Below are 54407 nucleotides of genomic sequence, written 5' to 3'. Positions count from 1 at the left end.
GTCCTCGGGCAGCCACAGGCCGTCCAGCTCCAGGGAGACCGTCCGGGCCGCGGTGAGCGCCGCGAGCCGCATCGGCTCCGACGCCCGCAGTCCCGGCTGCTGTCGTGCCTCGGTGAACGCGAACACCACCTCGTCCGCCTCGCTCACCCCGGCCAGCAGCATCACGTCGTTCAGACCCCAGCCGGTGAACCACGGCACCGTCCCGTCGAAGCGCCAGCCGCCCCGCTCGGCCGTCGCCCGCACCGGCACCCGCGGAAACGCGCGGACGTGCGCGAACGCGATCCCGGCCAGCAGCTCGCCGGTCGCCAGCGGCCCGAGCAGCCGCTCCCGCACCGGCAGGGCGGACTGCGCGAGCATCCGCACCGGCGAGTGGTGCTGGGTCTGCACGAACCACGTGGAGCAGCAGGCCCCGGCGAGGATCTCCTGGATCTCCCGCGCCACCGCGTCCGGGGCGCCCGCACCGCCGTACTCCTTCGGTGCGCTCACCCCTAGCAGGCCCGAGCGCCTGATCGCGTCGAGGTGGCTCGCGGGCACGTCCGCCTGGTCGACCCCTGCCGCGTGCGGGGCGAGGAGGCCGGCCGCGAGGGCGTGGGCGGTGGCGAGGAGCGGGTGCGGTGCGGCGTTGGTCATGGACAAGATTCTCCCGATCCCGTCGCGCGCGGTGTCGATCCGGGGGTGTGCCGTTCGTGTAGAGGGGTGAGAGACACTCACAGGAGGAGAGCGACATGCAGTACTACCTGCTGAACGTCATGCAGCCCGGATGGGACGAGCTGCCCGCCCCCGAGGTTCTGGCCGAGATCGGCAAGCGGCTCGACGCCTTCCACCAGGAGCTGCGCGAGGCCGGAGCCTGGGTCTTCGCCGGGGGACTGCACAGCCCCGACTCCTCGACCGTGCTGCGGCCCCGTGACGGCGACGTGCTGATCACCGACGGGCCGTACGCCGAGGGCAAGGAACAGCTCGGCGGCCTCTGCATCGTGAAGGCGCCCGACCTGGACGCGGCCCTGGAGTGGGGGCGCAAGGCGGCTCTGGCCACCACCCTGCCCATCGAGGTGCGCCCCTTCCAGCACGAGTCCGAGGACTGATGACCCTGGACATCGAGGGCGTCTTCCGCGAGGAGTACGGCCGCGCGGTCGCGGTCCTGGTGCGCTTCCTCGGCGACATCGACGTCGCCGAGGAAGCGGTCCAGGACGCCTTCACCACGGCTGTGCGGCGCTGGCCGGAGACCGGTGTGCCGCCGAGCCCGGCCGGCTGGATCATCACCACCGCCCGTCACCGTGCGATCGACCGGCTGCGCCGTGAGTCCTCCAGGCAGGCCCGCCACGCCGAGGCCGCCCTGCTGCACGCCCCCGACGCACCGCCCGAGGAGGGCCCCGTGCGCGACGAACGGCTCCGCCTCATCTTCACCTGCTGCCACCCGGCCCTCGCGCCCCAGGCACAGGTCGCCCTCACCCTGCGCCTGCTCGGCGGCCTCACCACCGCCCGTATCGCCCGCGCCTTCCTCGTCCCCGAGCCGACCATGGCCCAGCGCCTGGTCCGCGCCAAAGCCAAGATCCGCGATGCCCGCATCCCCTACCGCGTCCCCCGCGACGCCGACCTCCCCGACCGGCTCGAGGGAGTGCTCGCCGTCGTCTACCTGATCTTCAACGAGGGGTACGGCGGTACGGCGGACCTGTGCGCGGAGGCCGTACGCCTGGGCCGTCTGCTGGCCGAGCTGATGCCGGACGAACCCGAGGTCACCGGTCTCCTCGCACTGATGCTGCTCGTCGAGTCCCGCCGTGCCGCCCGCACCGATGACAACGGTGAACTCGTGCCGCTCTCGGAGCAGGACCCCGGCCGCTGGGACCGCGCGCTCATCTCGGAGGGTCAGTCACTCGTACGGCGGTGTCTGCGCCGGAACCAGCCGGGGCCGTACCAGATCCAGGCCGCCATCCAGGCCGTGCACAGCGATGCGCCCACCGACTGGGGGCAGGTCCGCCGGCTGTACGACCAGCTGATGGCCGTGGCTCCCAGTCCTGTCGTGGCCCTGAACCGGGCGGTCGCTGTGGCCGAGACCGACGGACCCGCGCAGGCCCTCGCCCTGGTGGACGCGCTGGATCTCGACGGCTACCACGTCCTCCACGCCGTCCGGGCCGACCTGCTGCGCCGGCTCGGACGCGATCCGGAGGCCGCGGACGCGTACGCGAAGGCCGCTGAACTCACCGAGAATCCGGCGGAGCGCACCTATCTCGAACACCGCCGCCACTCGCTTTCCCCTGGTCACGGAAAGTCCTGACGCGGCCCGGAATTTACCCGGACGCGAAAAGGTTGCAATATACATCTGACCGTCGAGACCAGGCCGCAAGGCCGGCCCACCCCAGCGAGGCATCCGTGAACCACCCCGCCCCCGAGCAGCCCGCCGACGTCGTGGCCCGACTGCGCGCCACCTTCCGCAGCGGCCGCACCAAGCCCGTCGAATGGCGTACGACCCAGCTGCGCCGCCTGCGCGAGATGCTCACGGAGAACGGCACGGAGCTGGCCGCCGCCCTCCACGCAGACCTGGGCAAGAGCTCCACCGAGGCCTTCCGCACCGAGATCGACTTCACGGTCCGCGAGATCGACCACACCCTGGACCACCTCGCCGACTGGCTGCGGCCCGAGTCCGCCCCGGTCCCGGCGCACCTCGGCGCCGACGCGAGCGCCCGGACGCAGTACGACCCGCTCGGCGTCGTCCTCGTCATCGCCCCCTGGAACTACCCGGCCCAGCTGCTGCTCGCCCCGGTGGTCGGCGCCCTCGCCGCGGGCAACGCGGTGGTCGCCAAGCCGAGCGAGCTGGCCCCGGCCACCTCCGCGGCCCTGGCCCGGCTGCTGCACGCCCACCTGGACACGGACGCGGTGGCCGTCGTCGAGGGCGGCATTCCGGAGACCACGGCCCTGCTGGCCGAGCGCTTCGACCACATCTTCTACACCGGCAACGGCGCGGTCGGCCGTATCGTCCTGCGCGCCGCCGCCGAGCACCTGACCCCGGTCACCCTCGAACTGGGCGGAAAGTCCCCGGCGTTCGTCGACCGCGACGCCGATCTCACCGTCGTCGCCGACCGCCTCGCCCGCGGCAAGTTCCTCAACGCCGGACAGACCTGCGTCGCCCCCGACTACGTCCTGACCGACCCGGAGACGGCGGCCGCCCTGGAGCCGCTGCTGGCCGGCGCCGTGGAAACGCTGTACGGCAGCGACCCCGCCGGCTCCGGCGAGTACGGGCGCATCATCAACGAACGGCACTTCGACCGCCTCACCGGCCTGCTCGACTCGGGCCGCGCGGTCGTCGGTGGCGCGAGCGACCGTACGAGCAAGTACATCGCGCCCACCGTCCTCGCCGACGTGGACCCCAAGTCCCCGGTGATGCAGGAGGAGATCTTCGGCCCGATCCTGCCGATCGTCACCGTCCCAGGCCTCGACGAGGCGATCGACTTCATCAACGACCGGGACAAGCCGCTCGCCCTGTACGTCTTCACCGAATCCGACACGACACGGCGCCGCATCGCCGACGAGACCTCCTCCGGCGGCCTCGGCTACGGCCTGCCCCTCGCCCATCTCACCGTCTCCGACCTGCCGTTCGGCGGGGTGGGGGAAAGCGGCATGGGCAACTACCACGGCCGCTACTCCATCGAGACCTTCAGTCACCGCAAGGCGATTCTCGAGAAGCCCCTCGGCTAGAGCGCGCATCGGGTCGTGATCAATGAGCTCGCGGTCTCCGGGCGGGTGCCCCGTCCGGGGTGCGGGGCCCGGCGATCTGCGGCTGCGCCGTGTGGACCTGAATGACCGGAAGCGTTGCCGCAAGGCAGGCAGCGGCCGGGGTTCTCGGGCCCCGGCCGAAGGGCCCGCCGGGGCGGTGAGTCAGATCATGGCGAGCCGGTCCACCAGGAGCTCCACTCTCGGCTCGGCGTCCTCGGGCAGCAGGCGGCCCGCGCGGGTCAGGGTCGCGAGGCCGTGCAGGGCCGCCCAGAACACCTCGGTGAACAGCCCCGGGGGGACGCCGTCGCCTGCGACCTCGCCGAGAGTCTCCAGCAGGGCGGCGAAGGCGTCCTTCAGGGGCTCGGGGGTGTCCTCCTGCGCGTACGCCAGGCCGCCGTCGAGCTGGAACAAGGCGTCATAGACCGCGGGGTTGCGTGCGGCGAAGTCGAGGTAGGCGCGGGCCAGGGCGACGACCTTGGCGCGGGGGCGGTCCGCGGCGGAGGTCGCGGCCCGCACCGCCGAGGCCAGTTCGGCGGCCCCCTGAAGGGCGACGGCGCCGATGATCTCGCGCTTGCCTCGGAAGTGGCTGTAGAGGACGGGCTGACTGTATTCGATGCGCTCGGCGAGCCGGCGGGTGGTGACTGCGTCCCAGCCCTGCTGCTCGGCGAGTTCGCGGGCTGTCGCCACGATGAGGCGCTCGCGCTCCGCCCGTTCACGCTGCTTGCGTTCCTGTACCGACATGAATCGATCCTAGCACCGCTAGACAATCGAGCGGCAGTAGTACTAGCGTTGCCTCATCGGCTAGCAATGCTAGTTCAACGGAGGGATCGTCATGCTCAACGCACTCGGGGTCGTCACCACCGTCGTCGTCGGCCTGATGGTGGGGGTCGAGTTCTCCGTCGCCTTCATCATGAACCGGATCCTGGACGCGCTTCCCGAGGACAGCGGTCAGCTCGGCCACGCCCACGGCGGCCGGATGCTCGGCGCCCTGATGCCGTTCTGGTACATCGGCTCGCTCGTCCTCAGCGCGATCTGGGCCGCCGCCGGATGGCACCACCACGGCGCCGGACTCGTCGTCACCGCCGCCGGACTGCTGATCGTCAGCGTGGTCATGTCGATGCTGCTGCTGGTCCCGATCAACAACCGGAACAAGACCTGGACCCCCGAGAACCGGCCCGCCGACTGGAAGGAGCAGCTGCACCGCTGGGAGCGCTACCACTACGTCCGTGTCGCCGTCATCATCGCCGCCTTCGTCCTGCTCACCTCCGCCCTCGTCTGATACCACCGCTGCTCCGGCATGCGCTGGTCCGCCCCGCGGGTCGACGTCATGCCGATGGACGGACAATCCCCACCTCTCAGGGGCGGCTGACCATCGAAATCCCGACGCAAGGGGAAGAACCGTGTTGCTGAAGAAGATCAATACCGTACTGACCGCCGCCTTCATCCTCTTCATCCTCTGGTTCGGTACGGAGTTCATCCTGAGCCCGGAGGCGGCGGTGCCGGGCTTCGGCCTGCCGAGTGGGCCGTCCGGCGACGGCGACGGCTTCCTGATCGTCAAGGGAATCCGCGACGTCGTCCTGGCCCTGGTCCTGTGCATCCTGCTGGTGACGGGCCACCGCCGGGCGCTGGGCTGGGTGCTGCTCGTGGAGGCCCTCGCCGCGTACGGCGACATGACCACGGTGCTGGCCCACCACGGCTCCGTGGCCACCGCGCTCGCCGTCCACGGCCTGACCGCGACACTGATGGTGGTCAACGGCCTGCTGATGATGCGCGAGACCCGCAAGGTCGCGGCCGTTCCGGTCGCACCCGCCCCGCAGCCTGCTTGAGGCGCGGATCGGGTCGTGATCCCGCAGCCGCTCGCGCACCCGGACGACGCGCACTGATCTGCGCGATCACGGCCGGCTGCGGCAGTCCTAGGGGCGGTGGACGTCAAGGAAGGTTCAGAAGGCTGTGGTCCGCCGCCGGCCGCGCACGTCGTAGAGTTCCAGGTGTCGGCCGCCGAAACCGCCTGGACCGCTAGGTGGGACGGCGTGTCCGAGGAGCGGTTCGACGTGCTGTACGCCTGGCCGGTGGAGGATCTCCCCGGTGGCCGGGTCCGCGTCCCCACGCAGGAGACGCGGATCGGCAAGCCCGACGCCGCGCCGGCCCAGGAGCGTCCGACCCCGATGCTCAGCGGCCACCGGGCGTGGCTGGGCGGACTGATCCGCGCCGCTTCCGGCAAGCTCGACGCCTGACCGCACCGCACATCCGCACCCTCGCAGAGAGTTGACGTCATGACCGACAAGCTCACCGTGAGCGTCCTGGGCACCGGCATCATGGGCGCCGCGATGGCCCGCAACCTCGCCCGCGCCGGACACACCGTCCGCGCCTGGAACCGCAGCGTCGACAAGGCGCGGCCGCTGGCCGCGGACGGCGTCGAGATCGCCGACAGCCCCGCCGAGGCCGTGCGGGGTGCCGACGCCGTCCTGACCATGCTGTACGACGGTCCCGCGGCCCTGGACGTCATGCGGCAGGCCGTCGAAGGGCTCCGCCCGGGGACCGCGTGGGTCCAGTCGACGACCGCCGGCGTCGAGGGGATCGCCGACCTGGCCGCCTTCGCCCGCGAGAACCAACTGGTCTTCTTCGACGCGCCCGTTCTGGGCACCCGCCAGCCCGCCGAGGCCGGTCAGCTGCTGGTCCTCGCGGCCGGCCCGGTCGACGGCCGCGGTGCGGTGACCCCCGTCTTCGACGCGGTCGGCGCGCGTACGGTGTGGACCGGAGAGGACGGCGCCGAGGGCAGCGCGACCCGGCTGAAACTGGTCGCCAACAGCTGGGTGCTCGCGGTGACCAACGCGGCCGGAGAGGCCCTCGCCCTCGCCAAGGCCCTCGGCGTGGACCCGCAGGGCTTCTTCGACGCCATCGACGGTGGTCCCCTGGACATGGGCTACCTGCGGGCCAAGTCGGGCCTGGTCCTCAACGACCAGTTGTCACCTGCCCAGTTCGCGGTCTCCACCGCCGCCAAGGACGCCCGTCTGATCGTCGAGGCCGGTGAGCGGGGCGGAGTCCGCCTGGACGTGGCCGCCGCGAGCGCCGAACGCTTCGAACGAGCCGCCGCCCAGGGCCACGGCGACGAGGACATGGCCGCCGCCTACTATGCAAGCTTCGACGAGAACGCCTGAACCCGAGGTTTTCGAGGAGGAACCCTTCGTGTCCAAGCCCCCGCTGCCGCCCGCGGCCGTCGAACTGCTGCGCCGCCCCAACCCCTGTGTCATGGCGACCCTGCGCTCCGACGGAACGCCGGTGTCAACCCCCACCTGGTACCTCTGGGAGGACGGCCGTGTCCTGATCAACCTGGACGAGGGCCGGGTCCGGCTGAAGCACCTGCGCCGCGACCCGCGCGTCACGCTCACCGTCCTGGACGGCGACAACTGGTACACGCACGTGACGCTCATCGGCCGGGTGGTCGAGACGTACGAGGACGAGGGCCTCGTCGACATCGACCGCCTCTCCACCCACTACGGCGGCCGTGCCTACCCGAACCGGGTCCGGGCCCGCTTCAGCGCCTGGATCGAGGTCGAGCGCTGGCACGGCTGGGGCGAGCTGAAGGACAGTGACCAGGCTTCCGGGTGAGGAGGGGACCGCGGCGAGGGCGCGATCGCACCCTCGCCCGCCCTTCAGCGGGCGAGTCGGGCCGAGTCGGTCTTTGTGCGGGCCCCCGGCCGCTGTGCGTCAGACGGCGCTGCTCAGCGGGTGGCTGAAGCCCTGGCCGGAGATGAGGCGAGCGCCCTCGGCGAGCTCCGTGGCGAAGCGCTCGACGGCCTCGTAGGGGAACCGGTGGCTGGGGCCGCTCAGGGAGAGGGAGGCGACGACCTTGCCGGTGCGGCCGGTCACGGGTACCGCCACGGCGGTGAGCCCCTCGTCCCACTCGCTGCTGCTGACGGCGTAGCCGCGCCCGGCCGCCTCCGTGGCCCAGGCCCGCAGCCGCTCGACATGTGCCTCGCCCTGCGGTGAGGCGGCGGCGACCCGGCGCAGGAACACCTCGGAGGCGTCGTGCAGCAGGATCTTCGAGGAGGCGCCGGCCCACAGCGGCTGTTCGTCGCCGACGTCGACGACATGGCGCAACGGGTGCGGACTCTCCTCGTGGGCGACGCAGATGCGGTGGACGCCTCGGGCGACGAAGAGGTTGACGGTCTCGCCGAGCCGGTCCGCGAGATCGCGCATGACCTTCCGGGTCTCCTGCGACACCTCCCACTGGCTGCGCGCGAGATGAGCCCAGCGCCACAGCGCAGGGCCCGCGGTGTAGCCGGAGGGGTGCGAGCCCAGCAGGCCGGTCTCCTCAAGGGTCTGTACCAGACGCAGCGCGGTCGTCTTGGCGAGCCCCGTCGACTCGGTGATCTCCCGCAGGGTGATCACGGGCCGGTCCTCGGTGAGCAGGGCGAGGATGTCGAAGGCCCGCCGCACACTGCGCACCCCGCCCGCCTGCTGGTCGGAGTCGCCCCCCGCCCGCGCCTGTCCCTCACTCACCCGCTGCCTCCCCGTATGTTCCCTGCGGCCCTCGACCGATGGTGCTCCCGACCGTAGTCCGCTGTGCGGACCAAGGAAACCGCAACGCCGGAGAGATCTTGCCGCAACCCGTGACGCTCACTGAAGAAGACACCCCTTCGAGCCGCTGAACGGGCCCTTGTTCGAGGAGCCCACTCCCTCTAGGCTGACCGCACAGCGGATCAATAGGACCATCTAGTGGTCATCCTGGAGTTCCAGTGAAAGCAGCACTCCTCACGGCACCGGCACGCATGGAGACGATCCACGACTGGGCGGCGCCCGTCTTCGGACCGGGCGATGTGATCGTGGAGGCCCACGGAGTCGGGCAGCGCGGCAGGGACCTGGCGGTGTTCCACGACATGCGGGTCCCGCCGTCCACCCCGTGCGTCCTGGGCCACGAGGGGTTCCCGCTCGCGCGGGCGCAGGAGGCCTTCGCCGGGGCCGCGGGACGGGCCGGGAAGACCTGGATCGACGTGGGGAGCGAGTATGCGCAGAACCTCGGGAGCGAGTATGCGTAAGTCCATCGCCACCGTCTGCCTCAGCGGCACCCTCACCGAGAAGCTGACGGCCGCCTCACGGGCCGGCTTCGACGGCGTCGAGATCTTCGAGAACGACCTCCTGGCGAGCCCGCTCGCCCCCGAGGAGATCGCCGCCCGCACAGCGGACCTCGGCCTGGACATCGACCTCTACCAGCCGATGCGGGACATCGAGGCGGTCCCGGAAGAGATCTTCACCCGCAACCTCAGGCGCGCCCGGCGCAAGTTCGAGCTGATGCGCAGGCTCGGCGCCGACACCGTCCTCGTGTGCTCCAGCATCGCCCCACAGGCCGTGGACGACGACGCCCTCGCGGCCGAGCAGCTGAGCCGACTCGCCGACCTGGCCCAGGAGTTCGGCATCCGGGTGGCCTACGAGGCACTCGCGTGGGGGCGTCACGTCAGCACGTACGGCCACGCCTGGCGGATCGTCGAAGCCGCAGACCATCCTGCGCTCGGCACCTGCCTGGACAGCTTTCACATCCTCTCCCGGGCCTCCGGACCCGAGAACCTCAAAGGCATTGCGGACATCCCCGGCGACAAGATCTTCTTCCTCCAGCTCGCCGACGCCCCGTTGATGGCCATGGACGTCCTCCAGTGGAGCCGCCACTACCGCTGCTTCCCCGGGCAGGGCGGCTTCGACGTGGCCGGACTCCTCCGCCACGTCCTGAACGCCGGATACGACGGACCTCTGTCACTGGAGGTCTTCAACGACGTCTTCCGCCAAGCGGACGCGGGCCGCACCGCGCTGGACGGGCTGCGCTCCCTGCTCGCCCTCGAGGAGAACGCCGGCGTCTCCCCGCTCCCGGCTCCGGTGATCCCTTCCGGCGTCGCCTTCGCGGAACTCGCCACCAGCGACCCCGAACCCGTCGGCGAACTCCTCACCACCCTCGGCTTCACCCGCACCGCCCGCCATCACGGCAAACCGGTCGACCTCTGGGAGCAGGGCGAGGCCCGCGTCCTGGTCAACACGGGTGCCGCCGGTCGCCGTACCGACACCACCCTGGCCGCCGTAGGCCTGGAGACGACGGATCCGGCAGCCTCCGCCCGCCGCGCCGAAGCCCTGCTCGCGCCCGCCCTGCCCAAGCGCCGTGCCGCCAGGGACGTTCCGTTGGAGTCGATCGCGGCCCCCGATGGCACCGAAGTCCTCTTCTGTGCGACCAGCCGCCCCGAACTCCCCAGCTGGACCGACGACTTCACGTACACGGCCGAGAGCGGACCCGGGGACGCCATGGTCATCGACCACCTCGCGCTGACCCAGCCGTGGCACCACTTCGACGAATCGGTGCTCTTCCATCGCACGGTGCTGGGCCTCAGCCCGCACGAGACCGTCGAACTCGCCGACCCTTACGGCCTGTTCCGCAGCCGAGCCCTGTCCGCCTCGCCCGACGGGCCCCGGCTGGTCCTCAACCTCGCGCCCGTTCCGGAGGAGGGCGGCGAAACCCGGGCCCGGCACGTGGCGTTCGCCGTCGGCGACATCGTCGCCGCGGTGCGCCGCTTCCGGGCGGCCGGGGCAGGGCTGCTGCGCGTCCCGGCGAACTACTACGACGACCTCGATGCGCGATTCGATTTCGCCGAGGGGGAGTTGGAGACGTACCGCGAGCTGGGCATCCTCTACGACCGTGACGAGCGGGGCGGTGAGTTCCGGCACTGCTACACCGAGACGGTCGGCCACGTCTTCTTCGAGTTCGTGCAGCGGACCGGCGGTTATGCGGGGTTCGGCGCGGCGAACGCGCCGATCCGGCTGGCCGCACAGCGCAGGTAGGAGTTCGGAAACTGCCGACGGTGCTGGGCCGGAGGTGTGTCATCATCCGCCGATGACCACCGAAACGATCACCGCGGACGCGGCAGGCACCTGGACACTCGGCGATCTCACCGTCAACCGCATCGGCTTCGGCGCGATGCGGCTGACGGGCAGCGCGGCTTTCCACTTCGGCACCCCGAGCGACCGGCAGCGGTCGATCGCCGTGCTGCGCAGGGCGATCGAGCTCGGCGTGAACCACATCGACACGGCCTCCTTCTACTTCTCCTCGCTGCGCTCCGCCAACGAGATCATCAACAGCGCACTGTCCCCGTACCCCGACGACCTCGTCATCGCCGCAAAGGTCGGGCCCTTCCGGGACTACACGGGCGAGTGGGGCACCTCGGCCCGACCGGAAGACCTGCGCGGTCACGTCGAGGAGAACCTCCGGCAGCTCGGCCGCGACCACCTCGACCTGGTGTATCTCCGCAGGATGCGCCAGGACTCGGTCGCCGAGCACTTCGGGGCCCTCGCCGAACTGCGCGACAAGGGCCTGATCCGGCACCTCGGCATTTCCGACGTCGAGCCCCGACACCTCGCCGAGGCGCAGGCCATCGCGCCGGTGGTGTCCGTGCAGAACCGTTTCGGGCTCGACTCCCGCAACCGGGTCACCGACGACACGGTGCGGATCTGCGGCGAACAGGGCATCGCCTTCGTGCCGTTCTTCGCGATCGCCGGGGACGCCGGAGCCGAGGGCGCCACCACCGCCCACGACGAGGCGGTGCTCGCCGTCGCACGGGCGCACGACGCGACCCCCGCCCAGGTCCGGCTCGCCTGGACCCTCGCCCAGGGCCCGCACGTCCTGGCGATACCCGGCACCGGCAACCCCGACCATCTCGCCGAAAACATCGCGGCAGGCGCGCTGAGGCTCACCGACGACGAGCTGAACAGCCTGAACTCACTGCATCAGAAAGCCGGTTGAGAGATCAGACGGCCCACACGCCGTCCTGCATGACGTGCCGCCCGCGCATCTCGTGCTCCCCGTGAAGGGCCTGCACCGTGCGCGGGCGCACCTGGAAGAAGGCGTAGGAGGCACCGTCGCGGCGCGGGTCCCAGCCCGTCTTCGCCCTGAAGACGTCGATCGCCGCGGGCGGCACGTCCTCCCCGCCGTAGGTCCGCACATCCCCGTCGATGAGCACGACGTCCTGGGTGTCCCCGAACGCCAGGCGGGTGCGCCCGCCGTCGCGCAGATTGCGGCCCGTGGGATTGGTGATCCGCGTGGACAGCCAGACGGACTCGCCGTCCCAGGCGAACCACAGCGCGACCAGACACGGCAGCCCGTCGGCGTCCGCCGAGGCCACCCAGATGTCCGTCTCGCGCTCCAGCCGGACCAGTACGTCGCGCTTGCGCTGTTCGAGGGTGCGGCTCTCGGTGATCGTCATGGCCGGGACGCTACCGGCCGCCTCGCCGGGGCGCCTCGGTCCGGGGCCCTACGACCGCCGACCGAGGCGCCGACCATCCCGGGGGTCTGCCACCCTCCCCGGGGGGGTCCGGCAGCGTTGGCGTCACCGACCCCCACACTCGGGCTCGCTCAAGCGGGGACCCATCGGTCAGCGTCCCCACCGCGCAGCGCCCACCGTCACGGGCCCCGGCTGAGCTGACCGGGTCGGCCGTCGGCATGGGGTTTCTTCACTGTGCCGCTGTCGCGCACCGGTCCCGGCTGAGCTGACCGGGTCGGCCGCTGTCACGGGTTTCTTCGCCGTGTGGCGGGGCGTATCGGTCCTGACTGAGCCGACCGTGCACGTCGCCGTCACGGCCTCCTCCGCCGTGCGGCCGCGCACAACCGGGCCGCGCCCGCCTCAGTCGACCGGGCACCGCTGATCGCAGCAGCCCCGTTCCGCCCCGGGGGCACCCCGCTTACAGCCGGTCCGGTTTGTTGCGGGGCGCCTAAACCACCAGGTCGTCATCGACGCCGACACCCGCCTGGTCGTCGTGGTCGGACAGCCACTGCCGGGCAACCGCAACGACTGCACAGCCACTGCCGGGCAACCGCAACGACTGCAAGGCGTGGGCCGAGTCCGGCGCCAAGGCCGCGGTTGGCCACACCACGACGATCGCCGACGGCGGCTACCCGGGGACCGGACTCGTGATGCCGCACCGTCGCCGCGCCGGCGAGGAACTCGTCGAGTGGAAACAGGAGCACAACCGCTCGCACAAACAGGTCCGGGCCCGCGTCGAGCATGCCTTCGCCCACTTGAAGACCTGGAAGATCCTTCGCGATTGCCGCCTCAAGGGCGACGGCGTTCACCACGCCATGCTCGGCATCGCCCGCCTGCACAACCTCACCCTTGTGGGATAGGGAGCTGTCGCACACCGAAGATCCTTGCGGGACAGCCCTTACCGACACCCTGACCGCCGCGCCGGCAAGGGTCAGCTCCTGAGTGCTTGCCAGTCAAACCCGTTACCGGAGGACCTGCCCAAGACCAGCGTATCGTGCGCATCGGTGAGATATAGGGGCTCGGTGGCGCGTGCGTATTGACTCAAGGCACCTGCCCCCGAATGTCTGTCGGCCAGTGGCGTGCACCACAAATATCCGTCGTCATTGGGGCGGAATTCGTTCAGTGTGAGGTTATTGCCTTGATCGGGGACAGGGTTGGTGGCCGTTGAATTGACGTACATTCCCTTGTGGACGAGATAATAACAGTACTGATTGGCTGTTTTACCTGCGGCTATCGTGATGAATTCTTCTTCGGGATCGCCGCTGTCGGGTTCCAGCACCAACGGGGTTCCCGCCACGGGGTCTGCGTCCCGCACGGTGATTGCCGAGGTCCCGTAATTGATCTCGTCGACGTCCAATGCCTCGTTCCGGGCGTCCTGGATGAACCAGCGTTGATCCGGGTCGAATTCGTCGATGAGCTCACGCCCCACCATTTCATCGCCATCAGACCTCGGCAGCCTGGTCAGCGCATTTCCGGAGGCCTTGTTCACCAAAATCCATGTGCCGTCACCCATGTCGAACAGACGCCAGAGCGTGGCCGACCCGTCATCGAAAGGCAGGAGTGACACTTTTCCGCCGACAACACCCACGGATTCCTGCGCCAGATAGTCATAGGTCATGCGGTGTATCACGCGGTAGTAGCCCGGGTGATCAGCAGCCGGCTCGAACTCGAAATCGTGCTCGTTCCGACTGCCCTTCTCGATCTGCCTGAACGCGATGCCGGTGCTGCCCGGCAGACCTCCCACGCCCCGAGGGTAGGGAGACTTGCTGGTACTTGCGGACCTTATGTCCATGGGAAATCCTGCCGGCACGGTCCTGGCCCGTTCCACTGGATCAGGCGTCGTGCAATCCGGGTCAGTGGTGGTATAGGAGAAGGAGTATTCAACGGGATAGTGGTCCGACATCTCGTTGGAGTGCAGCACTGTACCCGTCTGGCTGAACATAGCCCTGTCCTGACCAGGAGTGGGTGAGTATGTGACGGCGTAGTCAATCTCTCTCCCCGAGGCGGGGCGGGTGGGCCCATTTGGTCCTACTACCTCGAACTGGTTGTCGTTCGTGCCGAGAGCTTGATGCAAATCACCCGTCGTCATGTTGTAGTCGCCGAGAACGACCCAACGTAGCGGCGTATTATTTGGCCCCGCAGTCAGCATTTGTTCTCTCACGTTTTGCAGCATGATGGCATTGTCCGTGCCGCCACTCGAGAACCCGTGCCACGTGAAGTAGACGACGCCGCAAATATTGACGCCGAGCGCAGGACGGTCCTTGCCTACGTGAAGACCCCCAGGGCTTGTTCTTCCGGGGACAACGAATATGTTCTCAGGTGCGACCTGTCTGCGGGTCCAGATGGCCAGATTAATCTTGCCGTCGCTGTCGGTAGCACCGTCGACGCTCGTGTTCAGCCAGGTAAGGTAGCCTCCCGGCAGTCGAGATCTGGTCGCGGACAGGGTGAACTGGCTTATTGGTGGATTGAACCATTCGCCGTTGCGCAACCGCTTGAAATATTGGTGCTGATCGAAATGGGCCACATCCCAATAATGTCTGTCTTTCGTTGGTGAACCGGCCTCTTGCAGAGCCATGACGTCATTGGTCCTGACGACCCTGTTGCCAATGGTCTGGTTTGCCAGTTGGGGCACATCCGTCTTGTACTTGTCCATGACCGAACCGGGTATGCCCGCGCCGTTCATGTTCCAGGTGAGCGCGTGGATATCGACGACCTGTGGGACACGGGGGGGAAGTTCACCGCCGGTGTCCTGGAGGAACAGCGAGTGCCGTTTGCCCACGTCGAGGGTGGCCACTCCATTTCCCTGGTAGTCCAGGGTTTCCCGGCCGGTCCAGTCCGGGATCGCCTGTCCGTCCTGGCTCAGGTGCCGGAACTTGCGCCAGTCGGTATCGCTCGATCCGAACTGGAAGGCGGTGCCGACCTGGGCGCCGTATGGCCGGTACGGCTCGAACGGCCCGCCCTCGGTGGTCTGTTTGATCAGAGTGTTGTTGTAGAAGACATTCTGTGGCCCGGAGGAACCCGCCCATTTGCCCGCCTTGGGACCGGCTGCCCACCAGATCGGATACCAGGTGCCCTCATCGATCTCGCCGCCTTCGCCGCCGCAGTTGCTCTCGCAGTTAGCCGAGCGGTGTTCGTAGGGAACCCGCACCGTGTTCTGCTCGAACAGGTTGTTGTGCTCCCAGCCGCCGTGCAGGTTGAGGTCGGAGTCGAGGTCGTTACGAAAGGCAACGTTGCCGCTGGCCGACCACTGGAAAGTGAAGTGGCGCAGGTTGCGGCTGAGGTTGTGGGCCCACAGCGAGTCCCAGACCCGGCTGCCGCGCAGATAGCCGTTGCCGCCCTTGCCCTTGTTCCAGGCACCGTCGAAGCTGTTGCGCTCGATCTGCAGATTGCGGGCGACCTCGGTGACGATCGGGTGCGAGCCGGTCATCGTGGCCTTGAGCCCGCGCGCCCAGCTGTTGGCGGCCCACTTGAAGACGATGCCGTGCATCGCGTACTCGGGCGCCATATTGCCGTAGTTGTTCTTGGCCTGCTCGGGGGTGAGGGAGTACGTCTCCTGCCCGCCGATCTTCGGCAGGCCGTTCATGTCCTGGGTGAAGGCGAAGTTCTCGAACCCAACACCCTCGACCACCTTCAGCGGGGTGACCTTGCTGGCATAAGCGGTGCCGCCGCCGTTCAGCGGTTCGGAGCCGTCCGACTCGGAGTTGACCGGCAGGTCCCACTCCAGCGGCTGGTCCAGCGCGATCGTCTTGGCGGTGGCGTCGATACGGGTGACCCGGAACATCTCCTGGCGCATGTGCAGCGCCTCGATCATGCTCGGATCCGTGATGCCCTGCTGCGCGTAGAACTTCTTGCTGTTGGCCGCGCCCACCCAGACATAGCCGCCCGGCTTGAACTTCGTCATGTCGGCCTTCGCGTCCAGCCGCACGACGCTCTGGCCCTTCCGGGCCGAGAACCCGGGGTCATCGGCCGCGGCGGCCAGCTTGAAACCGGAGGCCCAGTGCTGGTTGACGCTGCCCTCGAAGAGGTCCTTGCGCATGGGGAGGCTCGAGGCCAGCTCCCAGTCGTCCTTGTACCGGGTCGCCACCTCCCGGGTCTGCACCCGGAACATGCCTCGTCCCGGCCATATCCAGCCACCGTTGCCGATGTCGGGAGCGGTGCCCGCCGTCATGCTGTCCTGGTCCCACCGGCCGTTGATCGTCTGGTCGTAACGGGTCTGGAGATTGGGCCGGAACACCAGTCGGGTGCCGCCCTCGCCGGAACCCTGCCCTCTGATGGTGAGGAAACTGGCGTCGGCGTAGATCTGCTGGGAGATGTCGATGCGCCCAGCCGGTAACTCGATGAGCGAGAGCCGGTTGAAGTTGGCCTTCGGTGAGCACTCGCTCTTGATGTGGTCGATCGCCTTCTGCAGGCCGGCGGTGTCATCGACCCCGTCGTCCGCGCTCACCTTGTACGTGGAGGCGAGTTCTCCCGGGGTGACACGGCAGGAGGCATCGTTGCTCAGGCCCGACTCGCCCTGGGGCAGGTTCATACCACCGCGGTATCCCACGCGTGACCAGTCCGGCAGACCGGGAGGCGGGGCCGTACGGTTCTCGTAACTCAGATCCGGGCCGGACGCCCCCGGTCCGGCGGTTGGCGCCTCCGCCTCCGCCTCCGCCGCGGCGGAGGCGGACATGGGCGCCATGGGAGCGAGCGCCGAAGCCGGGGTGATCCCCGACATCAAGAGTGAGAGCAGCACTCCGGACACAAGGCCCGCTGCTGGTCGACCTGGTTTCACGGCATCTCGATTTCTGCGTGATCGTTTCGTGTGTCCACGCGAGGTAGAGGTGAGAACGGGGCATGGCGGTGCCCGCTGGACTGCTGCCGGAACTCAGTTCCTTGTTCAGGGAAGTTGGGCACGGGGGGCGGGCTCGAGTACATTGCCGGGTGCCGGACCCGTCCTGGCGCGGGGACGGTGGCGGATCGCGGCCACGTGGAAATCGTCCGGCTCCGCCGAGATCCTGGGACCGGAGCGCATTCCGGTCCCTATCGGCGTGTCTTACCGCTGCTGACTTACCACTGCGGGGCCGAAGGTGTGGGCATGGCCGAGAAGTCGTAGACCTTCTTCCAAAGGACCCCGTTCAGGCCGCCGCCCGAACCGTTGATGACGTAGTAGAAAGTAGTACCGTCTATTACGGCCAGTGGGGTCTTGCCGTAGGTGGACGCGAAGGAGTTCTCCTCGTAATACCCGCTCCACCCGCCGTCGCGGGAAATGATGTAGCTGCCGATCGTGTAGTCGCGGTCCTCGGTGATGCTGATGACGCCGTAGCCGTTTCGGGAGAGCGCGACGGACGGGGCACTTCTCGTGTAGCCGTTGGAGTTTGCGGCGAAGATCTGACGCGGGCTTGTCCAGCTGCCGCTCCCGTACCTTTGCCGCGACATGTAAACGCGGTTGTCGGTGCCCGTGAAGGCGAGGACGACCTGGTTCCAGGGGGCGGAGTCGTTGTTGTCGGCGTCCACCTGGGCGGCGAGTGCCGGCGCGTCCTTGCTCAGCGCGCTCGGGACCACGCTGGGATTGCTGTAGGCGGCGGTTTCGCCGTTGTAGTACATCGTCCAGACGCTGTCGTCGGACTGGCTGTTCCAGGCGAGCATGAAGGAGTTGTTGGGGAGCGCGGCAGCCGCCACGGGCACGGTGTCGGTGGTGCGCGTGTCGTTGGGGACCCTGGTCCAGTTGGGCAGAGTGCCGGGCAACTGGTAGGTCGCGGTGAGCTCGATGCGGTGCTGGTAGACGTGGCCCTCCGTGCCGGTGTGGAAGATCCGGAAGTTCCCGCGGCCCCCGTTGTCGGTCCAGATCACCCTCGGGGGCGTCAACGTCTGCGCGTTGGGCAGTGAGTACGCGGGCCCGCTGTTCAACGAGATATAGATGGAGTCGTTGTCCGCACCGCGCCAGGCGTGAATGATGTTGTTGCGGTTGTCGCGCGCCTCCCCCGGGGTGGACCTGCTGGTGATCTGGCCACCCGCATAGTTCACCGGCTTCCAATCACTTCCCTCACCAGGAAAGCCCCAGACGGCGGCCGCCGGCGTCGCCAGACCGACAACAGCGGCGGAGCCGGCAATGAACACAACTGCCGCCAGTCGGAATCTCTTCAACCTCTTGAGCATTTGTCCTCCGGTTTTTTCGAGAATAAGGGTGCATGCCAGAACTCAAGACTGGGCGTGGGCGGAGCCCAAACCGTGGCGTGCAGCCAGATACTGCAGCGGATCTCGGGGCACGCTGATTGGTCACTCCATGTGCCGCCCGTCTCAGTGTCCATCGCACCCTTCGATCGTTGCTGACGGGCCGTCACTGTAAAGACAGGGCAGGAATGTCGGATGTGACATGACGCTCGTCACGTCACAGTTACGTGGGCGGCGCCTCTCGAAATGGGTATGGATATGGCAAACCATGCGGCTTAAGAGCTCGTTACACGATCTTGTTGAGATGCCCTGGTCGGGCGTGACCGGTCAGACGATTCGGCCGTTCGTGATGGTGTGAGTACTCGGCCGTGGATCGTGGACGACGACTTGTGGGCGCTGATTGAGCCGCTGCTGCCACCCTGGCCCGAGCGGTCACCGGGGCCACGGCCGGCGGGAGGGCTCAACGCCAGTGGAATGATCTTGCCATGGCTGGTGTGATCACGGCGTCGGAGTCGTCTTGGATAGCCCCGTTCACCGGGCTGAGCCCGCGCCAGTTTGCAAAGCTGGTGACGGTGTTGCGCCGCGCTGGTGTCGATACGGTCCACCGGGGGCGGCCATGGGGCTTGTCGCTGGACGACCGGACGCTGCTGGTCACGGCGTACTGGCGCACGAACTTGACGATGCGCCAGCTCGCGCCGCTGTTCGGCATCTCGAAGTCCGCGGTCGACCGCATCATCGATCATCTTGGGCCGCTGCTGGCACTGCAACCTCGGCGCCGCTTCGCGAAGGACGCCGTCCTCATCGTGGACGGCACCCTGGTTCCGACCCGCGACCATGCGGTCGCCGAGCAGTCGAAAAACTACCGGTACTCCACCAACCACCAGGTCGTCATCGACGCCGACACCCGCCTGGTCGTCGTGGTCGGACAGCCACTGCCGGGCAACCGCAACGACTGCACAGCCACTGCCGGGCAACCGCAACGACTGCAAGGCGTGGGCCGAGTCCGGCGCCGAGGCCGCGGTTGGCCACACCACGACGATCGCCGACGGCGGCTACCCGGGGACCGGACTCGTGATGCCGCACCGTCGCCGCGCCGGCGAGGAACTCGTCGAGTGGAAACAGGAGCACAACCGCTCGCACAAACAGGTCCGGGCCCGCGTCGAGCATGCCTTCGCCCACTTGAAGACGTGGAAGATCCTTCGCGATTGCCGCCTCAAGGGCGACGGCGTTCACCACGCCATGCTCGGCATCGCCCGCCTGCACAACCTCACCCTTGCGGGATAGAGAGCTGTCGCACACCGAAGATCCTTGCGGGACAGCCCTTAGGCCCTGCAGTTGGTCCGGTCTGTCGCAGGGCATCCCGCTTTGCAGCAGAACGGAGCCGCCGCGGGGCACCTGCGCCTTGCAGAGCCGCTCCGGTCAGTCGCAGGGCGCCCCGCTTTGCAGCAGGACCGAGCCGCCGCAGAGCGCCTGCGCCTTGTTGTCGGTCTGATCCGTCGACAGGGCACGCCGCCTCGCAGCCGCCCTCGTCCTCAGGGCGGCCCCTAACCCAGCCGCTCGTGCAGGAAGGGCACCGTGCTCTCCCACGCGCGGGTGGCGGACTCGGCGTCGTAGACCGGGCGGCCGTCGTTGAAGAAGGCGTGGTTCGCCGGGTAGAGGCGCAGGTCCGGGGTGATCCCGGACTGCTCCCGGACGGCCTCGCGCAGAGCGTCGAGGCTCTCCGCCGGGATGCTCTCGTCGAGCTCGCCGTAGTGGCCCAGGATCTCCGCCTTCAGGCCCGAGAAGTCGGGCAACTCACCCTGGATCACGCCGTAGAACGGCACCGCGGCGCTCACCCGGGGGTCGGCCGCCGCCAGGTACAGGACGAATCCGCCGCCCATGCAGAAGCCGACCGCGCCGACGGTGTCCGAGGTGACCTCGTCCAGCGACAGCAGGTGGTCGACCGCGCCGGAGAGCAGTTCCACACCGCGCGAGACCGGGAGGTCCTGCATCATCCGCAGGGCCTCGGCGCTCTCGTGGGCGACATTGCCGCCGTACAGGTCGGGAGCGAGGGCCACGAAGCCCTCCGCCGCCAGCCGGTCGGCGACGTCGGCGATGTGGTCGGTCAGGCCCCACCACTCCTGGATGACGATGACGCCCGGCCCGCTCCCGGACGGCGGCAGCGCCAGATAGCCGTGCGCGGTGGTGCCGCCGCTCGGGAAGGTGACGTTCTGGCGGGCGGGAGCTCCAGTCGACTTCGGCAGTTCTGTCATGGTGCTCGACTCCTGTGCGGCAGTCCGGTCATGGGGCGCCGGAGCCGTGACCCCGGCGGTGATCACCAGCCTGCCACGCGCACTACGGCCCGGGCACAGGAGCCCCGGCCGACCGGACTGGCGCCGAAGACGTTTTACGTATAACCTCTCCCGTCAACCACCGTCTGCCAGCCGTCAACCACCGCCGAGCAGCCGTCCCGAGAGGTTCCGATGAGACGCGTCGCCCTGGTCACCCTCGTCGTCGACGACTACGACGAGGCGATCCGCTTCTACACCGAAGCCCTCGGTTTCCGGCTCGTCGAGGACGCGCCCCGCCCCGACGGTTCCCGCTGGGTCGTCGTGCGGCCGGACGAGCGCGAAGGCGGTACCGACCTGCTGCTCGCCCGCGCCAAGGACGAGGCTCAGCGGGCCCGGGTGGGGAACCAGACCGGCGGGCGCGTCGGCTTCTTCCTGCACACCGACGATTTCGCCCGCGACCACGCCCGCATGCTCGGCGCGGGCGTGACCTTCCTGGAGGAGCCACGCCACGAGCCCTACGGCTCGGTCGCCGTCTTCCAGGACCTCTACGGAAACCGCTGGGACCTGCTCCAGCCCGCCGACTGACCTTCACGCCACCCTGTTCGAAGTCCGAGGAAGACCCCGCCATGACCGCTACGCGCGTAGACAGCGAACTGATCCGCCGCCTCCCCAAGGCCGTCCTGCACGACCACCTCGACGGCGGCCTGCGCCCCGCCACCGTGGTGGAGCTCGCGGCGGAGGTCGGCCACACCCTGCCCACCACCGACCCGGACGAGCTCGCCGCCTGGTACTTCGAGGCCGCCAACTCCGGCGACCTGGTGCGCTACATAGCCACCTTCGAACACACCCTCGCCGTCATGCAGACGCGTGAGGGCCTGCTGCGCACGGCTGAGGAGTACGTCCTCGACCTGGCCGCCGACGGGGTCGTGTACGGCGAGGTGCGCTACGCCCCCGAGCTGAACACCCACGGCGAACTGACCATGGCCGAGGTCGTCGAGACGGTCCAGGAGGGCCTGGCCGCCGGTATGGCGAAGGCCGCCGCCGCGGGGACTCCGGTACGGGTCGGCACGCTGCTGTGCGGGATGCGGATGTTCGACCGGGTGCGCGAGGCCGCGGACCTGGCCGTGGCCTTCCGGGACGCCGGTGTCGTCGGCTTCGACATCGCCGGCGCCGAGGACGGCTTCCCGGCCGCCGACCACCGGGACGCCTTCGAGCACCTGCGTCGCGAGAGCGTGCCGTTCACCATCCACGCCGGTGAGGCCCACGGCCTGCCCAGCATCCACCAGGCCGTGCAGGTGTGCGGCGCCCAGCGCCTCGGCCACGGGGTGCGGATCACCGAGGACATCGTGGACGGCAAGCTCGGCCGGCTCGCGGGCTGGGTCCGGGACCGCCGGATCGCCCTGGAGATGTGCCCGACCTCCAACCTCCAGACCGGCGCCGCCGCCTCGATCGCCGAGCACCCCATCACCGCCCTGAAGGACCTGGGCTTCCGGGTCACCCTCAACACCGACAACCGACTCGTGTCCGGTACGACGATGACCCGGGAGATGTCCCTGCTGGTCGAGGAGGCCGGCTGGACGGTCGAGGACCTGCGCATGGTCACGGTGAACGCTCTCAAGAGCGCGTTCATCCCCTTCGACGAGCGCAGGGCCCTCATCGAGGACGTCGTCCTGCCGGGCTACGCGCTCTGAAGCAGCCCGCGCAGATAGGCGGCCTGTCCGACGTGCTGGAGATCGTCGGACAGGACGCTGACCAACCGGACCCCCAGGGTGACCGGCGGATCCCAGTTCTCGTCCACGACCCGGTCCAGGTCCGCGGCGGTCAGCCCGCGCAGGGCTTCGAGGCTCTGGGCGTGCACGGCGTCGTAGTAGCCGGTCAGCAGGTCGGTGGAGTCGACCCGCACCTTGGCGACCTGCGCGGAGGTGTGGCCGTACCCGATGTCCTGGGGCTTCAGGTCCAGGCCGAACCGCTTCTCCCAGTCCTGCGTCAGCCAGACCTGGTCGAGGCCGAAGGCGCCGGCCACGTGGTCGTCCTGGACCCGGGTGAGATGCCAGACCAGCCAGGCGACGGAGTTGGCGTCGGGGCCGGGGCGACGGTGGAGGTCGTCGAGGGTCAGGTCCTCGACGGCCGCGTGGACCTCTTCCTGGATGCGGGTGTACGCGTCGATGAGGATGTCCTTTGCATGCATGGTGTCCACCATCGCGCATCGCGCCGCGTCACGCGTCGGGAATCCAGCTCCCGTGGAAGCCCAGCGGCACCCGCCCCGGCAGATGGATCCGGGCGACCGGCTCGCCGCTGAAGTCCTGGGCCGCGAGAATCACCAGGTCCGAGGCCCCGCGATCAGGGTTGTGCACATACGCGATCGCGTACCCGTCGTCCTCCGCGGCCCGCTCGTCGCAGGGGTCGGACGGCACGAACACGGCCTCGCTCGCCGCCGCGCCCCGGGGCAGCCGGTGCACCTGCGAGGTGCCGCGCAGCAGGTCGTGCTTGATGAGCGCGTTGCTGAACGCCCGGTCGGGCGGGTTGCCGTCGACCGCCTGATAGGCCAGCACCATCTCCGCGGCCGCCGCCGAGTAGCCGTAGCGGTGCCGACGGGACACCAACGCCTCGTTGACGCGCGGGAATTCCTGAGGGCGGTCGTCGAGGGTCCGGGTCCGTACCCGCCCCTGACGCAGGTCGACCGTCCAGCGGTCCAGCCGGGGGGTGCCCGCTGCGTACGGCCCTCCCGAGCCGTTGCCCGCCACGAGGAAGGGCGCATCGAAGTTGGTCATGTCGATCACCAGGTTCGCGCCCTCCTCGTAGGCGTTGAGGGTGTGTGAGTAGTACACCGGGTCGACCTCGAACCAGCGGACCGCGCCCCCGGCGCGAGGCAGCACGCCGACCCGGGCCGGATGCCGGTCGTTCCAGACGTACGGCACGATGTCGCCGCGCTCGGCGCCCGCCGGGTCGAAGGTGACCGGCATGTCGAGGATCACCACGTGGTTCTCGGTGAGCGCGAAGTCGTGGATCATCGGCGCGTCCGCCACCGGGATCCGTGTGCTGCGCGAGACGCGGCCCGCCGGGTTCACGACGAGGTGCCGCACATGGTTCCAGGTCGGGTAATAGGCGATCGCGTGCAGTTCACCGGCGTGGACGTCGTACTTGGTGTGCGCGGTGAACGCGCCCTCCAGGGTGCCCCGGAAGTCGTACGTGCCCACGGTGTTCAGTTCGTCGTCGAGCTCGTAGGGCAGTGGCCCGCTCTCCTGGAGCGCCAGGATCCGCCCCCGGTACGGGATCACATGGGTGTTGCAGGGGAAGTCGTCCGGCGGCACCGGGCCCGGGTAGGGCTCGCCGAGCTTCTTCGCGACCTGGGACGAGCGCACCCAGCGGTTGCGGTACCACTCCGCACGGCCCTCGCGCAGCCGGACGCCGTGCACCATGCCCTCGCCGAGCATCCAGTGGTGGGCACGCGGATCCTCAAGTCCCAAAGCGTTGGGGCCGGTGCGCAGGTAACGGCCGTTGAGCCCGTGCGGGATGCGGCCGGTGACCGGGAGGTCGAAGGCCGTCAGCTCCTCGGTGACGGGCTCGAACGCGCCCTCCAGGAAGGGGAATCGGTGTGCCGTCCGGGGCGCCGCCGCGGCGGGCAGTGAGCCCGCTCCGGTGCCGACCAGCGCGCCGGCCGCCGTGATCGCCGCCGCGCCGCGCAGTACATTCCGTCGTGTGGGGTCCGTCATCTTCCCTACTCCTGACCGTGGTTGTCCTCGGGAACGGTCATGAGTCTGGGGCCCGGGACGGATCAGGTCACGAGGTGTGGACCCCCGTCGGGGGGTGTACTCACACCCCCTGTTTCCAGCAGGGCCATCAGCGCCCGCGCCGCCGGGCTCGTCGCCTGCGAGGGCGGCAGCAGGGCGACCGTCTCGTACACGGTCTCGCCGGTGCCCTTGACCGGCAGAGCCGTCAGCGACGACCGCTTGTGCCGGAAGTGCTGGGGAACGACGGCCACGCCGAGGTTCTCGTCCACGAGGTCGAGGAGACTGTGTACGTCATTGACCTCCAGCGCGACGTTGCGGCGCAGTCCGGCGGCGGCGAAGGCGGCGTCGGTGGTGCGGCGCGGGCCCCAGTCGGGATGGAAGTCGACGAAGACCTCGCCGCCCAGATCCTCCGGCGTCACGGCCGCGCCGACGGCCGCGAGCCGGTGGCTGGGGTGGCACAGCACGGTCATGGGCTCGCTCGACAGCGGTACGACGCGCAGCTGGTCGGTGTCCTGTTGCGCCGCCCGGACGGCGAAGGCCAGATCGAGCCGTCCGGCGGCGACCTCCTCGGCGAGGGCGGCGGACCCCGCCTGGCGCAGACAGATCTCGACGTCCGCATGCTGCCGCCGGAACGCGGCGAGCAGCCCCGCCACGTGCAGCCCGGCGATGCACTGCTCGGAGCCCAGCGCGAGCATCCCGCGCAGCACCCCCTGCACGGCCGCTACCGCCTCGTGGGCCGAGCGCACCTGTGCGAGGATCCGCTCTGCCTCGCCGAGCAGTGCCCGCCCCGCCGGAGTGAGCGTCACCCGGCGAGTGGTCCGCACGAACAGCGGGGTCTGCAGCTCCCGCTCCAGCGCCCGGATGGACGCGGACAGTCCCGACTGGGACACCAGGAGCCGCTCGGCGGCCCGGGTGAAGTGCTGGTCCTCGGCGACCGCCACGAAGTGTTGGAGATGGCGCAGTTCCATGATTGAGAAGCCTATCCGCTGAATTCCATCGGATTCTTCTGTTGGACCAATGCCCCCAGGTCGCGAAAGAGTGGACACCGGTTCAAGACCCTGCTTCACCGTGCCAACCCCCTCTGGAGTCGCGTTGTACACCGCACACCCCGACCGCTACGCGGAGATGCCCTACCGGCGCACCGGACGCAGCGGCCTGAAGCTTCCCGCGATCTCGCTCGGCCTGTGGCACAACTTCGGCCCGGCGGACCGTACCGTCGAGACCCAGCGGGCCATCCTGCGCCGCGCCTTCGACCTCGGCGTCACCCACTTCGACCTCGCCAACAACTACGGCCCGCCGCCCGGCGCGGCCGAGTCCGCCTTCGGTGAGGCGCTCAAGGCCGACCTCGCGGCCTACCGCGACGAGCTGATCATCTCCACCAAGGCCGGATACCTGATGTGGGCCGGCCCGTACGGCGAGTGGGGTTCCCGCAAGTACCTGCTGTCCTCGCTGGACCAGAGCCTCACCCGGATGGGCCTGGACTACGTCGACATCTTCTACTCGCACCGGCCCGACCCGGAGACTCCCCTGGAGGAGACGATGGGCGCCCTGCACACCGCGGTCCAGCAGGGCAAGGCGCTCTACGTCGGCATCTCGAACTACTCGGCCGAGCAGACCCGCGAGGCCGCCCGCATCCTCGGCGAGCTGGGCACCCCGCTCCTCATCCACCAGCCGCGCTACTCGATGCTGGACCGCCGCCCCGAGGACGGCGGCCTGCTGGACGCGCTGGACGAACTCCAGGTCGGCTCCATCGTCTTCTCGCCGCTGGAGCAGGGCCTGCTGACCGGCCGCTACCTCGACGGCATCCCCGAGGACTCGCGAGCCGCGAGCGACAGCCCCTTCCTGAACTCGGACGCGGTCACCGAGGACCTGGTGCAGCAGCTCCGCGAGCTCAACGACATCGCCAAGGGCCGCGGCCAGACCCTCGCCCAGCTGGCCCTGGCCTGGGTTCTGCGCGGCGGCCGCGTCACCTCCGCCCTCGTCGGCGCCAGCAGCCCGAAGCAGATCGAGGACAGTGTGGGCACGATCGCCAACCTGGACTTCGACGCGGAGGAACTGGCGAGGATCGACGCGATCGTCAAGGCGTGACCGAAGCAGCCGTCATGGCCGCGCGAGGCCGGCTTGCGTACAAGTACCTCGCGATCTCCGTGGGGGAGGCCTGATCAGCCGGTTCGCTCCTCGATCCGCACGGTGACCGTGTCCCCGGCCTCCTTCCCGATGGCCTTCCGCACGTCGGCCTTCACGGGCAGCATGTGGGTGCCGTCCCCGAGCGCCATGAAGGAGCTCTGGAAGGGGTGTCCGTCGATCGTCCCGCGGACCTTCACCAGTCCGCGGGTGCCGAAGAACTCGACGGAGGCGGGCCAGTGGACACAGGTCCAGCTGCCCTTCTCCGGTTTCCTGCTGAGGACCGCGGTGAATTCCGCGTCCGCTTCTCCGGTAGTGGCCATGAGGTCCTCCCTCGCCGGTGGCTTCTCTCCAAGAGACCACCGGCGAGGGGAGAACTCATCGCGGCCGTCGCTCACACCCCGTCCGGAACCCGGTCGAGAAATCCGAGCACGCTCCTGATCCGGCCGTCACCGGCCAGCGTGATCACGTCGGAGCCGGCGACGGGCGCCGAACCGTCGACCTCACTCACGAGCTCCCAGGAGAACCGCGCCGTGTCGTGATGCCCGTCGACGACGCCGGTGAGACGGAACGCGAAACCGGGGAACTGCTCGTGGGCCGCCGCGATGACCCCGGCGATCTGCTCGTGGCCGACCACGTCGGCGAGCGGGTCGGAGTATCCGCCGCCCACCGACCAGGCGGCCGCCACGGCTTTCGTACGTGTCTTCGGCTCCCTGGCGTTCCAGGCTTCGAAGTAGCGGCTGACGGCGTTCTCGTAACGATCTGTGTGCGCGGGCATGGGGGATCAGCCTCCGTCGAGGTCGTCTGTGCTGGTGGGACCTGCTACCGCAACCCTGCCCGTGACCCTCGGAACCGTCGATTACTTCCCGGGTCATGACGTTTGAGCGTGTACCCGTCAGATTTCGGCCAGGAGGGCGGGTGAATATGCCAGGAGACTGGCCAAAAAGATGTGGTGACAGTGTTTCAGTAGTGAACATACTCGACTGACAGGTCCTTCACGTCGAGCGAAGTGTCCGTCACGTACAGCAGTGAGAACCGCATACCGCACATGAGCCGTACCGAAAGCGAGGGCCCTGCCGACAGGCGAACGGAGCAAGCGGGGGAGTGGATCGTGCACGACGAATTCCTGTGCCATGTCACGGGGTACGGCATCTGCGACGGGCGGCGCATCGGCGTACCTCTCGGAACCTATCGCGCACCCACCCTCGCCCTCGCCCTGTGGTGGTTACGCGACCGGGCCTCGTGGATCGCCGACCGATTAGACCCCCAGCCCGAGGCCGAGTACTTCCCGGCGGGCGCCCTCGCCCCCGTCGCCGGCAACGTGCTCGACGTGCCCGCCGTCATGCGGGCCTGGTGTGCCGACCTGTACCAACAGGATCTGGTCGCCGACGAGTTGGCGGCCGGCCGGCTGGTCCGGATCGCCGCCAGTGATGACACCACCGAGTACGAACTGCTCGCCGAGTCCGTGGACGCGGTGAGAATGCACCGGATGGCCTCGGCGCTGTTCACGCCGGTCGCCTGAGCCGGGCCGACGCCCCTTGTGCGCGGCGTCCGATCCGCGCCACCGGGCGGCAAAAGGTGTGAATCGGTAGAATTCTTGTATGGCGGAGCGGCCGGTCGCACCGACGGCGCCCGAGCTCGTCCTGGAGACCGACACCGGCTCCACGGTGATGAGCCCGGGCCACGACTACCACGTGGGGCGGGACCCGTTGAGCGACATCGTCATCGACGATGCCCGGGTCTCGTGGCACCACGCGGTGCTGCGACCCGAGGCCGACCACTGGACCCTCGAGGACGAGAACAGCACCAACGGCACCTACGCCGACGGCCGGCGCGTCCGCGAGTGGAACGTCGGCCCCGGCAGCGTGATCCACTTCGGCAGCCCCGCCGACGGCCCCTGCGCGGTCCTGCTGGGCCGCCTCGCCCCCGAGCGCCCTTCCGCCGTGTCGATGCCGGGTCTGACCGGCACCTTCCGGCGGCCCACCGCCGTACGCCCGCTGCCCACCCGCACGGTCCGTATCGGCCGCGCCGACGACAACGACCTCGTCATCGACGACCTGGTCGTCTCCCGCCACCACGCCGAGCTGCGCGCCCTGCCCGACGACAGCTACGAGATCGCCGACCTCGGCAGCCACAACGGCACCTATCTCAACGGCCGGCCCGTCACGGGCGCCGCCATCGGCCCCGGTGACATCGTAGGCATCGGCCACTCGGCGTTCTGCCTGGTGGGCGACACGCTCCAGGAGTACGTCGACACCGGCGACGTCTCCCTCGAGGTCCAGGAGCTCACGGTCGCCGTCGACCGCGGCCGCAAGACCCTGCTCGACCACGTGTCCTTCCCGGTGGGGGAGAAGTGCCTGCTCGCGGTCGTCGGCCCGAGCGGCGCCGGGAAGTCCACCCTCCTGAACGCCCTCACCGGACAGCGCCCCGCCGACCACGGCACCGTCCTCTACGACGGCCGCGACCTCTACCGCGACTACGCCGAGCTGCGCCAGCGCATCGGCCTGGTCCCGCAGGACGACATCCTGCACGCCCAGCTCACCGTCCGCAGCGCCCTGTCCTACGCCGCCGAACTGCGCTTCCCGCAGGACACCGCCAAGGCCGAGCGCCGGGCCCGGGTCGACGAGGTCATCCGGGAGCTCGGCCTGGAGCAGCGAGCCGCCCAACCCGTGCACAGCCTGTCCGGCGGCCAGCGCAAGCGGGTCAGCGTGGCCCTGGAGCTGCTGACCAAGCCCTCCCTGCTCTTCCTCGACGAACCGACCTCCGGCCTCGACCCCGGCATGGACCGCTCGGTGATGCACATGCTGCGCGGCCTCGCCGACGACGGCCGCACGGTCATCGTCGTCACCCACAGCGTCCTGAGCCTCGATGTCTGCGACCGCCTCCTCGTCCTGGCTCCCGGAGGGAAGATCGCCTACTACGGCCCGCCCGAGGACGCCCTCGCCTACTTCGGCTTCGCGCAGTGGCCCGAGGCGTTCGAGGCCTTCGAGAGGGACCAGGACCGCGACTGGGCGGGTGACTTCCGCCTCTCGTCCTTCCAGCACCAGTACGTCACCGAGGCCACCGCACAGCCCCGGATGCCCCGCTCCGAGCCGGTCATCATCGCGCCCCCGCCGAGACCCCGCAGCCGCGGCGCTCAGCTCGGCACCCTGATCCGCCGCTACAGCGCCGCTCTCGGCGCCGACCGCACCTTCCTCGCGATCATGATCGCCCTGCCGTTCGTCATGGGTGCCATGGCCCGGGCCCTCGCGGGCAGTCAACTCACCCGCGACACCGCGATGAACGCCCTGCTCATCCTGTGCGTCGGAGGCGTCCTCACCGGCGCTGCGAACGCCGTGCGCGAGCTGGTCAAGGAGCGGGTCATCTACCAGCGCGAACGAGCCGTCGGCCTGTCCAGATCGGCGTACCTGATGTCCAAGGTCGTCGTGCTGGGCACGATCACCGTCGTGCAGGCGGTGCTCCTGACCCTGGTCGCCCTCCTCGGGGTCGACCTCAACGCGCCCGGTGGCGAAGGCGTGTTGATGCCGCCCCTTGCCGAGATCACGATCGCTGTCGCCCTTCTGGCGTTCACGGCGATGATGCTCGGTCTGCTCGTGTCCGCGCTGGTGCGCAAGGAGGAGGTGACGATGCCGCTGCTCGTGCTGCTCGCCATCGTCCAGGTCGTCTTCTGCGGGGCCCTGCTGAAGCTCGACGGTGTGCCCGGCCTGGAACAGCTGTCCTGGCTGGTGCCCTCACGCTGGGCGCTCGGAGCGATGGCCGGCACGATCGGCCTCGCCCGGCTCGTGCCGGGCGACCTCACCGGCGATCCGTTGTTCAAGCACTCGGCGGGCGTGTGGCTGCTGAACATCGGCATGCTCGTCGTCCTCTCCGTGCTCTTCGGCTACGTCGTCTCCCGGCTGCTGCGCCGCCACGAACCCGCGGTCATGCGGAAGTAGGCCGCCGATGACGACCCCCGGCTTCCGGCCCACTCACGTCGTTCCCGGCCAGGGCATGCCCGCCTGGGACGCCCCCGACCCGGCCCGCCCCACCGTCCCCCTCGACCCGCTCCTGCCCGTCCAGCTCGTGGAGCGACGCGGCGACTGGGCCCACGTCCTGTGCGCCAACGGCTGGTCGGCCTGGGTCGACGGCCGCCACCTGGTCGCCGTACCCCAGGATCCCCCCGCCCCCGACAGCCCGCTCACCCGCGCCGCCGACCCACGCCCCCTGCTCGCTCGCGCCGACGAGACCCTCGCCCGCTACCGGGCCGCTGTCGAGGAGCTGGCGGGCGGCGGCCTCGACGGGGAGGCGTTCCGTGGCCGCACACGGGGACTGCGGATCGGGGTGGTCGTCGACGGCGAGCACATGTGGCTGTACGACGCCCAGCACGGACGCTGGGTGTACGCGGACGGGACCCGGCTGAACACCTACGCCACCGATGACGGGCCACAAGCGGGCGGACACGCCCCGACCCAGGTCGTGACGCGCGATGGCACATGAGACCAGCCTCTTCTCCGGCAGCCCCTCCGAACTGGTCGGCAGACAGGTCGCGAGCTACCGCATCGAGCGGGAGATCGGCCGCGGTGGCATGGCCGTCGTCTTCCGGGCCAGGGACCTGCGCCTGGACCGCACGGTGGCGCTGAAGCTGCTGGCCCCGGAACTGGCCCGCAACGACACCTTCCGCAACCGTTTCAGCCATGAGTCCCGGGTGGCCGCCGCGATCGACCACCCGCACATCGTCCCCGTCTTCGAGGCGGGCGAGACGGACGGCGTCCTGTACATCGCCATGCGGTACGTCGCCGGCAGCGACCTGCGTCATCTCCTGGACGGCCAGGGCCCGTTGCCCCTGCCGACCGCCTTGCGGATCGCCGCCCAGATCGCCTCCGCGCTCGACGCGGCCCACGAGCACGGGCTTGTCCACCGGGACGTGAAACCCGGCAACATCCTGGTCGCCCGCGGCACCGACAGCGACCACCCCGAGCACACCTACCTCACCGACTTCGGCCTCACGAAGAAGTCCCTGTCGCTGACCGGGTTCACGACGGTCGGCCAGTTCGTCGGCACCCTCGACTACGTGGCGCCCGAGCAGATCTCTGGCCGCCCGGTCGACGGCCGCTGCGACGTCTACAGCTTCGCCTGCGTGGTCTACGAGTCCCTCACGGGCCACCCGCCCTTCCGCCGCGACGACGACATGGCCCTGCTGTGGGCCCACCAGTACGACGCCCCGCCCGCCCTCTCCGAGTCCCGCCCCGGCCTCCCCGCACCACTCGACGCCGTGTTCGCCAAGGCTCTCGCCAAGGCGCCCGACGACCGCCACGACTCCTGCCTGGCCTTCGTCGCGGCCCTCCGCTCGGCGGCGACGGGCGCTCACTCGCCGACGGAGGTCGCCCTGCCGACCGCAGAACCGCAGGAAACCCGACCGAAGCCCCCGCCGCGCTGGGCGGAGCCGGTGGTCCGGGGGCGGTAGTCAGCCCTGGCCCAGCCCGTTCAACGGCAGCTTCCGCGCCAGCACCCTGCGGTGGCTGATCCGCCACTGCGCACCGACGCGGATCACAGTGTCCTCGTACGTGACCGAACCGCACGAGCCGTCCGCCATGACGCCGAGGCCCTTGGAACGTGCGTGGACCCGGTCGCCGGTGATCTCCTCGACGCACACGTTGGTGATGTGGTGCGCCACGGGATTTCCGGCACCCAGAGCCAGGGCCGCCTCCTTGACCGCGACGAGCCCGGTGAGTTCACCCTGGCCGAAGTCGGACAGGTCGTAGACGACATCCGCGGTGAAGACCTCGTGCATCCGGTCCAGCGCCCCGGCGTCCACCAGATGTCCGTGCAACGCGATCAACTCGGTTACCGCAAGGCGGTCTTCGAGAGCCAACGTCATGCGGTGCCCCTTCCTCGGCTGAGCGCACCCTGCCACGCCCCGCGTCACGTGTCGACCTCGGAGTCCTAGCCCAGGCACCAGCCGCAAAGTAGCGGGTGTCACGCGCTCGCCGGCGTGGCGGCCCTCTCGTCGTGCTCGCGCAGCATCCGCATGACGGTGGCAGGTGAGGGGAGGGGGTGATCAGGCTGTGCGTCAGCGGCGCGGTTGCTGTGTCCGGTGGGGCGCGGCTGCTCGGGGCGGTTTTGCTGCGGGTCAGGGCGTGGTGTTGCGCGGGTCTGCGGTGATGGACAGGGCGGCCAGGACCGCGGTGCCGAGCATGATGCCCAGTGCCCAGTGCCCAGTGCCCAGTGCCCAGGTCGCGGCGGTGGCGTAGCCGTGCACCGTGGCGTCCCGGAGGACGTCTGCGCCGTGGTGGTCGGCCAGGTAGGTGCCGGTGGCGCTGGCTGCGATGGTGTTGAGCAGTGCGGTGCCGATGGAGGAGCCCGTTTGCTGGGCGGTGTTGACGGTCGCGGAGGCGATACCGGCGTCGTGGGGAGCGACTCCGCTGGTGGCCGTCGCGACGGCGGGGTGCTGCCGCAGCCGCTCGGGATACGGGCCGTACTCGCCGATCGGCAGGACGGCCCGATGAACTCCCACTCTGCATCCTTCAGTTGCACTCGCGTCACGCAAGAAGGCCTACCGGCCCAGACTCGCCGTGAGGGCGAAATCTGGGATTGCCACCGTCCGCTGTCGAGTCGAACCGGGCTCAGCCGAGACCACGATGGGCGGCCCACAACGCCCCGGCACGGCTGGCAGCCTCGGAGACCAGGGCCGCCAGCTCGGGTTTGTCGGGGACGGAGAACGAGACGTATGCGCCCCGACCACCACCGACTGGTCTGCCATAGGCCTTCACGGCTAGGTGACCGTCCGGGAGAAGCCGGACGTTGAGTGTGGTCAGCGTGAACGCTTCACCGCGTCGGGTGTCCGTCCAGCGGAGCGCCTGCGGTATCACGACATTGATCGCCAGAGCGCTTACTTCCAGGTCGCTGCTCATGGACGGATGATCTCACGCGAGTCACCGCAGGCGGCCGCCACCGCCCACGCAGCAGGTAGTTGATCACGACTCGATACGCGCCCTGGTACCGCAGTGGCGGTGCTCCGCCCGTCCTGGTCGACAACCTGGCCTCGATTCTGTTGGTTGAAGGACCTTGATGCCGACAGAGTCCGCCGCAGCACGAGGGCCGGGCACGGCGACGGCCGGCCCCAGGTCGAGGCGCTTGTCCATGTCCAGGCGGAAGGTGCCGTACGGGTTGACGTTGGACCGGAACAGCGCGGTCAGGCCGCGCCGGTCCTCGTCGGTCAGCTTCTTGGCCCAGGCCGGTGCGGCCAGAACTGCTGCGCCAGCAGGGTGTTGACGTGTATGAGCGCGGACCGGAGCAGGTGCAGGGCGAGCATGCTGCTCTCGGCGTGCTCCTTGTCGGGCCGGTCAGGGCGCCGTCCTTGCCGTAGTGGAGCACGGTGTTCGCGCTGTTCCAGTTCTCGACGACCTGGAGCCCGCCGTGGATCTCCCGGCGCAGACCGGGGCTGGCGAGGTAGTCGCAGGCGAAGACCGTGCGCACGGCCCGTCCGAGTTCTTCGAGGGCCTGGTAGGTGGGGTGTTCGGGGCCGCCGCGGGTGAAGCACCGCAGCACTTGCTCCGCCTCGGCCGTGCCGAGGCGGAGCGCGGTGGTACTTGACCATCTGGTCGTACTGCTGCTCGATCAGTTCCCAGCTGGCTTCGTTGGCGAGAAGCAGCAGCGTTTGTCAGGTGGTTCGGGCAACGGTCAGCGATCTCGAGGCGGGAAAATCTTGGTGAGAAGCGAGAGCGGCTGTGGCTGCAGGCCGCGCTATGCCGACTTCGCCAAGCCCGCTAACGCGGCTGCGCGTTCCGATGCTGGTCACCCGCCTGCTCCAAGGCGGTTTCGTAGGCGTGCAGGGCGGTGATGACTGTGGCGCGTTCCGCGGGGTCGAGACCGTGCATGACGCATTCCCAGGCAGAGGCGCTGCCGGCAAGCCATTCGCTGATTGGTGCGGCGTAGGCGGGGGCGATGGCGATGATGCGGCGGCGGCGGTCGGCGGGATCGGCAGTGCGCTGCAGGACGCCCGGCCGTGACAGCTCGCTGACCATGAGGCTGACGGTCGTCGGGGCCACCTCCAGCCGGGCGGCCAGCTCGTTGATGCTGGTGGGACCGTCGTACTCCAGGTGCGCCAGCAGCGCGAGATGTCGCGGTGCCAGGTCCAGGCCTTGGAGTGCAGGAGGTATGGGCAGGCGCTTGGCCCGGCCGACGAGCCGTGGCATGAGCAACAGCAGGGTGCGGACGGCCTCATGGACGGCTGGACCGTCCGATTCCGTGGACATCAGCGACCTCTTCCAGATACCTTTAAGAACAAAGGCTTTGGATTCAAAGGGAACGAGGCCCACTATGCCGCATCTGACCGTCCACCTTCCAGAGAACAGGCTGACCGGCAACGAACCCATGCTCGTCGCCGCACTGACCGACGCCATCGTCGACGTCTATGGGGAATGGGCCCGTGATCTCGTAAGCATCCGCCTGGCCGGAGTCCCCGCAGGCCGTTTCGCGCAGGGTGGCAAGGCCGTGGACACAAACGTCTCGGTGATCTTGGGTGTCCGCGCCGGCGTCTTCGACCGTCCCGATGCCGCCCAGATCACCGCGCGCCTCGGCACCGCGCTCACCGACGCGATCACGCGCGTCGTCGGCGATGACCTCCGCACCGGCACCATGGTCGAACTTGTGGCGTCACCGCCAGAACGCACCTTCGTCGGCGGCGAGCTCACCGTGTGACCTATCTGGGCCACCTCACGACCTGCTCTTTTCGAAAGGAGGTAGTCAGACGACTGCTTGCTGTTCGGCTCGGGCTCGGGTGGTGGCGAGGCGGTAGGAGCCGGTGCCGGTTTCGATGATGTTGCCGCCGAAGGTGAGGCGGTCGACGATGGCCGCGCAGAGTCGGGGGTCGGTGAAGGTCTTGGTCCAGCCGCTGAAGGACTCGTTGGAGGCGATGGCGACGCTGTTTTTCTCCTCGCGTTCGGTCAGGACCTGGAAGAGGAGTTCGGCGCCGCGGCGGTCGAGTTCCATGTGTTGGGTCGGGGACGCCCGCCGAACCGGACGTGCCCGTTGGCCGAGCATCCGGCTCTCCACGTGATCCGTTGGATCAGGCGAGGTATGCGCTGACCTGGCCGACGAAGGCCACATCGTCGTGGTTCGTCCGGCGGAAGCGTGCTCCGTCGGGATCGACCTCGTCGATGTTGTAAGGCGTGCTGATCTGCGCTCCACGAAACGTGTATCGCTGGACCCGCCGCGGCCGGCGGGACGACGACGCCCAGGACGGGGAAACGGGGCTCGTCCGGCTACCCGAGACCTACTTTGCGGCTGGTGTCTGAGCTAGGACTCCGGGGCCGTGTCGGCCGGTTTGATCGCTCCTTTGCGCCGCACCGGCCGCGCCAGCAGCGCGCCGAGGAAACCAGTGACCAGACCCCACAGGGCGCCGAGGCCGACCGCCGTCCAGAGCTCCGGCTCGAGGAACAGCTTTCCCCCCAGGCCGCCTCCGAGGTCGCCGATGCCGAGCACCGACAGTCCGTAGTGGGCGGAGATCCGGCCCACGAGGCAGATCATGAGAACCGTCAGGGCGAGGGCGACCGCCCCGTGCACGGCGTGCCGCCAGGCGTGGACCCGGGCGGGTGAGCGGGCCGCCATCAGGAACGCCACGGCCAGCAGCAGGACCGCGTCGACGACCACCAGCCACCAGACCCGGCCGTCGTGCCCGGCGAGTGTCCGCAGATCGAGCGTGGTGGTGTCCTTGGAGCGCAGCACCTCGTCCAGGACGTGCGGCATGGGCAGTCCGAAGGGCCCTTCCACCCGGCCGTTCCAGGTGGCGCCGAGCCCGATGGTCAGGGTGAGCCAGACCAGGTTCGGCATGCCCAGCAGGATCACCGCGAGCGTCTCGGGCGCATGGCCGCGCGTCACGGCGACGACCAGGGCGATGAGGGTGCCGAGGACGACGTGGGCGAGCAGCAGGACGACCATGGCGTGTGCGGCCGGCCGTACCGACTCCTGGAACGGCAGCAGCCGACCGGGCAGCGGAGCCCGGGCCGACACCAGCAGGGCCAGCACCAGTACGCCGGCCATCCACAGCAGGCCGAACAGAAGGGTCTGCGGCACGTCCGTGGTGAAACCGACCTCGGGGGAGACACCGAAGAGATCCCCCAGGTCGCTCAGCGTGTCGTCGCCGAGGGAGAGCTTGAACGTCTGGCGGGCCGCGTAGGCCGGGGCGAGGAGCGCAGGCAGCCACAGGACGGCGATCCGGGCGGCCCATCCGGCGAGCTCCCGGCCGCCCGCGACCGCCCGGTGCCGCAGCGGACGCAGAAAACCCGTACCGAGCACCAGCGCACCGGTCAGAGTGACGGAGAGGGGGATCACGGTGAGCCCGGCCCGGGTGTCGGCGAGCCCTCCCGCGCTTCCCGACAACGTGATCGTGCCGCCGACGGCGGTGACGACGGTCGCCGCGACGACCCGGAAGAACGCGTGGTCCGGAAGGTCGGCCGCACCCGCCGCCCACAGCCCCAGCGCGGCCACCACCCCCATGGCGCCCAGCGCGACCAGTACCGTGGCCACGGCCTGCGCCCAGCCGTGGCGAGCGACGACTGCCTGGTGAAAGGGGGGTGGCGGGCTCACCCTGCCACGCTAAGCAGCCCCGGCACGGGGCGCCCGCCGGGAGGCCCGTCCGCGTCCGCTTGCGAGCGGCACAGGGCGGGAGCAGAGAATAGGTACGTAACATGAAAATGCGGCTGAAACGGGTCAAGCGCATCGCGCGCCGCAGGAATCCCGAGTCGGGAAGAAGAAGAGCTCGTGAGCGTCGAACCTCCGTTGCCAGGCCGCCCCACGGGGCCGCCCTCCGGCCCGCTCTCGGGCCCCTCGCAGCCGCCTTCGGGTCCGCCCTCGCAGCCTCCGGGCAGCAGCGGCGGGGCATCCGCGCCCGAACCCCGCCGCCCCTGGTGGAGGTTGGCGCCCCGGGTCGCACTGATCGCCACCGCGGTGGTCGCCGCCGTGGTCCTCGCGGTCGTCTTCACCCGCTCCGGCGGCGGCTCCCCCTCGGCCGGCGGCGGCGAGGTCTTCCTCCAGGCCGCCGCCAAGACGGGCCCCGACCCCTTCACCGAGTCCACCGCGAAGGACAGCTCCGCCCCGCCCGTCTCCGCGTCCCCGACGGACACCTCCGAGGCCGCGAACGCCGTACGCGGAGTCGACGGCGGCGCCCCCGGTCTCTACGGCGGCACCCGCAACGTCTCCAGCTGCGACGTCGAGAAGCAGGTCAAGGCCCTCCATGCGGATCCTTCGAAGAACAGGGCATTCGCCACGGTCGTCGGCGTCCAGCCCACCGAGGTCCCGGCGTACCTGCGCTCGCTCACACCCCTCCAGCTGCGCATGGACACCCGCGTCACCAACCACGGCTACCGCGACGGCGCCCCCACCAGCTACCAGGCCGTCCTCCAGGCCGGCACCGCCGTCCTCGTCGACTCCCACGGCGTGCCCCGCACACGCTGCGCCTGCGGCAACCCGCTGACACCGCCGGTCGCCCAGCAGACCACGCCGAAGCGCACCGGCGACACCTGGCCGTCGTACCGCCCCTCGAACGTGGTCGTGGTCGCGCCCTCCACGACGGTCATCAACATCTTCGTGATCTACGACCCCGACCATCACGACTGGATCGCCCGGCATCGCGGCGACACCGGGGGCAAGGACCACAAGACCCACCCGCCGACCAGGCCCTCCCCGTCGGTCAGCGCATCCACGCTGTCCCCGCCGACGACCCCGACCTCTCCGTCGCCCTGCGTCTCCACCTCCAAGGGAGCCACCGGAACCCCCTCCGGATCGGCGACGCCCTGCCCGCCGACCTCGACCGCCCCGTCCTCGCCGGCCCCGAAGACGCCCTCGTCGCGGCCGTCCACCAGCGAATCCTCGGGTGATGAGTCCGTCACACCCGACTCCTCGGCACCGCAGCCGCCCCTCGCCTCCGACACCACGCCCGGCACCACACAGTCGGCGTCCCTGTCCAGCGGTCCGGTCTCCTGGGAGATGTGACGCGTCACCTGGACTGCGGCGCGCGGCTCGGGGTACGAGCACTGGTGCAGCAGCGTCCGGCCAGTCCGGCTTCCGAGAGAGAAACGCATGATCGAGCACCTGGACGGGGCAGTGATACCGACTGGTTTCGACGTGCCCGTGGAACCCCTGAGGCAGACGGCGCACTACACCGGGGAGCCGGGAAGTATCGCCGAGGCGCGGTCGTTCGCCGCGGACTTCCTCGGCAGGCTCAGAACCGAGTGGTGTGCCGCCATCGGAGACCGCACGCAGGAGGAGGTCCTCCTCGTGGTGAGCGAACTCGTCACCAACGCCGACCGGCACAGCAACGGGCCGTACATCCTCGAGCTGGAGGGCACCGACGCCACGGTCGCCGTCACGGTCTACGACAGCAGCGCCACCCTGCCCCGCAGGTTCCCGCGGGATCCTGAGCGCGTGGGCCGGCACGGCCTGGAGATCGTGCACGTCCTGGCGCGCGAGGTCGCGGCCGAACGCGTACCGGTAGGCAAGCGGGTGAGGGCCGTACTGGGCTTCGGCGGCAAGGAATGAGCACGCCCGGTCGTACGGCGGGTGCCGTCCACGGACGGCACCCGCTTCTTTCGCTGTCCGCGTGCGTCAGGCGCAGCCCAGCTCGCCCAGCATGCCCTCGCGCAGCCGTGTGATGATCCGCTTGATCAGCCGGGACACATGCATCTGCGAGCAGCCGAGCCGCTCACCGATCTCCGACTGGGTGGCCTCCTCCACGAACCGCATGTGGATGATCTGCCGGTCGCGGTCGCTGAGCTCGGCCATCAGCGGGGCGAGTGACTGGAAGTCCTCGACGAGCCGCAGCCCGTCCTCCTCCACGCCGATGAAGTCGGCGAGCACCGCTTCGCCGCCCTCGGGGCCGTCGCCGGTCAGGGCCGCGTCCAGGGACGAGGAGTTGTAGCCGTTCGAGGCGATCTGCGCCTCGATCACCTCGTTCTCGGAGATGTTCATCAGGGTGGCGAGTTCGGCCACCGACGGGTCCCGGTCCAGACGGCTGGCGAGCTCCTCGCGCGCCTTGGCCAGCTCGACGCGCAGCTCCTGCAGGCGCCGGGGGACGTGCACCGCCCAGGTGGTGTCACGGAAGAAGCGCTTGATCTCGCCGACGATGTAGGGCAGCGCGAACGACGTGAACTCGACCTCGCGGGACACCTCGAACCGGTCGATCGCCTTGATCAGGCCGATCATGCCGGTCTGGACGATGTCCTCCATGTCGTCCCCGCGGCCCCGGAACCTTCCGGCAGCGAAGCGTACGAGCGACATGTTCATCTCAATGAGGGTGTTGCGCGCGTACTGGTACTCGTGCGTCCCCTCCTCGAGCTCGGTCAGACGGTGGAAGAACTGACGGGACAGCTCCCGCGCGTCCCGCGGTGCGACGGCCCGCGGTTCCTCGACTCCCGGCAGCGGTGTCTCACCCGTCCTGGTCCCGCTGGCGTGCTCGGTGACCTGTGCCTCCGAACGGTTCACGGCGGTGACGACGGTATGCATTACCTCTCCCACGAAAGTCACGGCTCGACGTCTGCCTCTTCGGCCTCGGTTGTCTCGGGTCCTGCGATGGTGCGCGGCCTGTCGGGTACCCGGAACGCGACGACATATGCGTCCCCGGCCACCGGCCGACCAATTGCCCGCAGCTCCCTCACCTTGCGCGTACCCGAGGAGTGATGACACATGCCCCCTACGTGGCCCGGTGGCGCGAAATCGACGCTGCTCAGAGAGCGACCCGGGTCGTGACGATCAGTTCGTGGAGGTACCGCTTGGTGACACGGCCGCCGTGGCGCGTCTCGATCAGATCCCGGATACAGGCCAGGAGGCCCTCGCGGCGGGTGCTGTCGAGGGCCCGGTGGCCCGAGTAGGTCAGGAGCACGTCGATGTACTGGTCGGTGGTGTAGGTGATGTCCTGTTCGAAACGGGTCGCCGTGACGTCACCGAAGCGCGGACAGCTCTCGAACTCCTCCGTGTCCGAGGGGATCTCCGACGACGGCTGGAGCCGCAGCCCGGGCGGTGTGGCCGGATCCCAGCGTTCGTAGCAGTCCTGGGCCCGGGCGAAGAAGTCGACGGTGCCGCCCGCCACATGCTCGGTGACGACCACGGCGAGCTGCCCTCCCGGGCGCAGCGCATCCGCAGACTTCTCCACGCGGACGGCAGGGTCGAGCCAGTGCCAGGCGGTGGCACAGGCGACCAGGTCGAAGGGCTCGTCCGGCAGGGTCCAGCCCTCGAAGTCCGCGTGGCGCACCGCGACACGGGGGAATCCGGCCAGACGCCGCCGGGCCACCGCCGCCATCGCGTCGCCCAGTTCCACGGCGGTGATGTGACAGCCCGACTCGGCCAGGGCGCGGGTGAGTTGGCCGGTACCGGCACCCACCTCCAGGACACGGCTCCCAGGGCCGAGGCCCGCCACCCGGGCCAACTCCGAGACCAGAGCCGGCGGATAGCCCGGCCGCGCCCTGTCGTACAGCTCCGCCGCCTCGTTGAACGTGTCGCGCAGCACCGGTTCCCGCACTTTCCCGTCGGACGATTCCACCCAGGGCAGAATGCCGGACCCTTCCCATGGCTGCCACGGAATTTAGGCTGATCCGGTGAGCAACGAAGCGCCGAACCAAGCCCGCGTCATCCCCCTGCGCCCGCAGTCCGTGCGCCGGGGGACCGCCCGCCCAGTGTCCGAACGCCCCGCCACGACCCCCCCGGGGGAGCCCGCCGACAGGCAGGCCAGAGAACCCCTGTGGCGTGACCTCGTCGGAGACGTCCTGCGCCGCGAGCGTCTCGCCCAGGAACGCACGCTCAAGGACGTGGCCGACGCGGCCCGGATCTCGATGCCCTACCTCTCCGAGGTGGAGCGCGGTCGCAAGGAGGCCTCCTCGGAGGTCCTCGCGGCCGCCGCCCACGCCCTGGGCCTCGGCCTCGGCGATCTGCTCTCCCTGGCCCAGGGGGAGCTCACCCGGCACTCGGCCCGAAGCCGCCGTGCGGTGCCGGGATCGCCGTACAACGGGATGTGCCTGGCGGCCTGAGGCGGCGGGGCCGGTGTCTCAGACCGTCACGAGGCGCCGGCTCACCACCTCGTCGGCCAGCCCGTACTCCACGGCCTCCTCCGCGGTGAACACCTTGTCGCGGTCCATGTCCGCGCGCAGCGTCGCGATGTCGTGGCGGGTGTGGCGGGCCAGCACCTCCTCGACCTGGGAGCGGATCCGGACCATCTCCTTGGCCTGGAGCGTGAGATCGGAGATCATGCCGCGGCTGCCGCCGGAGGCGGGCTGGCCGAGCAGCACGCGTGCGTGCTCCAGCACGAGCCGTCGCCCGGGATCCCCTCCGGCCAGCAGGACGGCCGCGGTGGAGGCCGCCTGCCCCACGCAGAGCGTCGAGATCGGCGCCTGCACGTAGGTCATCGTGTCGTAGATCGCCATCAGCGAAGTGAACGATCCGCCCGGGGAGTTGATGTAGATCGAGATCTCGTTGTCCGGTGCCGCCGACTCCAGATGCAGCAGCTGCGCGATCACGACGTTGGCCACCCCGTCGTCGATCTCGGTGCCGAGGAAGATGATCCGCTCGGACAGCAGCCGGCTGAACACGTCGGAGGACCGCTCGCCGTGCGCGGTGCGCTCGACGACGTAAGGAATCGTGTAGTTCGCCATGTCACAGCCCCATCCGTCGCTTCGAGGCGGCCGGGCGGACGTCGGCGAGCGACTCCAGGACCCGGTCCACCATGCCGTACTCCCTGGCCTGCTCGGCCGTGAACCAGCGGTCGCGGTCGCCGTCCCGGGCGATCGTCTCCGAGGTCTGGCCCGTGTTCTCGGCGATGAGCCGCTCCATGGTCCGCTTGGTGTGCTCCAGGTTCTCCGCCTGGATCTCGATGTCGGCGGTGGTGCCGCCGATGCCCGCCGACCCCTGGTGCATCATGATCCGCGCGTTCGGCAGGGCGTAGCGCTTGCCGGGGGTGCCGCCGCAGAGCAGGAACTGGCCCATGCTGGCCGCGAAGCCCATGGCGAGCGTCGACACGTCGTTCGGGATGAGCCGCATCGTGTCGTAGATCGCGAGGCCCGCGTGCACCGAGCCGCCGGGGCTGTTGATGTACAGGCTGATGTCGGTGCGCGGGTCCTCCGCGGACAGGACCAGCAGCTGGGAGCAGACTCGGTTGGCGGAGACCTCGTCGACCTGGGTGCCCAGCAGCACGATGCGCTGGGCGAGGAGTTGGGCGGCCAGTTGGTCGTCGAAGCGGGTGGGAGGGGTGTCGCCCTCCTCGGCCCTGAGGGAAGTCATGGGCTGTCCTCGTGGTCGTAGGGATGCCGTCGGCTCCACTGTCGACCTCGGCCGATGCCCTGAAGCGGTTTCTCTGCCGGTGGCAGATTCGCCACCGGCAGAGCTCGGGGCCGGCGGGCGCTCAGTCCTTCTCGCGCAGCTGCCGGAAGAACGCCCGCACGTCGTCGACCAGCAGGTCCGGCTCCTCCATCGCCGCGAAGTGGCCGCCGCGGTCGAACTCGGTCCAGCGCACGAGGTTCTCGGTGCGTTCCGCCTTGTGCCGCAGCGGGATCTGGATCTCCGCCGGAAAGACGGCGACGGCGGTCGGGGCGGTCGACGGTTCGGTGGGCCGGGCGGCCCTCTCGCCGGTGGCGTGCGCCCGCTCGTAGTAGATCCGGGCGGCCGAACCGGCGGTCCCCGTCAGCCAGTACAGCATCACGTTGGTCAGCAGCCGGTCCCGGTCCACGGCCTCCTCGGGCAGCTCCGCGGAGTCGGTCCACTCCTGGAACTTCTCGACGATCCAGGCGAGTTGGCCGACCGGCGAGTCGGTGAGGGCGTAGGCGAGGGTCTGCGGCCGGGTGGAGTGCAGGACCGCGTACCCGGTGCCCTCCGCCGACCAGGCGCTCCACCGGCGCCAGGACTCCAGCGCGCGCTCCCGCTGCTCCGGTGCCAGGGGGGCGAGTTCCTCCTCGGTCGGTTCGTGCGTCGCTTGCGCGCCCGGCAGCAGATTGAGGTGAACGCCGATGACCCGCTCCGGGTGGGCGCGGCCCAGCTCCCGGGAGATCGCCGAGCCCCAGTCGCCGCCCTGCGCGCCGAACCGCTCATAGCCGAGCCGTGTCATCAGCTCGGCCCACGCGTCGGCGATCCGGCCCGCCTCCCAGCCCGTGTCGGCGGGCGGCCCGGACAGCCCGAAACCCGGAATGCTCGGTACGACGACATGGAAGGCGTCGGCCGGGTCGCCGCCGTGGGCCGCCGGATCGGTCAACGGGCCCACCACGTCCAGGAATTCGACGATCGAGCCCGGCCAGCCGTGCGTGATGACCAATGCGGTGGCGTCCGGCTCGGGGGAGCGGATGTGGGCGAAGTGCACGGTCGTCCCGTCGATGACGGTCGTGAACTGCGGCCACTCGTTCAGCCGTGCCTCGGCCGCGCGCCAGTCGTAGGAGTGCCGCCAGTGGTGCGCGAGCTCGCGCAGATAGCCGGCCGGCACCCCGTACGCCCAGCCGGTGGCCGAGAGGTCGTCGGGCCAGCGGGTGCGGTCGAGCCGGTCGTGGAGGTCGTCGAGGTCACTCTGCGGAATGTCGAGGCGGAAGGCCCGGACGAGGTCCGTGTGCTCTGTGGGCGCAGACGTCATGCCCGGAGGCTAGCTCGCACCGGTGTATCGGCCACCTGGATTAACCGACCGTCCGACCGATGAGTTCCGCGGCGAGGATCGGTCGACACAGATGACGGACGTTCCCACTGCGCAGGAGGTACGCATGACCACCGACGGTTTCACCACGTGTCTCTGGTTCGACGGCCAGGCGGAGGAGGCCGCCCACTACTACGTCTCCGTCTTCAAGAACTCCAGCATCGGCGAGATCGCCCGCTATCCGGAGGGCGCGCCCCAGCCCGCCGGCAGCGTGCTGACCGTCGAGTTCACGGCCAACGGCCACCGGTTCCTCGCGCTGAACGGCGGCCCCGAGTTCAAGTTCACCGAGGCGGTCTCCTTCATGATCTTCTGCGAGAACCAGGAGGAGATCGACTACTACTGGACCAAACTCACCGAGGGCGGTGGCGAGCCCGGCCCCTGCGGCTGGCTGAAGGACAGGTACGGCCTGTCCTGGCAGGTGGTACCGGACCGGCTGCAGGCCATGGTCACCGACCCGGACCCGGCGAAATCGGCCCGTGTGATGAAGGCGTTCATGGCCATGAGCAAGTTCGACATCGCCGCTCTGGACAAGGCCTACGCGGGCGAGTGAGCGTTCCTCGAACGCTCTCGGACCGTCCTCAGGGCGAACCGATCACCCGCGTGATCTCCCGGGCGATCCGCAGGATGCCGGGGGAGCGGGCCGGGCAGGGCCTGGGCGTGGACGTCGTGGGCGCCAGACAGAAGTGCAGATAGTCCTTGTCGAGGTGCAGGGCGGTGCGGTCGCGGTCCGGCTGGGTGCAGTAGTCGGGATGCTCGTGCTCGTAGGAGGTGCACGGCAGGTACTGCACCCAGCTGTACCGGGACCCGGTGGGTGCCACCGTCGCGCCCGCGTCGGCGACGACGTCCCCGGAGGCGGCCGCCCGCTCCTCGTACAGCTCGTTCACGCGCCGGACCCGGTCGGGGGTGATCGGGTCCGGGCCCTGTGCCACCCACACGATCCGCGGCCGCCGCTCACCGCCCGCCGCCGCGATCTGGTCGGTCAGCCGGCGAAGGTCGGCCCGGTACCTGCCGAAGTACTTCTGCGGCGAGGCGGCATGGCTGATCCCGTCCATGCACCACGTGTAGCCCCACGCGTTGCCCCAGAACTGCAGCACCACGAAGTCCGGGTGCAGCGCGCGGACCAGCGCGGCCGCCTTGTCCCGGTCGGGCACCAGCGACTTCTTCCCGGTGCCCTCCAGGTAGTCGCACGGCGTGGTCCCCGAGTACGGCGCGCTCGTGTACGTCGCCCGCAGCTCCCGGCGCAGCTCCTGCCCGAGGACCTGCTGGGCCTCCATGGCGAGCGAGTCGCCGAGATACAGCACACGCGGGGCGACGACGGCCGCGGAGGGCCTCGGGGAGGACTGGGCGCGCTGATGCGTGGTGGCCGCACGGGAGACGTCCGGGGTCGGTGGCACCGTCTCCGGCCCGTCCGAGGGGTCGCTGCAGGCACCGAGCAGCAGCACTGCGGTCAGTACCCCCACGATCCACGATGTCCGCATGCGCGACTCCCGCCCCGGTCGCCGAAAAACGGTTCCCCAGGCAAGCACAGCCGAGCCCGAGGGGGAAGACACGCGGCGCGGTTCGGTCGCCGTCCGGTCCCGCCGACATCCTGCGGGCGACCGTGTGGCAGTCGGCGCATCACGAGTGCCCCCGTGCTCCTCAGGACAGGTCGTTCACCAGTACGGCCGCCCCGTCGAAGTGCCCCGCCTTCAGGTCCCGCAGCGCCCGGTCGGCCTCCGACAGCGGATACGTGTGCGTGGTCGCGTGCACGCCGTGCCGGGCGGCCAGGGTCAGGAACTCCCGGCCGTCCTCACGGGTGTTGGAGGTGACGCTGCGCACCTCCTTCTCGTAGAACAACTCGCTCTCGTGGTGCAGCGCAGGCACGTCGCTGAGGTGGATCCCGGCGATCGCCAGCACCCCGCCCCGGTCAAGGGCCCGCAGTGCCAGGGGGACGAGGTCACCCACCGGCGCGAAGAGGATCGCGCTGTCCAGCGGCTCGGGAGGCATCTCCCAGGAGTCCCGCGCCGAAGCGGCTCCCAGCTTCAGCGCCAGCTTCCGTGCGGCCGCACCACGGGTCAGGACGTGCACGGTGGCGCCCTCGGCCAGGGCCTCCTGTGCGCACAGATGGGCGCTGCCCCCGAAGCCGTAGAGTCCGAGGCGCCCGCCCGGCGGCAGCGAGGCCCGCCGCAGCGCCCGGTGGCCGATGATCCCCGCGCACAGCAGGGGAGCGAGCGACACGTCGTCGAGCCCGCCGGGCAGCCGGTAGGCGAAAGCGGCCGGTACGACCGTGTACTCCGCGTAGCCGCCGTCGGCGTCCCAGCCCGTGTACCGGGAGGCCGGGCACAGGTTCTCGGACCCGCGCACGCAGTACGCGCACGCGCCGTCGGTCCGCCGCAGCCAGGCCACCCCCACCCGTTCACCGACGTCGACGCCGCGCACCGCCGCTCCGAGCCCGGCCACCACGCCGACCACCTCGTGCCCCGGGGTCACCCCCGGCCGGTGCACCGGCAGCTCCCCCTCGGTGACGTGCAGATCGGTGCGGCACACTCCGCAGGCGCGCACGTGCACGAGAAGTTCGTCGTCACCCGGCTCCGGGACCGGCTGCGTGACGAACCGGAGACCGCCGTCCTCGACCGGTCCCGGAGCCGCCACCGACCACGCCCGCATTGTCATGGGAGTTCCCGCCCTCGGAGAGTGTCCTTTCTGTCCAGTCTGAAGCGGAATCGTCCGTTCGACGCGCGGTCGGGCGCACCCGTGACTAGCGTGTGGAGTCGGACCGACCACCGATTCGGGAAAGGCCGCGATCATGGCCGTACAACCTGAGGGAACCCCCTGTTGGGCCGATGCGATGTTCAGCGACGTCGAGGGGGCCAAGAGCTTCTACGGCGACGTCCTCGGCTGGACCTTCGGCGAGGCGGCGTCGGAGTTCGGCAACTACACGCAGGCTTACGCGGACGGGAAGGCCGTCGCCGCCGTCGTGCCGCCGATGCCCGGTCAGGAGGGCCATTCGCAGTGGTGCCTGTACCTCGCGTCGCGGGATGCCTCCGCCACCGCGGGCAAGATCCGTGACAACGGCGGCGAACTGCTCATGGAACCGATGCAGGTCGGCGACTTCGGCACGATGTGCCTGGCCCGCGACCCGAGCGGCGTCGTCTTCGGCGTGTGGCAGGCAGGCACCCACGAGGGCTTCGAGGCGCCGCCCGAGCAGACGGGGGCGTTCTGCTGGGCCGAGGTCTACACCCGCGAACCCGAGAAGTCCGACGCGTTCTTCCCCGCCGTCTTCGGCTACAGCGCCCGGCAGATGCAGGACGACGCCATCGACTTCCGTATGTTCAACCTCGGCGACAACACCGTCCTCGGTCGCATGAAGATGACGGACGACTTCCCGCCCGAGGTACCGGCGTACATCAACGTCTACTTCACCGTCGACAACTGCGACGACGCCGTCGCCCGCGCCACCAAGCTCGGCGGCGTCCTGCGCTTCGGGCCCATGGACTCCCCGTTCGGCCGGTTCGCCGCCCTCAGTGATCCGCAGGGCGCGAGCTTCTCGGTGATCGACGTGACGACGACCCAGGGCGACATGCCCCAGATCTCCGACGTGCCCTAGTCGCTGCGCACCGCCGTGACCACCACGGCGGTGTAGTGCATCGAGAAGCTCCCGCCCATCGCGTCGACGGCGTCGCCGAGACCGCTGAGCAGGGCGTCGAGCTGCTCGGCGGGCAACTGCCCGTGGCCGCCGAAGGTGGGTACCTGGTCCAGCCACTCCTCGCGGGTGTAGACCCGGTCCCACTCGAAGCGCCACTCCTCCGGCTCACCGAACGCGGCCGCCTTCCGGATCCCGGCGGCCGCGGTGGCGCAGACGCCCGCGTAGGCGTCCGGGCCGGTCATCCGGCGCCAGTCCATCGGCATGCCGGGCACGGCCCGGGCGTACGCCTCCGTGAACGCCTCGGCCACGTCGTTCGCGGGCTGGAAGGCGTTCCAGAAGAGGGCCAGCCGTCCGCCCGGCCGCAGCGCCCGGGCCGCCCGGTCCGCACCGGCTACGGGGTCGACCCAGTGCCAGACGGTCCCCGCCACGACCGCGTCGAAGTCGCGGCCCGCCGGGTCCCAGGCCTCGAACTTGGCGACTTCGACGTCGAGCCCCTTGCGACGCGCGAACGCGGCCATCCGGGCGTCGGGTTCCACCCCGAGCACCCGGCAGCCGTGCGCCCGGAACGCCAGCCCGGCGATGCCGGTGCCCGTGCCCACGTCCAGGACATGCCGGCCGGGACTCCCGGCAACGATCCGCTCCACCAGGGCGTCGGGATAACGGGGACGGGTCCGGTCATAGCGCTCGGCGTCCGAGCCGTACGACTCGGCGATGTCGCGCTGGATGTGCGGCTGCTGTTCCTCGGCTGGGGTGGGCATGCGCCCACTCTAAGTGGGCGTATGCCCACTCGACAAGAATCAGGGAGGATGTTCGAGAAAGAGTGAGGTGAGACGTGCCGACAGGGATCGCCATCCGCGATGTGCGGGAGCAGTTGTTCGACGCCGCCGAGCGGATCCTGCTGCGGGACGGGGCGAACGCGCTGACCAGCCGGGCGGTCACCACCGAGGCGGGGGTGGCCAAGGGGGTTCTGCACCGCCACTTCGAGGACTTCGACGCGTTTCTCGCCGAGCTGGTCCTCGACCGCATCGGGCGTGTCGAGGCCCGCTCCCGGGCCCTGCGCGAGTCGGCGGGGACCGGTGACGTCGTCGACAACCTCACCGCGGCCCTGACCGACCTCTTCGGGACGATCGCTCTGCGGATCGTCGGCCTGGTCATCGCGCGCGACGCCCTGCGGGCCCGGTTGCGCGAGATGAGGGGTGGGGGAGTGCCGGTGCTGCGGGAGGCCACGGCCATGGTGGCCGGCTATCTCGCCGCGGAGCGCGGCCTGGGGCGCGTCCCGGCCGGCGCCGACGTGGACGTGCTCGCCCCCGCGCTGATCGGGGCGGCGCATCTCCTCTTTGCCGACACGGAAGGGGCGACACCGGGGGCCGGGGAGGTCCGCAGGGTCGTGGCCGCGGTTGTCACGGTGGAGTGAAGGGGCGTCCGCCCGCTCATGGCATGATCGAGCGCATGGGTGAACGACTGGTGGCCGCGTGCGACGGCGCTTCGAAGGGAAATCCGGGACCTGCGGCCTGGGCCTGGGTCATCGCCGACGAGTCGGAGACGCCGGACCGCTGGGAGGCCGGGCCGCTCGGCAAGGCCACCAACAACGTCGCTGAACTCACCGCGCTGGAGCGGCTGTTGGCGGCGACCGACCCGGGTGTGCCGCTCGAGATCCGGATGGACTCGCAGTACGCCATGAAGGCCGTCACCACCTGGCTGCCCGGATGGAAGCGCAACGGCTGGAAGACCTCCGCGGGCAAGCCGGTCGCCAACCAGGAGCTGGTGGTCCGGATCGACGAACTGCTCGACGGGCGTTCGGTCGAGTTCCGTTACGTCCCCGCCCACCAGGTCGACGGCGACCCGCTGAACGACTTCGCCGACCGCGCGGCCAGCCAGGCGGCGATCGTCCAGGAGCCGGCGAGCAGCGAACTCGGCTCTCCGCAGCCGCCGCCGTCGCCGGACACCCCGAAAGCCGACCGCCCCGCCCGGGCCAAGTCGCCCAAGCGGAGCGGCGGTTCGTCCTCTCGTACGATCAAGGCCAAGTTCCCCGGCCGGTGCCTGTGCGGACGTTCCTATGCCGCGGGCGAGCCCATCACGAAGAACGTCCAGGGCTGGGGGCACCCGGAGTGCCGTACGGAGGCGGCCGGTTAGCGGCCGGTCGGAGCGCGACGGTCAGATGACCGCCCCGCGCCACTCGCCGGTCTCCTGACCACGCTCCTCGATGAACGTCTTGAAGCGCTCCAGGTCACCCTTGGTCTGCCGCTTCACGAATCCGAGCTTGTCGCCGACCTTCTCGGTGATGCTGTCGGGATGGAAGTCCATCTGGAGCATCACCTTGGTGTGGGCGTCGTCGAGGCGGTGGAAGGTCACCGCACCCGCCTGCTTGGCCTCGCCGGCGATCGTGGTCCACGCGACCCGCTCGTCCGGGATCTGCTCGGTGATCTCCGCGTCGAACTCCCTGTGCACCCCGTTGACGTTGGTCACCCAGTGCGTGAGCGTGTCGGTGCGCTGTTCGATGCGCTCGACCCCGCTCATGAACTCGGGGAAGGTCTCGAACTGCGTCCACTGGTTGTAGGCGGTGTGCACCGGCACGCCGACCTCGATGGATTCCTCGACCTGCGACACGGGTGAATCCCTCCTTCGTCTTCTCGGTGTGTACGGCGCGGGTACCGCACGACCTGCGGGGCAAACCGGACGAGAAGACCGTTGTTCGCTGTCGAGGGTGTCGAAGGTGTAGTGGCGGGTGTGGTCCAGCAGGCCATGACCTCCCGGCCGGCCCGGTATCCGGCGGCCCTTGTAGACCTCTTCGAAGGTCTCCGGCGCCCCGTGGTGGTGTTCATCGGCGCACGCCCGCGGGGTGGCGACGGACGCTGCGGCGAGGGCGGCCGTCGCGGGGAGCGCGGTACGACGGGTGAGTTCCGGCATGCGGTGAACCTCCTGAGTCGACGGACTCCACATGCCTATCGGCCGCCCCGCTGGCGGGATCAGTGGCCCGCCTCGCGTGTGGAAGTGACGTGATCCGAATCGGAGGTCGCGCACCTCCCGGACTGCTACTCTGCGTCGCCAATCGACCGCTTTGAGTAATCACTAGGGGTGCGTGTGAAGGTCGCCTGCGTCGGCGGCGGGCCCGCCGGCCTGTATCTCTCGATCCTGCTGAAGCGGCAGGACCCGTCCCACGACATCACTGTCCACGAGCGCAACCCGGAGGGCTCGACCTACGGCTGGGGCGTCACCTACTGGCGCGGACTGCTCGACAAACTCCACGCCCACGACCCCGAGTCGTCCCGCGCGATCGAGGAGGCCTCGGTCACCTGGAACGAGGGCGAGGCCCGGGTACGGGACCTGGTCACCCGGCGCGGCAGCGACCCGGGCTTCGGCATCGGCCGCCACCGCCTGCTGGAGATCCTCGCCGAGCGGGCCCGGTCGCTGGGGGTGCGGCTGGAGTTCGAGCACGAGATCACCGGCGGCAACCTCCCCGAGGCCGACCTCGTCGTGGCCGGTGACGGCGTGCACAGCGCCCTGCGCACCGAACACGCGGGCCACTTCGGCGCCGAGACCAGGGAAGGCCGCAACCGCTACATCTGGCTCGGCACCAGCAGGGTCTTCGACTCCTTCACCTTCGCCTTCGTGGAGACCGACCACGGCTGGATCTGGTGCTACGGCTATCCCTTCAGCCCCGAAGGCAGCACCTGCGTCGTCGAGTGCGCGCCCGAGACCTGGACCGGCCTCGGTCTCGGCAGTGCGAACGAGGCCGACGGACTCGCCCTGCTGGAGAAGCTGTTCGCCGAGGTCCTCGACGGCCACCCGCTGATCGGCCGGTCCGCCGGCCCGGGCAGCGCCCAGTGGCTCAGGTTCCGCACCCTCACCAACCGCACCTGGCACCGCGACAACCTCGTCCTCCTCGGTGACGCCGCTCACACCACCCACTACTCCGTCGGAGCCGGTACCACCCTGGCCCTGGAGGACGCCATCGCCCTGGCCGACGCCCTGCGCCGGCACACCGAGCTTCCGCAGGCCCTCGTCCGCTACGAGCGGCAGCGCACGTCGGAACTGCTCTCCATCCAGAGCGCGGCCCGTTACAGCGCCCAGTGGTACGAGAGCCTGTCGCGCTACATCGGACTCCCCCCTGAGCAGATGTTCGCCCTGCTCGGTCAGCGTCACTCGCCACTGCTGCCCTATGTGCCTCCTCAGCTGTACTACCGGCTCGACAAGGCCGCCGGGCAGCTGGAGGCGCTGCGCAGGATCAAGCGCTGGCTCGGGCCGAAGGTGGCGCGCAGCGTTCACGCACGGGAACTGGCTTCCCGCAAGTAGCTCGGGGGCCCTGGAAAGGGTGTTGGGTGAATGGCGATTCACCGCTAAAGTGAATTGCCATTCACCCCAGTTTTCCCTATTCGATGCCGGAGCGCCGATGCACCAGCAGGGCCCGATATCCCCGCCGCGCGGAGCAAGCCTGCGGACCCGGCTCACCGTGCCGGTGCTGGCGATGTGCGGCACGCTGATGGCCGTCATGCAGACCGTGGTCGTCCCGCTGCTGCCGGACCTGCCCCGGCTGACCCATTCCTCGCCCGGTGCCGTCTCCTGGATGGTCACGGCGACCCTGCTGTCCGGTGCGGTCCTCACCCCGGTACTCGGCCGTGCCGGTGACATGTACGGCAAGCGCCGGGTGCTGACCGGCGCCCTCGGCCTGATGACGCTCGGCTCGGTGATGTGCGCCCTGTCGTCCGACATCACCGTGCTCATCGCGGCTCGCGCCCTTCAGGGTGCCGCCGCCTCCGTGGTGCCGCTGTCGATCAGCATCCTGCGCGACGAACTGCCGCCGGAGCGCCGGGGTTCGGCGGTCGCGATGATGAGCTCCACGGTCGGCATCGGCGCCGCGCTCGGCCTGCCGCTGGCCGCGATGGTCGTCCAGTACGCCGACTGGCACACCATGTTCTGGATGACCAGCGCCCTCGGCGCCCTGGGGGTCACGGCCGTGTCGTGGGCGGTCCGCGAGTCGCCGGTACGGCAGCCGGGCCGCTTCGACGTGCCGGGCGCCCTGGGACTGGCCGTGGGCCTGGTGAGCCTGCTGCTCGGAGTGTCCCAGGGCGGGCAGTGGGGCTGGGGCAGCCCCCGGGTCGTGGGTCTGTTCCTGGTGTCCGTCGTCGTCCTGGCCCTGTGGTGGTGGCGCCAGCTGCGCACCGACCAGCCCCTGGTCGACCTGCGGCTGGTCACCCGACCGCGGGTGGGCCTGTCCCACGTGGCCGCCCTGCTCACCGGCTTCGCGTTCTACGCCAACTCCCTCGTCACGGCCCAGCTGGTGCAGGCGCCGAAGGCCACCGGCTACGGACTCGGGCTGTCGATCGTGGCCACCGGCCTGTGCCTGCTGCCGGGCGGAGTCACCATGCTCCTGTTCTCACCGCTCTCGGCCCGGATCTCCACCTCCCGTGGTCCGCGCGTCACGCTCGCCCTCGGTGCCGCCGTCATCGCGTGCGGCTACGCGGTGCGCATCGCGGACAGCCGCGACCTGTGGATGGTCATCGTGGGCGCGACCGTGGTGTCCACCGGCACCACCCTCGCCTACTCGGCCCTGCCCACGCTGATCCTGCGCGCCGTACCGGCCGAGCAGACGGCCTCCGCCAACGGCGTCAACGTCCTGATGCGCACCATCGGCCAGGCCACCTCCAGCGCGGCGGTCGCGGCGGTACTGGTCCACCACACCAGCCTGGTCGGCGGCGCCCCCGTGCCCACCCTGCACGGCTACCTTCTGGCCTTCGCCCTGGCGGGCGCGGTCGCCCTCGCGGCGTGCGCGGCGGCGCTGACCATCCCCGGCGACGCCCCCGGGGGGACCCGCCGGGCCCGGGGCCGCACCCGGGGCGCGCGGGACGAGGCGATGGAGGGAGCATGAGTGCCGTGAGCACACCGCCCCCCACCACCACGACCGCCCGCCGGGACGCCGAGGCGACCAAGGCCGCCATCCTCAGGGCGGCCCGCTATCTCCTGGCCCGCACCCCCCACGCCGACATCACCCTCAAGGCGGTCGCCGAACGCGCCGGGGTCAGCCCGCCGTTGATCGTGAAGTACTTCGGCAACAAGGACGCCCTCTTCGCCCGCGTCATGTCCTTCGAGTCCGACGCCACGGACCTGTTCGACGCCCCCCTGGACGAACTGGGCCGTCACATGGTCCGCCATGTCCTCACCGGCCAGATCGAACGAGGCGCCGACCCCCTGCTCCGGATCGCCTTCGCCCCCGTCCAGGGCGCACACGGTGACATCCTGCGCGTCAACTTCCGCTCCCAGGTGGTCGAACGCCTCGCGGAGCGCCTCCAGGGCCCCGACGCCGGTCTGCGCGCCGAACTGGCGGTGGGCACCCTCCTGGGCCTGGGCGTGATGTACGGCATCGCCCGGGGCACCGAGCTGAGGGCGAGCGCCGTGGAGGACGTGGTGGACCGGTACGCCCCCACGGTGCAGGCCCACTTGACGCCCTAACGGAACAGCCGGTCCAGAAAGGCGTTGCCGAACACACCGTGCGGATCGAGCCGGTCCAGCACCCCTGCGGCCTGGCCCCACACCGCCTCACCGAACGAACCGGGAATGGCCGTCCCCAGCACCTCCGCGTCCTCCCACACGGCGTCGTCCGTGTAGGCCCACCCCTTGGACCACTCGACGCGAGTCCCGTCGTAGCCACCGAGGAGGAACTGCTCGATCTCCCGCAGGAAGGCCTCCGCGGACGGCGTCCCCGGCAGCGTGAGGATGTCCAGCCACACCGCCGTGTCCCACTCGGGATGCTCCTGGTCCGCCCGCAACGCCGACAGCAGCGGAGCCCGTGCCCCCTCCAGCTCGGCCTCGGCCGGATCATCGAGGCCGGTCACCCTGATCTCCACCGTTCCGTTGACCGGGAACCGTCCCTGC

The 54407-nt window shown here is 69.9% G+C and carries 57 protein-coding genes and 4 pseudogenes (2 of these 61 only partly in view); 31 read left to right on the top strand and 30 right to left on the bottom strand.

All coding sequences use genetic code 11. The features are described 5' to 3' along the window. Window positions 1-630 carry the 5' portion of an acyl-CoA dehydrogenase family protein gene (locus QF027_RS04105; RefSeq protein WP_307072680.1) on the bottom strand. It extends 420 nt beyond the left edge of the window, so the window shows 630 of its 1050 coding nt (coding positions 1-630); it begins with the start codon at window positions 628-630; its stop codon lies off the left edge, out of view. A 95-nt stretch (window positions 631-725) separates the two neighbouring features. Between QF027_RS04105 and QF027_RS04100 the strand changes: the two genes are divergently transcribed. The 3 genes from QF027_RS04100 (at window position 726) to QF027_RS04090 (ending at window position 3690) form a co-directional block, all read left to right on the top strand. Continuing rightward, entirely contained in the window at window positions 726-1082 is a 357-nt protein-coding gene (locus QF027_RS04100) for a YciI family protein (RefSeq protein ID WP_069758532.1), read from the top strand. Next, window positions 1082-2272 carry an RNA polymerase sigma factor gene (locus QF027_RS04095; RefSeq protein ID WP_307072677.1) on the top strand — a complete coding sequence of 397 codons (1191 nt, stop codon included), beginning with the start codon at window positions 1082-1084 and terminating at the stop codon, window positions 2270-2272. Before QF027_RS04100 ends, QF027_RS04095 begins: the two co-directional genes overlap by 1 nt. A 95-nt stretch (window positions 2273-2367) precedes the next feature. After that, window positions 2368-3690, top strand: a complete 1323-nt coding sequence (locus QF027_RS04090; protein ID WP_307072676.1) for an aldehyde dehydrogenase family protein — start codon at window positions 2368-2370, stop codon at window positions 3688-3690. 180 nt (window positions 3691-3870) lie between these two features. Here the strand turns inward: QF027_RS04090 and QF027_RS04085 are convergent, their stop codons facing one another. Then, window positions 3871-4449, bottom strand: a complete 579-nt coding sequence (locus QF027_RS04085; RefSeq protein ID WP_307072674.1) for a TetR/AcrR family transcriptional regulator — start codon at window positions 4447-4449, stop codon at window positions 3871-3873. 91 nt (window positions 4450-4540) lie between these two features. Here QF027_RS04085 and QF027_RS04080 point away from each other — a divergent pair, with 91 nt between their 5' ends. The 5 genes from QF027_RS04080 to QF027_RS04060 all read left to right on the top strand — a co-directional run bounded on the left by QF027_RS04080 (window position 4541) and on the right by QF027_RS04060 (window position 7317). Next, on the top strand, window positions 4541-4987 hold the full coding sequence (locus QF027_RS04080; RefSeq protein ID WP_307072672.1) for a DUF1772 domain-containing protein: 447 nt from the start codon (window positions 4541-4543) through the stop codon (window positions 4985-4987). 121 nt (window positions 4988-5108) lie between these two features. After that, a complete protein-coding gene (locus QF027_RS04075) occupies window positions 5109-5534 on the top strand; it encodes a DUF4267 domain-containing protein (protein WP_307072670.1) in 426 nt (141 codons plus the stop codon). Between the two features lie 204 nt (window positions 5535-5738). Next, window positions 5739-5942 carry a hypothetical protein gene (locus QF027_RS04070; RefSeq protein ID WP_307072667.1) on the top strand — a complete coding sequence of 68 codons (204 nt, stop codon included), beginning with the start codon at window positions 5739-5741 and terminating at the stop codon, window positions 5940-5942. 39 nt (window positions 5943-5981) lie between these two features. Beyond that, window positions 5982-6866, top strand: coding sequence for an NAD(P)-dependent oxidoreductase (locus tag QF027_RS04065; protein ID WP_306985979.1), 885 nt, complete (start codon window positions 5982-5984; stop codon window positions 6864-6866). A gap of 28 nt (window positions 6867-6894) precedes the next feature. Next, complete coding sequence (locus tag QF027_RS04060; RefSeq protein WP_306985980.1) at window positions 6895-7317, top strand: PPOX class F420-dependent oxidoreductase; 423 nt, start codon at window positions 6895-6897, stop codon at window positions 7315-7317. 99 nt (window positions 7318-7416) lie between these two features. Here QF027_RS04060 and QF027_RS04055 read toward each other — a convergent pair whose 3' ends face one another. Continuing rightward, a complete protein-coding gene (locus tag QF027_RS04055) occupies window positions 7417-8211 on the bottom strand; it encodes an IclR family transcriptional regulator (protein WP_307072665.1) in 795 nt (264 codons plus the stop codon). 236 nt (window positions 8212-8447) lie between these two features. On the opposite strand from QF027_RS04055, the gene QF027_RS04050 reads away from it, so the two are divergent. Genes QF027_RS04050 through QF027_RS04040 form a run of 3 tightly spaced genes read left to right on the top strand, consistent with a single transcriptional unit; the run spans window position 8448 to window position 11485 of the window. Further along, complete coding sequence (locus QF027_RS04050) at window positions 8448-8747, top strand: hypothetical protein (protein WP_307072663.1); 300 nt, start codon at window positions 8448-8450, stop codon at window positions 8745-8747. Beyond that, window positions 8740-10527: a bifunctional sugar phosphate isomerase/epimerase/4-hydroxyphenylpyruvate dioxygenase family protein gene (locus QF027_RS04045; protein ID WP_307072661.1), complete on the top strand. Its 1788-nt coding sequence runs from the start codon at window positions 8740-8742 to the stop codon at window positions 10525-10527. Before QF027_RS04050 ends, QF027_RS04045 begins: the two co-directional genes overlap by 8 nt. Before the next feature lie 52 nt (window positions 10528-10579). Further along, window positions 10580-11485, top strand: a complete 906-nt coding sequence (locus QF027_RS04040; protein WP_307072659.1) for an aldo/keto reductase — start codon at window positions 10580-10582, stop codon at window positions 11483-11485. A gap of 4 nt (window positions 11486-11489) precedes the next feature. On the opposite strand, the gene QF027_RS04035 is transcribed toward QF027_RS04040, so the two are convergent. Further along, the gene (locus tag QF027_RS04035; RefSeq protein ID WP_307072657.1) at window positions 11490-11945 is read right to left on the bottom strand and encodes a pyridoxamine 5'-phosphate oxidase family protein; all 456 of its coding nucleotides are present in this window, start codon (window positions 11943-11945) and stop codon (window positions 11490-11492) included. 452 nt (window positions 11946-12397) lie between these two features. Between QF027_RS04035 and QF027_RS04030 the strand changes: the two are divergent. Continuing rightward, a pseudogene (locus QF027_RS04030) lies at window positions 12398-12862 on the top strand (transposase); the annotation flags it as partial. Between the two features lie 71 nt (window positions 12863-12933). Here QF027_RS04030 and QF027_RS04025 read toward each other — a convergent pair. Together QF027_RS04025 and QF027_RS04020 are read right to left on the bottom strand one after the other, a co-directional pair. Then, window positions 12934-16530, bottom strand: a complete 3597-nt coding sequence (locus tag QF027_RS04025; protein ID WP_307072655.1) for a hypothetical protein — start codon at window positions 16528-16530, stop codon at window positions 12934-12936. Window positions 16531-17051: 521 nt separating this feature from the next. Continuing rightward, window positions 17052-18008 (bottom strand): hypothetical protein, encoded by a 957-nt coding sequence (locus QF027_RS04020; RefSeq protein WP_306985994.1) that lies wholly within the window; start codon window positions 18006-18008, stop codon window positions 17052-17054. 632 nt (window positions 18009-18640) lie between these two features. On the opposite strand from QF027_RS04020, the pseudogene QF027_RS04015 reads away from it, so the two are divergent. Continuing rightward, a pseudogene (locus tag QF027_RS04015) lies at window positions 18641-19439 on the top strand (transposase). 260 nt (window positions 19440-19699) lie between these two features. On the opposite strand, the gene QF027_RS04010 reads toward QF027_RS04015, so the two are convergent. Further along, window positions 19700-20407: a dienelactone hydrolase family protein gene (locus tag QF027_RS04010; RefSeq protein WP_307072653.1), complete on the bottom strand. Its 708-nt coding sequence runs from the start codon at window positions 20405-20407 to the stop codon at window positions 19700-19702. A 210-nt stretch (window positions 20408-20617) separates the two neighbouring features. On the opposite strand from QF027_RS04010, the gene QF027_RS04005 reads away from it, so the two are divergent. Together QF027_RS04005 and QF027_RS04000 are read left to right on the top strand one after the other, a co-directional pair. Then, window positions 20618-21010, top strand: coding sequence for a VOC family protein (locus QF027_RS04005; RefSeq protein WP_306986000.1), 393 nt, complete (start codon window positions 20618-20620; stop codon window positions 21008-21010). Window positions 21011-21051: 41 nt separating this feature from the next. Next, entirely contained in the window at window positions 21052-22116 is a 1065-nt protein-coding gene (locus QF027_RS04000) for an adenosine deaminase (RefSeq protein ID WP_307072652.1), read from the top strand. Here QF027_RS04000 and QF027_RS03995 read toward each other — a convergent pair. The 3 genes from QF027_RS03995 to QF027_RS03985 all read right to left on the bottom strand — a co-directional run bounded on the left by QF027_RS03995 (window position 22104) and on the right by QF027_RS03985 (window position 25124). Then, a complete protein-coding gene (locus QF027_RS03995) occupies window positions 22104-22613 on the bottom strand; it encodes a mycothiol transferase (protein ID WP_307072649.1) in 510 nt (169 codons plus the stop codon). The two genes, QF027_RS04000 and QF027_RS03995, sit on opposite strands and share 13 nt — an antisense overlap. Window positions 22614-22641: 28 nt before the next feature. Beyond that, window positions 22642-24138 (bottom strand): carotenoid oxygenase family protein, encoded by a 1497-nt coding sequence (locus QF027_RS03990; RefSeq protein ID WP_307072647.1) that lies wholly within the window; start codon window positions 24136-24138, stop codon window positions 22642-22644. A gap of 62 nt (window positions 24139-24200) precedes the next feature. Continuing rightward, window positions 24201-25124 carry a LysR substrate-binding domain-containing protein gene (locus tag QF027_RS03985; RefSeq protein WP_306986008.1) on the bottom strand — a complete coding sequence of 308 codons (924 nt, stop codon included), beginning with the start codon at window positions 25122-25124 and terminating at the stop codon, window positions 24201-24203. Window positions 25125-25248: 124 nt separating this feature from the next. Between QF027_RS03985 and mgrA the strand changes: the two genes are divergently transcribed. Further along, window positions 25249-26244 (top strand): L-glyceraldehyde 3-phosphate reductase, encoded by a 996-nt coding sequence (gene mgrA / locus QF027_RS03980; protein ID WP_307072645.1) that lies wholly within the window; start codon window positions 25249-25251, stop codon window positions 26242-26244. A gap of 74 nt (window positions 26245-26318) precedes the next feature. On the opposite strand, the gene QF027_RS03975 is transcribed toward mgrA, so the two are convergent. After that, window positions 26319-26603 carry a DUF1905 domain-containing protein gene (locus QF027_RS03975; protein ID WP_306986012.1) on the bottom strand — a complete coding sequence of 95 codons (285 nt, stop codon included), beginning with the start codon at window positions 26601-26603 and terminating at the stop codon, window positions 26319-26321. A 71-nt stretch (window positions 26604-26674) separates the two neighbouring features. Continuing rightward, window positions 26675-27058, bottom strand: coding sequence for a nuclear transport factor 2 family protein (locus tag QF027_RS03970; RefSeq protein WP_306986015.1), 384 nt, complete (start codon window positions 27056-27058; stop codon window positions 26675-26677). A gap of 333 nt (window positions 27059-27391) precedes the next feature. On the opposite strand from QF027_RS03970, the gene QF027_RS03965 reads away from it, so the two are divergent. The 4 genes from QF027_RS03965 to QF027_RS03950 all read left to right on the top strand — a co-directional run bounded on the left by QF027_RS03965 (window position 27392) and on the right by QF027_RS03950 (window position 31723). Next, window positions 27392-27802, top strand: a complete 411-nt coding sequence (locus tag QF027_RS03965) for a hypothetical protein (protein ID WP_306986018.1) — start codon at window positions 27392-27394, stop codon at window positions 27800-27802. A gap of 79 nt (window positions 27803-27881) precedes the next feature. Continuing rightward, window positions 27882-30215, top strand: a complete 2334-nt coding sequence (locus QF027_RS03960; protein WP_307072643.1) for an FHA domain-containing protein — start codon at window positions 27882-27884, stop codon at window positions 30213-30215. Window positions 30216-30222: 7 nt separating this feature from the next. Continuing rightward, window positions 30223-30756: a hypothetical protein gene (locus QF027_RS03955; RefSeq protein ID WP_306986022.1), complete on the top strand. Its 534-nt coding sequence runs from the start codon at window positions 30223-30225 to the stop codon at window positions 30754-30756. Further along, the gene (locus tag QF027_RS03950) at window positions 30746-31723 is read left to right on the top strand and encodes a serine/threonine-protein kinase (RefSeq protein WP_307072641.1); all 978 of its coding nucleotides are present in this window, start codon (window positions 30746-30748) and stop codon (window positions 31721-31723) included. Before QF027_RS03955 ends, QF027_RS03950 begins: the two co-directional genes overlap by 11 nt. On the opposite strand, the gene QF027_RS03945 is transcribed toward QF027_RS03950, so the two are convergent. The 5 genes from QF027_RS03945 to QF027_RS03925 all read right to left on the bottom strand — a co-directional run bounded on the left by QF027_RS03945 (window position 31724) and on the right by QF027_RS03925 (window position 34514). Further along, complete coding sequence (locus QF027_RS03945; protein WP_307072640.1) at window positions 31724-32137, bottom strand: nuclear transport factor 2 family protein; 414 nt, start codon at window positions 32135-32137, stop codon at window positions 31724-31726. A 252-nt stretch (window positions 32138-32389) separates the two neighbouring features. After that, window positions 32390-32773 carry a hypothetical protein gene (locus QF027_RS03940; protein ID WP_307072638.1) on the bottom strand — a complete coding sequence of 128 codons (384 nt, stop codon included), beginning with the start codon at window positions 32771-32773 and terminating at the stop codon, window positions 32390-32392. Between the two features lie 109 nt (window positions 32774-32882). Beyond that, on the bottom strand, window positions 32883-33170 hold the full coding sequence (locus QF027_RS03935) for a hypothetical protein (protein WP_307072636.1): 288 nt from the start codon (window positions 33168-33170) through the stop codon (window positions 32883-32885). Then, window positions 33085-33807: a Tn3 family transposase gene (locus QF027_RS03930; RefSeq protein WP_307072634.1), complete on the bottom strand. Its 723-nt coding sequence runs from the start codon at window positions 33805-33807 to the stop codon at window positions 33085-33087. The genes QF027_RS03935 and QF027_RS03930 overlap by 86 nt, the downstream gene beginning before the upstream one ends. Window positions 33808-34025: 218 nt before the next feature. Continuing rightward, window positions 34026-34514, bottom strand: a complete 489-nt coding sequence (locus QF027_RS03925) for a MarR family winged helix-turn-helix transcriptional regulator (protein WP_307072631.1) — start codon at window positions 34512-34514, stop codon at window positions 34026-34028. A 64-nt stretch (window positions 34515-34578) separates the two neighbouring features. Here QF027_RS03925 and QF027_RS03920 point away from each other — a divergent pair, with 64 nt between their 5' ends. Beyond that, a complete protein-coding gene (locus QF027_RS03920) occupies window positions 34579-34959 on the top strand; it encodes a tautomerase family protein (protein ID WP_307072629.1) in 381 nt (126 codons plus the stop codon). A gap of 45 nt (window positions 34960-35004) precedes the next feature. Here the strand turns inward: QF027_RS03920 and QF027_RS03915 are convergent. Together QF027_RS03915 and QF027_RS03910 are read right to left on the bottom strand one after the other, a co-directional pair. Then, window positions 35005-35253, bottom strand: a pseudogene (locus QF027_RS03915) (ATP-binding protein); the annotation flags it as partial. Between the two features lie 303 nt (window positions 35254-35556). Then, a complete protein-coding gene (locus tag QF027_RS03910; protein WP_307072627.1) occupies window positions 35557-36846 on the bottom strand; it encodes a streptophobe family protein in 1290 nt (429 codons plus the stop codon). A gap of 174 nt (window positions 36847-37020) precedes the next feature. Here QF027_RS03910 and QF027_RS03905 point away from each other — a divergent pair, with 174 nt between their 5' ends. Together QF027_RS03905 and QF027_RS03900 are read left to right on the top strand one after the other, a co-directional pair. Beyond that, window positions 37021-38250, top strand: coding sequence for a DUF6777 domain-containing protein (locus QF027_RS03905; protein ID WP_307072624.1), 1230 nt, complete (start codon window positions 37021-37023; stop codon window positions 38248-38250). Between the two features lie 87 nt (window positions 38251-38337). Then, window positions 38338-38796 (top strand): ATP-binding protein, encoded by a 459-nt coding sequence (locus QF027_RS03900; protein WP_307072622.1) that lies wholly within the window; start codon window positions 38338-38340, stop codon window positions 38794-38796. Window positions 38797-38862: 66 nt separating this feature from the next. Here QF027_RS03900 and QF027_RS03895 read toward each other — a convergent pair whose 3' ends face one another. Beyond that, window positions 38863-39759 (bottom strand): RNA polymerase sigma factor SigF, encoded by an 897-nt coding sequence (locus tag QF027_RS03895; RefSeq protein WP_057611434.1) that lies wholly within the window; start codon window positions 39757-39759, stop codon window positions 38863-38865. 220 nt (window positions 39760-39979) lie between these two features. Continuing rightward, a complete protein-coding gene (locus QF027_RS03890; protein ID WP_307082270.1) occupies window positions 39980-40759 on the bottom strand; it encodes a class I SAM-dependent methyltransferase in 780 nt (259 codons plus the stop codon). An 88-nt stretch (window positions 40760-40847) separates the two neighbouring features. On the opposite strand from QF027_RS03890, the gene QF027_RS03885 reads away from it, so the two are divergent. Continuing rightward, the gene (locus tag QF027_RS03885; protein WP_307072620.1) at window positions 40848-41276 is read left to right on the top strand and encodes a helix-turn-helix domain-containing protein; all 429 of its coding nucleotides are present in this window, start codon (window positions 40848-40850) and stop codon (window positions 41274-41276) included. 18 nt (window positions 41277-41294) lie between these two features. Here QF027_RS03885 and QF027_RS03880 read toward each other — a convergent pair whose 3' ends face one another. The 3 genes from QF027_RS03880 to QF027_RS03870 form a co-directional block, all read right to left on the bottom strand. Continuing rightward, window positions 41295-41897, bottom strand: a complete 603-nt coding sequence (locus QF027_RS03880; protein WP_306986045.1) for a ClpP family protease — start codon at window positions 41895-41897, stop codon at window positions 41295-41297. A 1-nt stretch (window position 41898) separates the two neighbouring features. Further along, the gene (locus tag QF027_RS03875; protein ID WP_307072618.1) at window positions 41899-42522 is read right to left on the bottom strand and encodes a ClpP family protease; all 624 of its coding nucleotides are present in this window, start codon (window positions 42520-42522) and stop codon (window positions 41899-41901) included. A 121-nt stretch (window positions 42523-42643) separates the two neighbouring features. Next, window positions 42644-43855, bottom strand: coding sequence for an epoxide hydrolase family protein (locus tag QF027_RS03870; protein WP_306986051.1), 1212 nt, complete (start codon window positions 43853-43855; stop codon window positions 42644-42646). Window positions 43856-43979: 124 nt separating this feature from the next. Between QF027_RS03870 and QF027_RS03865 the strand changes: the two genes are divergently transcribed. Beyond that, window positions 43980-44462, top strand: coding sequence for a VOC family protein (locus QF027_RS03865; RefSeq protein WP_306986054.1), 483 nt, complete (start codon window positions 43980-43982; stop codon window positions 44460-44462). Between the two features lie 28 nt (window positions 44463-44490). Here the strand turns inward: QF027_RS03865 and QF027_RS03860 are convergent, their stop codons facing one another. Beyond that, the gene (locus QF027_RS03860) at window positions 44491-45390 is read right to left on the bottom strand and encodes an SGNH/GDSL hydrolase family protein (RefSeq protein WP_307072616.1); all 900 of its coding nucleotides are present in this window, start codon (window positions 45388-45390) and stop codon (window positions 44491-44493) included. Window positions 45391-45550: 160 nt separating this feature from the next. Further along, window positions 45551-46558, bottom strand: coding sequence for a zinc-binding alcohol dehydrogenase family protein (locus tag QF027_RS03855; protein ID WP_307082268.1), 1008 nt, complete (start codon window positions 46556-46558; stop codon window positions 45551-45553). 139 nt (window positions 46559-46697) lie between these two features. On the opposite strand from QF027_RS03855, the gene QF027_RS03850 reads away from it, so the two are divergent. Then, window positions 46698-47498 carry a VOC family protein gene (locus QF027_RS03850; protein ID WP_307072615.1) on the top strand — a complete coding sequence of 267 codons (801 nt, stop codon included), beginning with the start codon at window positions 46698-46700 and terminating at the stop codon, window positions 47496-47498. On the opposite strand, the gene QF027_RS03845 is transcribed toward QF027_RS03850, so the two are convergent. After that, the gene (locus tag QF027_RS03845) at window positions 47495-48295 is read right to left on the bottom strand and encodes a class I SAM-dependent methyltransferase (RefSeq protein WP_307072613.1); all 801 of its coding nucleotides are present in this window, start codon (window positions 48293-48295) and stop codon (window positions 47495-47497) included. The genes QF027_RS03850 and QF027_RS03845 overlap by 4 nt on opposite strands. Before the next feature lie 74 nt (window positions 48296-48369). Between QF027_RS03845 and QF027_RS03840 the strand changes: the two genes are divergently transcribed. Continuing rightward, the gene (locus QF027_RS03840; RefSeq protein ID WP_306986061.1) at window positions 48370-48951 is read left to right on the top strand and encodes a TetR/AcrR family transcriptional regulator; all 582 of its coding nucleotides are present in this window, start codon (window positions 48370-48372) and stop codon (window positions 48949-48951) included. Between the two features lie 23 nt (window positions 48952-48974). After that, window positions 48975-49670 carry a ribonuclease H family protein gene (locus tag QF027_RS03835; protein ID WP_307072612.1) on the top strand — a complete coding sequence of 232 codons (696 nt, stop codon included), beginning with the start codon at window positions 48975-48977 and terminating at the stop codon, window positions 49668-49670. Window positions 49671-49691: 21 nt separating this feature from the next. On the opposite strand, the gene QF027_RS03830 is transcribed toward QF027_RS03835, so the two are convergent. Both QF027_RS03830 and QF027_RS03825 read right to left on the bottom strand, forming a co-directional pair. Then, on the bottom strand, window positions 49692-50144 hold the full coding sequence (locus tag QF027_RS03830; RefSeq protein ID WP_057611422.1) for an SRPBCC family protein: 453 nt from the start codon (window positions 50142-50144) through the stop codon (window positions 49692-49694). Between the two features lie 126 nt (window positions 50145-50270). Continuing rightward, window positions 50271-50444 (bottom strand): annotated as a pseudogene (locus tag QF027_RS03825) (tyrosinase family oxidase copper chaperone); the annotation flags it as partial. A 174-nt stretch (window positions 50445-50618) separates the two neighbouring features. Here QF027_RS03825 and QF027_RS03820 point away from each other — a divergent pair. The 3 genes from QF027_RS03820 (at window position 50619) to QF027_RS03810 (ending at window position 53984) form a co-directional block, all read left to right on the top strand. Continuing rightward, window positions 50619-51830: an FAD-dependent monooxygenase gene (locus QF027_RS03820; protein ID WP_307082266.1), complete on the top strand. Its 1212-nt coding sequence runs from the start codon at window positions 50619-50621 to the stop codon at window positions 51828-51830. Between the two features lie 97 nt (window positions 51831-51927). Further along, complete coding sequence (locus QF027_RS03815; RefSeq protein WP_307072610.1) at window positions 51928-53403, top strand: MFS transporter; 1476 nt, start codon at window positions 51928-51930, stop codon at window positions 53401-53403. Continuing rightward, window positions 53400-53984: a TetR/AcrR family transcriptional regulator gene (locus tag QF027_RS03810; protein WP_306986067.1), complete on the top strand. Its 585-nt coding sequence runs from the start codon at window positions 53400-53402 to the stop codon at window positions 53982-53984. Before QF027_RS03815 ends, QF027_RS03810 begins: the two co-directional genes overlap by 4 nt. On the opposite strand, the gene QF027_RS03805 is transcribed toward QF027_RS03810, so the two are convergent. Beyond that, window positions 53981-54407 carry the final stretch of a cholesterol oxidase substrate-binding domain-containing protein gene (locus QF027_RS03805; RefSeq protein ID WP_373432399.1) on the bottom strand. Its footprint extends 1286 nt past the window's final position, so 427 of the gene's 1713 nt are visible here — the last part of the coding sequence; the start codon falls outside the window, past its right edge — the gene reads right to left on this strand; its stop codon occupies window positions 53981-53983. The two genes, QF027_RS03810 and QF027_RS03805, sit on opposite strands and share 4 nt — an antisense overlap.

Origin of the sequence: Streptomyces canus, assembly GCF_030816965.1 — a bacterium.
Taxonomy (GTDB): Bacteria; Actinomycetota; Actinomycetes; order Streptomycetales; family Streptomycetaceae; genus Streptomyces; species Streptomyces canus_E.
Note: the sequence above shows the minus strand (reverse complement) of the source record. Positions and strands in the feature narration are given on the sequence as shown.

Excerpts from the sequence above, each read along its gene's own strand:
- QF027_RS04100 (WP_069758532.1), top strand. The coding sequence starts at position 726 with ATGCAGTACTACCTGCTGAACGTCATGCAGCCCGGATGGGACGAGCTG.
- QF027_RS04095 (WP_307072677.1), top strand. The coding sequence starts at position 1,082 with ATGACCCTGGACATCGAGGGCGTCTTCCGCGAGGAGTACGGCCGCGCG.
- QF027_RS04085 (WP_307072674.1), bottom strand. The coding sequence starts at position 4,449 with ATGTCGGTACAGGAACGCAAGCAGCGTGAACGGGCGGAGCGCGAGCGC.
- QF027_RS04080 (WP_307072672.1), top strand. The coding sequence starts at position 4,541 with ATGCTCAACGCACTCGGGGTCGTCACCACCGTCGTCGTCGGCCTGATG.
- QF027_RS04065 (WP_306985979.1), top strand. The coding sequence starts at position 5,982 with ATGACCGACAAGCTCACCGTGAGCGTCCTGGGCACCGGCATCATGGGC.
- QF027_RS04045 (WP_307072661.1), top strand. The coding sequence starts at position 8,740 with ATGCGTAAGTCCATCGCCACCGTCTGCCTCAGCGGCACCCTCACCGAG.
- QF027_RS04040 (WP_307072659.1), top strand. The coding sequence starts at position 10,580 with ATGACCACCGAAACGATCACCGCGGACGCGGCAGGCACCTGGACACTC.
- QF027_RS04035 (WP_307072657.1), bottom strand. The coding sequence starts at position 11,945 with ATGACGATCACCGAGAGCCGCACCCTCGAACAGCGCAAGCGCGACGTA.
- QF027_RS04025 (WP_307072655.1), bottom strand. The coding sequence starts at position 16,530 with ATGAACCTGCCCCAGGGCGAGTCGGGCCTGAGCAACGATGCCTCCTGC.
- QF027_RS04010 (WP_307072653.1), bottom strand. The coding sequence starts at position 20,407 with ATGACAGAACTGCCGAAGTCGACTGGAGCTCCCGCCCGCCAGAACGTC.
- QF027_RS04005 (WP_306986000.1), top strand. The coding sequence starts at position 20,618 with ATGAGACGCGTCGCCCTGGTCACCCTCGTCGTCGACGACTACGACGAG.
- QF027_RS04000 (WP_307072652.1), top strand. The coding sequence starts at position 21,052 with ATGACCGCTACGCGCGTAGACAGCGAACTGATCCGCCGCCTCCCCAAG.
- QF027_RS03995 (WP_307072649.1), bottom strand. The coding sequence starts at position 22,613 with ATGCATGCAAAGGACATCCTCATCGACGCGTACACCCGCATCCAGGAA.
- QF027_RS03990 (WP_307072647.1), bottom strand. The coding sequence starts at position 24,138 with ATGACGGACCCCACACGACGGAATGTACTGCGCGGCGCGGCGGCGATC.
- QF027_RS03985 (WP_306986008.1), bottom strand. The coding sequence starts at position 25,124 with ATGGAACTGCGCCATCTCCAACACTTCGTGGCGGTCGCCGAGGACCAG.
- QF027_RS03975 (WP_306986012.1), bottom strand. The coding sequence starts at position 26,603 with ATGGCCACTACCGGAGAAGCGGACGCGGAATTCACCGCGGTCCTCAGC.
- QF027_RS03970 (WP_306986015.1), bottom strand. The coding sequence starts at position 27,058 with ATGCCCGCGCACACAGATCGTTACGAGAACGCCGTCAGCCGCTACTTC.
- QF027_RS03960 (WP_307072643.1), top strand. The coding sequence starts at position 27,882 with ATGGCGGAGCGGCCGGTCGCACCGACGGCGCCCGAGCTCGTCCTGGAG.
- QF027_RS03955 (WP_306986022.1), top strand. The coding sequence starts at position 30,223 with ATGACGACCCCCGGCTTCCGGCCCACTCACGTCGTTCCCGGCCAGGGC.
- QF027_RS03950 (WP_307072641.1), top strand. The coding sequence starts at position 30,746 with ATGGCACATGAGACCAGCCTCTTCTCCGGCAGCCCCTCCGAACTGGTC.
- QF027_RS03945 (WP_307072640.1), bottom strand. The coding sequence starts at position 32,137 with ATGACGTTGGCTCTCGAAGACCGCCTTGCGGTAACCGAGTTGATCGCG.
- QF027_RS03935 (WP_307072636.1), bottom strand. The coding sequence starts at position 33,170 with ATGAGCAGCGACCTGGAAGTAAGCGCTCTGGCGATCAATGTCGTGATA.
- QF027_RS03925 (WP_307072631.1), bottom strand. The coding sequence starts at position 34,514 with ATGTCCACGGAATCGGACGGTCCAGCCGTCCATGAGGCCGTCCGCACC.
- QF027_RS03920 (WP_307072629.1), top strand. The coding sequence starts at position 34,579 with ATGCCGCATCTGACCGTCCACCTTCCAGAGAACAGGCTGACCGGCAAC.
- QF027_RS03900 (WP_307072622.1), top strand. The coding sequence starts at position 38,338 with ATGATCGAGCACCTGGACGGGGCAGTGATACCGACTGGTTTCGACGTG.
- QF027_RS03895 (WP_057611434.1), bottom strand. The coding sequence starts at position 39,759 with ATGCATACCGTCGTCACCGCCGTGAACCGTTCGGAGGCACAGGTCACC.
- QF027_RS03880 (WP_306986045.1), bottom strand. The coding sequence starts at position 41,897 with ATGGCGAACTACACGATTCCTTACGTCGTCGAGCGCACCGCGCACGGC.
- QF027_RS03875 (WP_307072618.1), bottom strand. The coding sequence starts at position 42,522 with ATGACTTCCCTCAGGGCCGAGGAGGGCGACACCCCTCCCACCCGCTTC.
- QF027_RS03870 (WP_306986051.1), bottom strand. The coding sequence starts at position 43,855 with ATGACGTCTGCGCCCACAGAGCACACGGACCTCGTCCGGGCCTTCCGC.
- QF027_RS03865 (WP_306986054.1), top strand. The coding sequence starts at position 43,980 with ATGACCACCGACGGTTTCACCACGTGTCTCTGGTTCGACGGCCAGGCG.
- QF027_RS03860 (WP_307072616.1), bottom strand. The coding sequence starts at position 45,390 with ATGCGGACATCGTGGATCGTGGGGGTACTGACCGCAGTGCTGCTGCTC.
- QF027_RS03855 (WP_307082268.1), bottom strand. The coding sequence starts at position 46,558 with ATGCGGGCGTGGTCGGTGGCGGCTCCGGGACCGGTCGAGGACGGCGGT.
- QF027_RS03850 (WP_307072615.1), top strand. The coding sequence starts at position 46,698 with ATGGCCGTACAACCTGAGGGAACCCCCTGTTGGGCCGATGCGATGTTC.
- QF027_RS03845 (WP_307072613.1), bottom strand. The coding sequence starts at position 48,295 with ATGCCCACCCCAGCCGAGGAACAGCAGCCGCACATCCAGCGCGACATC.
- QF027_RS03835 (WP_307072612.1), top strand. The coding sequence starts at position 48,975 with ATGATCGAGCGCATGGGTGAACGACTGGTGGCCGCGTGCGACGGCGCT.
- QF027_RS03815 (WP_307072610.1), top strand. The coding sequence starts at position 51,928 with ATGCACCAGCAGGGCCCGATATCCCCGCCGCGCGGAGCAAGCCTGCGG.
- QF027_RS03810 (WP_306986067.1), top strand. The coding sequence starts at position 53,400 with ATGAGTGCCGTGAGCACACCGCCCCCCACCACCACGACCGCCCGCCGG.